52 protein-coding genes, 1 rRNA gene and 1 riboswitch (1 of these 54 running past the window's edge) are annotated in these 55,891 nt (G+C 64.6%); of the genes, 24 read left to right on the forward strand and 29 right to left on the reverse strand.

Annotation, left to right across the window (positions count from 1 at the left end; all coding sequences use genetic code 11):
• Positions 1–92: 92 nt before the first annotated feature.
• A 16S ribosomal RNA gene (locus KUF59_RS40500) occupies positions 93–1,581 on the reverse strand.
• A gap of 23 nt (positions 1,582–1,604) precedes the next feature.
• Positions 1,605–1,940 (reverse strand): hypothetical protein, encoded by a 336-nt coding sequence (locus tag KUF59_RS40505; RefSeq protein ID WP_258767998.1) that lies wholly within the window; start codon positions 1,938–1,940, stop codon positions 1,605–1,607.
• 783 nt (positions 1,941–2,723) lie between these two features.
• Here KUF59_RS40505 and KUF59_RS40510 point away from each other — a divergent pair.
• The 3 genes from KUF59_RS40510 to KUF59_RS40520 all read left to right on the forward strand — a co-directional run bounded on the left by KUF59_RS40510 (position 2,724) and on the right by KUF59_RS40520 (position 6,944).
• Complete coding sequence (locus tag KUF59_RS40510) at positions 2,724–4,790, forward strand: M23 family metallopeptidase (RefSeq protein ID WP_212460283.1); 2,067 nt, start codon at positions 2,724–2,726, stop codon at positions 4,788–4,790.
• 184 nt (positions 4,791–4,974) lie between these two features.
• Positions 4,975–6,594: an NHL repeat-containing protein gene (locus KUF59_RS40515; protein ID WP_212460282.1), complete on the forward strand. Its 1,620-nt coding sequence runs from the start codon at positions 4,975–4,977 to the stop codon at positions 6,592–6,594.
• A gap of 86 nt (positions 6,595–6,680) precedes the next feature.
• Positions 6,681–6,944, forward strand: coding sequence for a hypothetical protein (locus KUF59_RS40520; protein WP_212460281.1), 264 nt, complete (start codon positions 6,681–6,683; stop codon positions 6,942–6,944).
• A gap of 73 nt (positions 6,945–7,017) precedes the next feature.
• Here the strand turns inward: KUF59_RS40520 and clpB are convergent, their stop codons facing one another.
• On the reverse strand, positions 7,018–9,657 hold the full coding sequence (gene clpB / locus KUF59_RS40525) for an ATP-dependent chaperone ClpB (RefSeq protein ID WP_212460280.1): 2,640 nt from the start codon (positions 9,655–9,657) through the stop codon (positions 7,018–7,020).
• 238 nt (positions 9,658–9,895) lie between these two features.
• Between clpB and KUF59_RS40530 the strand changes: the two genes are divergently transcribed.
• Complete coding sequence (locus KUF59_RS40530) at positions 9,896–10,684, forward strand: MOSC domain-containing protein (protein ID WP_212460510.1); 789 nt, start codon at positions 9,896–9,898, stop codon at positions 10,682–10,684.
• A gap of 160 nt (positions 10,685–10,844) precedes the next feature.
• Here KUF59_RS40530 and KUF59_RS40535 read toward each other — a convergent pair whose 3' ends face one another.
• Positions 10,845–11,504: a TIGR02594 family protein gene (locus tag KUF59_RS40535; protein ID WP_212460279.1), complete on the reverse strand. Its 660-nt coding sequence runs from the start codon at positions 11,502–11,504 to the stop codon at positions 10,845–10,847.
• A 235-nt stretch (positions 11,505–11,739) separates the two neighbouring features.
• On the opposite strand from KUF59_RS40535, the gene KUF59_RS40540 reads away from it, so the two are divergent.
• Complete coding sequence (locus KUF59_RS40540; RefSeq protein WP_212460278.1) at positions 11,740–12,603, forward strand: alpha/beta fold hydrolase; 864 nt, start codon at positions 11,740–11,742, stop codon at positions 12,601–12,603.
• An 85-nt stretch (positions 12,604–12,688) separates the two neighbouring features.
• Here the strand turns inward: KUF59_RS40540 and mddA are convergent, their stop codons facing one another.
• The 4 genes from mddA to KUF59_RS40560 all read right to left on the reverse strand — a co-directional run bounded on the left by mddA (position 12,689) and on the right by KUF59_RS40560 (position 14,578).
• Positions 12,689–13,462: a methanethiol S-methyltransferase gene (gene mddA / locus KUF59_RS40545; protein WP_212460277.1), complete on the reverse strand. Its 774-nt coding sequence runs from the start codon at positions 13,460–13,462 to the stop codon at positions 12,689–12,691.
• A gap of 41 nt (positions 13,463–13,503) precedes the next feature.
• A complete protein-coding gene (locus KUF59_RS40550) occupies positions 13,504–13,902 on the reverse strand; it encodes a hypothetical protein (protein ID WP_212460276.1) in 399 nt (132 codons plus the stop codon).
• Positions 13,903–13,960: 58 nt separating this feature from the next.
• Entirely contained in the window at positions 13,961–14,182 is a 222-nt protein-coding gene (locus tag KUF59_RS40555; protein WP_212460275.1) for a hypothetical protein, read from the reverse strand.
• A gap of 90 nt (positions 14,183–14,272) precedes the next feature.
• Entirely contained in the window at positions 14,273–14,578 is a 306-nt protein-coding gene (locus KUF59_RS40560) for a nickel-binding protein (RefSeq protein WP_212460274.1), read from the reverse strand.
• Positions 14,579–14,766: 188 nt separating this feature from the next.
• Between KUF59_RS40560 and KUF59_RS40565 the strand changes: the two genes are divergently transcribed.
• Positions 14,767–16,554, forward strand: coding sequence for a winged helix-turn-helix domain-containing protein (locus tag KUF59_RS40565; protein ID WP_258767999.1), 1,788 nt, complete (start codon positions 14,767–14,769; stop codon positions 16,552–16,554).
• A gap of 15 nt (positions 16,555–16,569) precedes the next feature.
• On the opposite strand, the gene KUF59_RS40570 is transcribed toward KUF59_RS40565, so the two are convergent.
• From KUF59_RS40570 to metX, 3 genes are all read right to left on the reverse strand, one after another.
• Positions 16,570–17,226 carry a phosphoribosylanthranilate isomerase gene (locus KUF59_RS40570; RefSeq protein ID WP_212460272.1) on the reverse strand — a complete coding sequence of 219 codons (657 nt, stop codon included), beginning with the start codon at positions 17,224–17,226 and terminating at the stop codon, positions 16,570–16,572.
• Positions 17,227–17,307: 81 nt separating this feature from the next.
• On the reverse strand, positions 17,308–17,973 hold the full coding sequence (gene metW / locus KUF59_RS40575) for a methionine biosynthesis protein MetW (protein ID WP_212460509.1): 666 nt from the start codon (positions 17,971–17,973) through the stop codon (positions 17,308–17,310).
• A gap of 1 nt (position 17,974) precedes the next feature.
• Positions 17,975–19,246 carry a homoserine O-acetyltransferase MetX gene (gene metX, locus KUF59_RS40580; RefSeq protein ID WP_212460271.1) on the reverse strand — a complete coding sequence of 424 codons (1,272 nt, stop codon included), beginning with the start codon at positions 19,244–19,246 and terminating at the stop codon, positions 17,975–17,977.
• Positions 19,247–19,335: 89 nt separating this feature from the next.
• Positions 19,336–19,415, reverse strand: a riboswitch (SAM riboswitch).
• A 158-nt stretch (positions 19,416–19,573) separates the two neighbouring features.
• Between metX and KUF59_RS40585 the strand changes: the two genes are divergently transcribed.
• The 3 genes from KUF59_RS40585 to KUF59_RS40595 are packed head-to-tail and all read left to right on the forward strand — an operon-like array spanning position 19,574 to position 22,487.
• Complete coding sequence (locus tag KUF59_RS40585; RefSeq protein ID WP_212460270.1) at positions 19,574–20,425, forward strand: chorismate mutase; 852 nt, start codon at positions 19,574–19,576, stop codon at positions 20,423–20,425.
• A 35-nt stretch (positions 20,426–20,460) separates the two neighbouring features.
• Positions 20,461–21,555 (forward strand): histidinol-phosphate transaminase, encoded by a 1,095-nt coding sequence (gene hisC, locus KUF59_RS40590; RefSeq protein ID WP_212460269.1) that lies wholly within the window; start codon positions 20,461–20,463, stop codon positions 21,553–21,555.
• A complete protein-coding gene (locus KUF59_RS40595; protein ID WP_212460268.1) occupies positions 21,552–22,487 on the forward strand; it encodes a prephenate/arogenate dehydrogenase family protein in 936 nt (311 codons plus the stop codon). Before hisC ends, KUF59_RS40595 begins: the two co-directional genes overlap by 4 nt.
• Before the next feature lie 112 nt (positions 22,488–22,599).
• On the opposite strand, the gene KUF59_RS40600 is transcribed toward KUF59_RS40595, so the two are convergent.
• On the reverse strand, positions 22,600–23,784 hold the full coding sequence (locus KUF59_RS40600) for a DUF2125 domain-containing protein (RefSeq protein WP_212460267.1): 1,185 nt from the start codon (positions 23,782–23,784) through the stop codon (positions 22,600–22,602).
• Positions 23,785–23,894: 110 nt separating this feature from the next.
• Here KUF59_RS40600 and KUF59_RS40605 point away from each other — a divergent pair, with 110 nt between their 5' ends.
• Positions 23,895–24,506 (forward strand): gamma-glutamylcyclotransferase, encoded by a 612-nt coding sequence (locus tag KUF59_RS40605; protein ID WP_212460266.1) that lies wholly within the window; start codon positions 23,895–23,897, stop codon positions 24,504–24,506.
• Between the two features lie 118 nt (positions 24,507–24,624).
• Here KUF59_RS40605 and KUF59_RS40610 read toward each other — a convergent pair whose 3' ends face one another.
• The 4 genes from KUF59_RS40610 to ftsE all read right to left on the reverse strand — a co-directional run bounded on the left by KUF59_RS40610 (position 24,625) and on the right by ftsE (position 27,809).
• A complete protein-coding gene (locus KUF59_RS40610) occupies positions 24,625–25,389 on the reverse strand; it encodes a lysophospholipid acyltransferase family protein (RefSeq protein ID WP_212460265.1) in 765 nt (254 codons plus the stop codon).
• An 11-nt stretch (positions 25,390–25,400) separates the two neighbouring features.
• Entirely contained in the window at positions 25,401–26,105 is a 705-nt protein-coding gene (locus KUF59_RS40615; protein WP_212460264.1) for a YdcF family protein, read from the reverse strand.
• Between the two features lie 83 nt (positions 26,106–26,188).
• The gene (locus KUF59_RS40620; protein WP_212460263.1) at positions 26,189–27,157 is read right to left on the reverse strand and encodes a cell division protein FtsX; all 969 of its coding nucleotides are present in this window, start codon (positions 27,155–27,157) and stop codon (positions 26,189–26,191) included.
• Positions 27,150–27,809, reverse strand: a complete 660-nt coding sequence (ftsE, locus tag KUF59_RS40625) for a cell division ATP-binding protein FtsE (RefSeq protein WP_140978953.1) — start codon at positions 27,807–27,809, stop codon at positions 27,150–27,152. The genes KUF59_RS40620 and ftsE overlap by 8 nt, the downstream gene beginning before the upstream one ends.
• 187 nt (positions 27,810–27,996) lie before the next feature.
• Between ftsE and KUF59_RS40630 the strand changes: the two genes are divergently transcribed.
• Positions 27,997–28,896: an MJ0042-type zinc finger domain-containing protein gene (locus tag KUF59_RS40630; RefSeq protein ID WP_212460262.1), complete on the forward strand. Its 900-nt coding sequence runs from the start codon at positions 27,997–27,999 to the stop codon at positions 28,894–28,896.
• Positions 28,897–28,929: 33 nt separating this feature from the next.
• Positions 28,930–29,304: a response regulator gene (locus KUF59_RS40635; protein WP_212460261.1), complete on the forward strand. Its 375-nt coding sequence runs from the start codon at positions 28,930–28,932 to the stop codon at positions 29,302–29,304.
• Positions 29,305–29,505: 201 nt separating this feature from the next.
• Here the strand turns inward: KUF59_RS40635 and KUF59_RS40640 are convergent, their stop codons facing one another.
• Positions 29,506–32,157 (reverse strand): TIGR02302 family protein, encoded by a 2,652-nt coding sequence (locus KUF59_RS40640; RefSeq protein ID WP_212460260.1) that lies wholly within the window; start codon positions 32,155–32,157, stop codon positions 29,506–29,508.
• Positions 32,158–32,328: 171 nt separating this feature from the next.
• Here KUF59_RS40640 and KUF59_RS40645 point away from each other — a divergent pair, with 171 nt between their 5' ends.
• Together KUF59_RS40645 and KUF59_RS40650 are read left to right on the forward strand one after the other, a co-directional pair.
• Entirely contained in the window at positions 32,329–32,712 is a 384-nt protein-coding gene (locus KUF59_RS40645; RefSeq protein ID WP_212460259.1) for a carboxymuconolactone decarboxylase family protein, read from the forward strand.
• Positions 32,713–32,922: 210 nt separating this feature from the next.
• Entirely contained in the window at positions 32,923–33,813 is an 891-nt protein-coding gene (locus KUF59_RS40650) for an NAD(P)-dependent oxidoreductase (RefSeq protein ID WP_212460258.1), read from the forward strand.
• Positions 33,814–33,962: 149 nt separating this feature from the next.
• On the opposite strand, the gene lysA is transcribed toward KUF59_RS40650, so the two are convergent.
• The 3 genes from lysA to argH form a co-directional block, all read right to left on the reverse strand.
• Positions 33,963–35,228, reverse strand: a complete 1,266-nt coding sequence (gene lysA, locus KUF59_RS40655; protein WP_212460257.1) for a diaminopimelate decarboxylase — start codon at positions 35,226–35,228, stop codon at positions 33,963–33,965.
• A 25-nt stretch (positions 35,229–35,253) separates the two neighbouring features.
• Positions 35,254–35,544: an LPS translocon maturation chaperone LptM gene (gene lptM, locus KUF59_RS40660; RefSeq protein WP_212460256.1), complete on the reverse strand. Its 291-nt coding sequence runs from the start codon at positions 35,542–35,544 to the stop codon at positions 35,254–35,256.
• Positions 35,545–35,638: 94 nt separating this feature from the next.
• Positions 35,639–37,036, reverse strand: coding sequence for an argininosuccinate lyase (gene argH / locus KUF59_RS40665; protein ID WP_212460255.1), 1,398 nt, complete (start codon positions 37,034–37,036; stop codon positions 35,639–35,641).
• A 127-nt stretch (positions 37,037–37,163) separates the two neighbouring features.
• On the opposite strand from argH, the gene tlpA reads away from it, so the two are divergent.
• A complete protein-coding gene (gene tlpA / locus KUF59_RS40670; RefSeq protein WP_212460254.1) occupies positions 37,164–37,835 on the forward strand; it encodes a thiol:disulfide interchange protein TlpA in 672 nt (223 codons plus the stop codon).
• 83 nt (positions 37,836–37,918) lie between these two features.
• On the opposite strand, the gene KUF59_RS40675 is transcribed toward tlpA, so the two are convergent.
• The 6 genes from KUF59_RS40675 to KUF59_RS40700 all read right to left on the reverse strand — a co-directional run bounded on the left by KUF59_RS40675 (position 37,919) and on the right by KUF59_RS40700 (position 42,109).
• Complete coding sequence (locus KUF59_RS40675; protein ID WP_140978935.1) at positions 37,919–38,113, reverse strand: hypothetical protein; 195 nt, start codon at positions 38,111–38,113, stop codon at positions 37,919–37,921.
• Positions 38,114–38,318: 205 nt separating this feature from the next.
• Positions 38,319–39,200, reverse strand: a complete 882-nt coding sequence (locus tag KUF59_RS40680) for a 3-hydroxybutyryl-CoA dehydrogenase (protein WP_212460253.1) — start codon at positions 39,198–39,200, stop codon at positions 38,319–38,321.
• 231 nt (positions 39,201–39,431) lie between these two features.
• A complete protein-coding gene (locus KUF59_RS40685) occupies positions 39,432–40,376 on the reverse strand; it encodes an electron transfer flavoprotein subunit alpha/FixB family protein (protein ID WP_258768000.1) in 945 nt (314 codons plus the stop codon).
• Positions 40,376–41,125 carry an electron transfer flavoprotein subunit beta/FixA family protein gene (locus tag KUF59_RS40690; RefSeq protein WP_258768001.1) on the reverse strand — a complete coding sequence of 250 codons (750 nt, stop codon included), beginning with the start codon at positions 41,123–41,125 and terminating at the stop codon, positions 40,376–40,378. Before KUF59_RS40690 ends, KUF59_RS40685 begins: the two co-directional genes overlap by 1 nt.
• Before the next feature lie 118 nt (positions 41,126–41,243).
• Positions 41,244–41,816 (reverse strand): cob(I)yrinic acid a,c-diamide adenosyltransferase, encoded by a 573-nt coding sequence (locus KUF59_RS40695; protein WP_212460250.1) that lies wholly within the window; start codon positions 41,814–41,816, stop codon positions 41,244–41,246.
• Between the two features lie 95 nt (positions 41,817–41,911).
• A complete protein-coding gene (locus KUF59_RS40700) occupies positions 41,912–42,109 on the reverse strand; it encodes a twin transmembrane helix small protein (RefSeq protein WP_258768002.1) in 198 nt (65 codons plus the stop codon).
• 184 nt (positions 42,110–42,293) lie between these two features.
• Between KUF59_RS40700 and KUF59_RS40705 the strand changes: the two genes are divergently transcribed.
• Entirely contained in the window at positions 42,294–43,187 is an 894-nt protein-coding gene (locus tag KUF59_RS40705; RefSeq protein ID WP_258768003.1) for a YihY/virulence factor BrkB family protein, read from the forward strand.
• Here the strand turns inward: KUF59_RS40705 and KUF59_RS40710 are convergent.
• Both KUF59_RS40710 and gluQRS read right to left on the reverse strand, forming a co-directional pair.
• Positions 43,114–44,412, reverse strand: a complete 1,299-nt coding sequence (locus KUF59_RS40710; protein ID WP_258768004.1) for an ATP-binding protein — start codon at positions 44,410–44,412, stop codon at positions 43,114–43,116. The genes KUF59_RS40705 and KUF59_RS40710 overlap by 74 nt on opposite strands.
• A gap of 87 nt (positions 44,413–44,499) precedes the next feature.
• Complete coding sequence (gene gluQRS, locus KUF59_RS40715) at positions 44,500–45,372, reverse strand: tRNA glutamyl-Q(34) synthetase GluQRS (protein ID WP_258768005.1); 873 nt, start codon at positions 45,370–45,372, stop codon at positions 44,500–44,502.
• A 231-nt stretch (positions 45,373–45,603) separates the two neighbouring features.
• Here gluQRS and KUF59_RS40720 point away from each other — a divergent pair, with 231 nt between their 5' ends.
• Positions 45,604–46,257 (forward strand): DNA-3-methyladenine glycosylase family protein, encoded by a 654-nt coding sequence (locus KUF59_RS40720; RefSeq protein ID WP_258770078.1) that lies wholly within the window; start codon positions 45,604–45,606, stop codon positions 46,255–46,257.
• On the opposite strand, the gene KUF59_RS40725 is transcribed toward KUF59_RS40720, so the two are convergent.
• Positions 46,254–47,141: a LysR family transcriptional regulator gene (locus KUF59_RS40725; RefSeq protein WP_258770080.1), complete on the reverse strand. Its 888-nt coding sequence runs from the start codon at positions 47,139–47,141 to the stop codon at positions 46,254–46,256. The genes KUF59_RS40720 and KUF59_RS40725 overlap by 4 nt on opposite strands.
• Positions 47,142–47,346: 205 nt before the next feature.
• Between KUF59_RS40725 and KUF59_RS40730 the strand changes: the two genes are divergently transcribed.
• From KUF59_RS40730 to KUF59_RS40760, 7 genes are all read left to right on the forward strand, one after another.
• Positions 47,347–48,318 carry an NAD(P)H-dependent flavin oxidoreductase gene (locus KUF59_RS40730; RefSeq protein ID WP_212460245.1) on the forward strand — a complete coding sequence of 324 codons (972 nt, stop codon included), beginning with the start codon at positions 47,347–47,349 and terminating at the stop codon, positions 48,316–48,318.
• 40 nt (positions 48,319–48,358) lie between these two features.
• On the forward strand, positions 48,359–49,543 hold the full coding sequence (locus KUF59_RS40735) for an ABC transporter substrate-binding protein (RefSeq protein WP_258768006.1): 1,185 nt from the start codon (positions 48,359–48,361) through the stop codon (positions 49,541–49,543).
• Between the two features lie 9 nt (positions 49,544–49,552).
• Entirely contained in the window at positions 49,553–51,079 is a 1,527-nt protein-coding gene (locus KUF59_RS40740) for an acyl-CoA synthetase (RefSeq protein WP_258768007.1), read from the forward strand.
• A gap of 220 nt (positions 51,080–51,299) precedes the next feature.
• Entirely contained in the window at positions 51,300–52,385 is a 1,086-nt protein-coding gene (locus KUF59_RS40745; RefSeq protein WP_258768008.1) for a DUF2855 family protein, read from the forward strand.
• 81 nt (positions 52,386–52,466) lie between these two features.
• Positions 52,467–54,242 carry a flavin-containing monooxygenase gene (locus tag KUF59_RS40750; RefSeq protein WP_212460241.1) on the forward strand — a complete coding sequence of 592 codons (1,776 nt, stop codon included), beginning with the start codon at positions 52,467–52,469 and terminating at the stop codon, positions 54,240–54,242.
• A gap of 136 nt (positions 54,243–54,378) precedes the next feature.
• Positions 54,379–55,356 (forward strand): peptidyl-alpha-hydroxyglycine alpha-amidating lyase family protein, encoded by a 978-nt coding sequence (locus KUF59_RS40755; protein WP_258768009.1) that lies wholly within the window; start codon positions 54,379–54,381, stop codon positions 55,354–55,356.
• A gap of 276 nt (positions 55,357–55,632) precedes the next feature.
• Positions 55,633–55,891, forward strand: the 5' portion of a protein-coding gene (locus KUF59_RS40760) for an HNH endonuclease (RefSeq protein WP_140980529.1). Its footprint extends 299 nt past the window's final position; 259 of the gene's 558 nt are visible here — the first part of the coding sequence; the start codon lies at positions 55,633–55,635; its stop codon lies beyond the right edge, outside the window.

The raw sequence follows: 55,891 nt of genomic DNA on the forward strand, positions 1-55,891 counted from the left end.
AATGGAGCTCAACGATCTGGCGATCTGTTGGCCCCTGATGTTTCTAAAACGGTCCGATAGTGAGCGTGAGCTCTCTGAAGGACCATCCTTAGAAAGGAGGTGATCCAGCCGCAGGTTCCCCTACGGCTACCTTGTTACGACTTCACCCCAGTCGCTGACCCTACCGTGGCCGGCTGCCTCCCTTGCGGGTTAGCGCACCGTCTTCAGGTAAAACCAACTCCCATGGTGTGACGGGCGGTGTGTACAAGGCCCGGGAACGTATTCACCGTGGCGTGCTGATCCACGATTACTAGCGATTCCAACTTCATGGGCTCGAGTTGCAGAGCCCAATCCGAACTGAGACGGCTTTTTGAGATTTGCGAAGGGTCGCCCCTTAGCATCCCATTGTCACCGCCATTGTAGCACGTGTGTAGCCCAGCCCGTAAGGGCCATGAGGACTTGACGTCATCCCCACCTTCCTCGCGGCTTATCACCGGCAGTCTCCTTAGAGTGCTCAACTAAATGGTAGCAACTAAGGACGGGGGTTGCGCTCGTTGCGGGACTTAACCCAACATCTCACGACACGAGCTGACGACAGCCATGCAGCACCTGTGTTCCGGGCTCCGAAGAGAGGGTCACATCTCTGCGACCGGTCCCGGACATGTCAAGGGCTGGTAAGGTTCTGCGCGTTGCGTCGAATTAAACCACATGCTCCACCGCTTGTGCGGGCCCCCGTCAATTCCTTTGAGTTTTAATCTTGCGACCGTACTCCCCAGGCGGAATGCTTAAAGCGTTAGCTGCGCCACTAGTGAGTAAACCCACTAACGGCTGGCATTCATCGTTTACGGCGTGGACTACCAGGGTATCTAATCCTGTTTGCTCCCCACGCTTTCGTGCCTCAGCGTCAGTACCGGGCCAGTGAGCCGCCTTCGCCACTGGTGTTCTTGCGAATATCTACGAATTTCACCTCTACACTCGCAGTTCCACTCACCTCTCCCGGACTCAAGATCCTCAGTATCAAAGGCAGTTCTGGAGTTGAGCTCCAGGATTTCACCCCTGACTTAAAGACCCGCCTACGCACCCTTTACGCCCAGTGATTCCGAGCAACGCTAGCCCCCTTCGTATTACCGCGGCTGCTGGCACGAAGTTAGCCGGGGCTTATTCTTGCGGTACCGTCATTATCTTCCCGCACAAAAGAGCTTTACAACCCTAGGGCCTTCATCACTCACGCGGCATGGCTGGATCAGGGTTGCCCCCATTGTCCAATATTCCCCACTGCTGCCTCCCGTAGGAGTTTGGGCCGTGTCTCAGTCCCAATGTGGCTGATCATCCTCTCAGACCAGCTACTGATCGTCGCCTTGGTAGGCCATTACCCTACCAACTAGCTAATCAGACGCGGGCCGATCTTTCGGCGATAAATCTTTCCCCGTAAGGGCTTATCCGGTATTAGCACAAGTTTCCCTGTGTTGTTCCGAACCAAAAGGTACGTTCCCACGCGTTACTCACCCGTCTGCCGCTGACGTATTGCTACGCCCGCTCGACTTGCATGTGTTAAGCCTGCCGCCAGCGTTCGCTCTGAGCCAGGATCAAACTCTCAAGTTGGACTTGAACTTTGAACCGGCTGATCACAACGTTTGACGAGGTCCCACCATTTTTCGCCGACCGAAATCGACGAGCTGCCTGCGATTCACATCGCTGGCAACGATGGTGTAACCTTTAAAACGTGTACCGCCGAAGTCTTTCGTCCGGTCTCGATCACGAAAGCCGAAGCTCCCGATCAGCGAGACCCGCAAGGACTCCGCCGTCCACGTTTCTCTTTCTTCATCTTCACTTGTCAAACAGCCCGGGGCCGGAGAGGCCCCAACCTTCCAGAGTGGAAGGGTTCCGACACTCTTACCGACGATGAATGACTCCAATCGACTTGCGTCGATCGTTGTGTCACTCAACAAGGTGAGGAGCATCAGTGGCGCGTTCGCTCGCCTTGGTCAGTGACCCGGCGGCGCCGCGCTCAGTGGTCGGGTTATAGGCCCGCCCCCTCGGGATTGTCAACGGCCATTGTCAACAAATCGTCGCACGGCTCGCCGCCTGCTGCACTGCGGAAAAATCCCCTTGTTTTCCGTACCTTACACGAGAGTGGGGCTGTGCACTTCTCGCCAGATCGATGCCGGGGGCGAAAAAACTTTCAAAATTTTTCTGGTTCCGGACGACCTTTTTCGAGGTTCCGGACGCCAGCCAAGATCCTCGCCGAGATCCCTGCCAAGACCCCTGCCAAGATCCTTGCCAAGATCCTTGCCGAGATCCTTGCCAAAATCCCGGGCAAAGATCCCTGGCAAGATCGCTGGTAAGATCGCTGGTAAGATCCCCTGCCCATCCCCCGTCCAGGTACCGCTGGAGGACGAAACTTTTTCCCGATTAGGCGCCGTACTAGAGCCACAATCCCGCGGCGTTCTGGTATGACACAAACTTGAATCGCTGGGTGCCAGTGGGGGCTGTCGGCGATTTTGAGTGATCAGGGGGAGGCGATCGACCGATGACCACATCGCCTTTCACACACCGTCGAGAGACATCGAGAGACCTTCATCCGCTTAGCTGTTCGTGATCTCGGCCGGGCCTTAATCACGGCCCTCTGAACTCCCGAGCGTCTGCGCGGCTTGCCTTTTTCCGGCGATCCCCCTTGAAGAGGGCGACGGCGGCAAGGTGCGAACGAGGCCTCTTTCGCATGTCGCTGATTTGGGGGACTTGGGTTGAACCATAGGGCGTCACGCGGGGGTTACGGGCGTGAGACCGGGATCATCGATCTCGGTCACGAGCCGCCGCTTTCCGTCGATGGTTCTGAAGCCGCCGTGATCGACCGCCGTCGCGTGTCGGTACAATGGTTCAGCGGCACGATTCTGACCGGACTCTGCGGCGCAGCCCTCATCGGCGGCGCCGTTTTCGCGTCGCTCGACGGCGAAATGACGTTTGCCAAGGTGCCCGAGCGCGTTGAAGGCGCGCTGCGCGGCGCGTTCGGCGCCGGCGACCGCGCCGCCACGCTGCACAAGAGCGACCGCCTGCCGCCGCCCGGCGAGTCCAACGCCTCGCGCAACGTGGTGCGCGTCTCCACCGTGGCCCGAGTCGGCAACCGCGACGTGATGAAGGTGCGGCCCTTCATCCGCATCGCCGGCAATCTGTCGATGACGACGAGCGACCTGTCCGCAAAAATCCCGCCCTTCAATGCCCAGCGCCTTCTGACCGACGTCGGCACCGCGCCGCAGGCCGCCACCGACGATCCCAACAATCCCGAAGCCGTCGAGCCCGACGCCGAGGTCTCCTTCGTCACCAAGGACCTGACACCGGTCCTGCCCAAGGCAAAAATCTCCGCCATCGTGGCGCTCGACGACATCCTGATGCGGGTGCGCGATGCCGCCAACTGGCGCGGCAACGGCGCCGGCGTCCGTTACGCCTCGCTGGCCAACGCGACCGCCGACGTCTCCGGCGCGACCGGCTCGTCCGACATGAAGATGGCCTATGCGACGGAGTCGTCGGCGGCCGACCCCTATGCCGGCTTCGAGACCCGCGTGGTGCCGGAAAACGTCACGCTGCTGCCGAAGACCAAGGGCCAGATCACCGGCGGCAATCCCAATGGCGAGCGCGTGCATGTCGTGAAGAAGGGCGACACCGTCGCCTCCGTGCTGCGCGACCTCGGCGCGACGCCGGAAGAGATCAAGGCGATCGCCGCGACACTCGGCCCGCGCGGCCGCGACGGCGGCATCAAGGACGGCGAGAAGCTGCGCATCCTGATGGCACCGGCAACGCCCGGCGCAAGACTCCAGCCCTTCCGCGTCGTCATCGCCAACGAAACCATGGTCGAGGCGATCGCGGCACTGTCGGATCTCGGCAAATATGTCGCCGTCGACGTGTCAAGCATGAACACCACGGCTGATGCGGCCGCGAACAATGCCAACGACGACGATGACGATGACGACGGCACCGGCGTGCGGCTCTACCAGAGCATTTACGAGACCGCGATGCGCAACAAGGTGCCGATGCCGGTCATCGACGACATGATCAAGATCTACTCCTACGACGTCGACTTCCAGCGCAAGGTGCAGCCGGGCGATTCCTTCGACGTGTTCTACGCCGGCGAAGACGAGGGCGTCACCGCGACGGAAAAGAACGACGTGCTGTTCGCCTCGCTCACCGTCGGCGGCGAGACCAAGAAATACTACCGCTACCAGAGCCCCGACGACGGCGTCGTCGACTACTATGACGAGACCGGCAAGAGCGCGAAGAAGTTCCTGGTCCGCAAGCCCGTCAACAATGCGATCATGCGCTCCGGCTTCGGCGGCCGCCGCCACCCGATCCTCGGCTATGTGAAAATGCACACCGGCGTCGACTGGGCGACCTCCTACGGCACGCCGATCTTCGCATCGGGCAACGGCGTGATCGAAAAGGCCGGCCCTGAGGGCGGCTACGGCAAATATATCCGCATCAAGCATTCCAATGGCTATGAGACCGCCTACGGCCACATGTCGGCCTTCGCCAAGGGCATGGAGATCGGCAAGAAGGTTCGCCAGGGCCAGGTGATCGGCTTCGTCGGTTCGACCGGCCAGTCGACCGGGCCCCACGTCCACTACGAAATCCTGGTCAACGGCCGCTTCGTCGATCCGCTGCGCGTAAAACTGCCGCGCGGCCGCTCACTGGAAGGCGCCATGCTGGCCGGCTTCGAGAAGGAGCGCGACAGGCTCGAAGGGATGATGAACAACCGCGGCGGCGGCATCGCCCGCATCTCGGATGCCACCGGCGGACCGCTGCAAGTCAGCAATCGATAAGTCAGCAATCGATAAGCCTGCAAACGACAGGCCGGCAACCGGCCGACATCGAGCAGACATCTGCATAAACATGGTCTGAATGCGCGCTGTTGAGCGAGGCCATCTCGCGTCGACACAACGTCAAGTTTCGTTTGCCAAACCCGAATGAGCAGCGAATACTTCCTAAAAAAAGGGAGGTCGCGTCATGAGGAACAAGCTCGCCTGCGCAGCTATCGTCGCTGCGATTTTCTCCACCACGAGCGCATCGGCCGAGAGCTGGGAGGTCACCCCGCTGGTCCCCGGCTCGGCGTTCCACGGCGTGCACGGGCTCGCGGTCGACAAATCGGGCCATCTGTTTGCCGGCAGCGTTGCCGGTGCTGCGCTCTATGAGGTGGACGTCGCGGGCGGCACGGCCAAGATCGCAATCCCCTCGCCCGTCGGCATGGCCGACGACATCGCATTCGCGCCCGACGGCACCATGGCCTGGACCGGATTCCTCGCCGGCGATCTCTATTCGCGCAAGGGCGACGGCCCAATCAAGAAGCTCGCCTCGGGGCTAGCAGGCATCAACTCGCTCGCCTTCCGCAAGGACGGCCGGCTCTACGCCACGACCGTCTTCCTCGGCGATACGCTGTATGAGATCGACGTCGAGGGCGTGAAGCCGCCGCGCCAGATCATGGAGAAGATGGGCGGCCTCAACGGTTTTGAGTTCGGCCCCGACGACAAGCTCTATGGTCCACTGTGGTTCAAGGGACAGGTCGCCAAAGTCGACGTCGACAAGGCCGAGCTGACGGTGGTCGCCGAAGGCTTCAAGGTCCCGGCCGCGGTCAACTTCGATTCCAAGGGCAATCTCTTTGTGGTCGACACCGCGCTCGGCCAGCTCGTGCGGGTCGATCCCAAATCCGGCGCCAAGACCGTGGTCGCGCAGCTCAAGGCGTCGCTGGACAACCTCGCGATCGACGACAAGGACCGCATCTACGTCTCCAACATGGCCGATAACGGCATCCAGGAAGTCGATCCGGCGACCGGCCAGGCCAAGCAGGTCATCATCGGCAAGCTCGCGCTGCCGGGCGGCATCGGCGTCACCTCTGACAACGGCAAGGACATAATCCACGTCGCCGACGTATTCGCCTATCGCACCGTCGACGGCGCCACCGGCGAGGTCACGGAGAAGGCGCGCATGCATGCTGCCGGCGTCACCCTGGAATATCCGATGAGCGCCACCGCGAAGGGCAACGACGTGGTCCTGTCGAGCTGGTTCACCGGCACGGTGCAGGTGATCGACGGCAAGACCGGCGCGACGCGCGAGATGCTGCACGACTTCAAGGCGCCGCATGACGCGATCGTGCTCGAGGACGGCAGCCTGCTGGTGGCCGAGCTCGGCACCAAATCGCTGGTCCGCGTCAGCGGCGAGCACAGTAAGGATCGCACGGCGCTGATCGGCGGCCTCGAAGGCCCCGTTGGGCTCGTCGGCGGATCGAGCGGCGAGGTCTATGTCACCGAAGCTTTTGCAGGCCAGGTGTCCCGGGTCGACAAGAACGGCGAAAAGACCGTGATTGCCAAGGACCTGAAGATGCCGGAAGGCATCGCCCGCACCAGCAACGGCAGGCTCATCGTGGCCGAAGTCGGCGCCAAGCGGCTGATCGAGATCGGGCCTGACGACGGCAAGGTGACCGAGATCGCGGCCAATCTTCCGATCGGCCTGCAGGGCGCGCCCGGCGGCTTGCCGACCCACATCCCGACGGGCGTGGCCGTCGGCGCCTCCGGCGTCATCTACTTCACCTCCGACGTCGAGAACGCGATCTACAAGGTGGCAAAGAAGTAGCGTCCCGCGAGGAGAGGAACCCCGCCGGCGGAACCTGCGCGCGGCTTTCCGGTTGAGAGGCTGGGAAGCCAGCAGGAGGATCACCCATGAGGCGCCTCTCCCGCGACGACGTCATCAAGACCGTGGACCGGGCCGACGACGTCACCATTGCCCAGATCATCGGAACCGGCGCAACCGTCGACGAGCTCGCGGAGGCGCAGGCCTGGCTCGCCAATGACGAGCCGATGATCAACGATCTGCGGCCGCTGGCCCATGGCCGCGTCCGCGAGCTCGTGGATATCCTCTCCGAGCTCGACGAGGCCAGCGACGAGGACGGTCCGGCTCCGGGCCCTGCGCCGACGGAAAACTAGCTGACGCACGAAACAATTCGCCCCGGAGAAGGATGGCCTCTCCGGGGCGTGGTTGTTTGCGTCGGTGCGAAGATCAGTTCAGCTTGCGCTTCGGAACCGGCGCCTCGAACTGGGCGATTTCGGCGGTCTGCGGCGACTTGCCGTTGAAGGTCAGCACGTTGCCCTCCGAGGAGATCGCAACGGCATCGCCGTCCTTCACCTCGCCGGCCAGGATCATCTCCGCGAGCGGATCCTGGAGGTAGCGCTGGATCACCCGCTTCAGTGGACGCGCGCCATAAGCCGGGTCCCAGCCCTTGGCAGCCAACCAGTCTCGCCCCGCGTCATCCAGCGCGAGCGCGATCTTGCGATCGGTGAGCAGCTTCTGGAGCCGTGCGAACTGGATCTCGACGATCCGGCCCATCTCGCTCTTCTGCAAGCGGTGGAACAGGATGATCTCGTCGACGCGGTTGAGGAATTCGGGACGGAAATGCGCCCGCACCGTTCCCATCACGTGCTCGCGCACGGCGGACGTATCCTCGCCCTCCGGCTGGTTCACCAAGAACTCCGAACCGAGATTCGAGGTCATGATGATCAGCGTGTTGCGGAAGTCGACGGTGCGGCCCTGGCCGTCGGTGAGACGGCCGTCGTCGAGCACCTGCAACAGCACGTTGAAGACATCAGGGTGTGCCTTCTCGATCTCGTCGAACAGCACGACCTGGTAAGGCCGGCGCCGCACGGCTTCGGTGAGCGCGCCGCCCTCGTCATAGCCGACATAGCCCGGAGGCGCGCCGATCAGCCGCGAGACCGAGTGCTTCTCCATGTATTCGGACATGTCGAGGCGGACCATCGCGGTCTCGTCGTTGAACAGATACTCGGCGAGCGCCTTGGTCAGTTCGGTCTTGCCGACGCCGGTGGGCCCTAAGAACATGAACGAGCCCATCGGCCGGTTCGGATCCTGCAGGCCCGCGCGCGAGCGACGCACGGCGGTTGCAACCGCGCGCACCGCCTCGCCCTGGCCGACGACACGCTTGCCGAGCTGCTCCTCCATCTTGAGGAGCTTTTCCTTCTCACCCTCGAGCATCTTGTCGACGGGCACGCCGGTCCAGCGCGAGACCACCTGCGCGATGTGGTTGGCGGTAACAGCCTCCTCCATCATCTCGCCGGAGTTCTCTTTCGCCTCGATATCCCCGAGCTTCTTCTCGAGCTCCGGGATCTTGCCGTAGGCAAGCTCGCCGGCGCGCTGGAATTCGCCGCGCCGCTGGGCATTGGCCAGCTCGACGCGAAGTGCGTCGAGCTCGGCCTTGAGCTTCTGGGCGTTGGAGAGCTTGTTCTTCTCCGCGCTCCAGCGCGCGGTCAGCCCTGCCGACTTCTCTTCGAGGTCCGCAAGCTCCTTCTCCAGCGTCTGCAGCCGGGTCTTGGAGCCGAGATCGCTTTCCTTCTTCAGCGCCTCCTGCTCGATCTTGAGCCGGATGATTTCGCGATCCAGCGAGTCGAGCTCTTCCGGCTTGGAATCGACCTGCATCTTCAGCCGCGCCGCCGCCTCGTCCATGAGGTCGATGGCCTTGTCGGGCAGGAAGCGGTCGGTGATGTAGCGGTTGGACAGGGTCGCGGACGCCACCAGCGCGGAATCGGTGATCCGCACGCCGTGGTGCTGCTCGTACTTGTCCTTCAGCCCGCGCAGGATCGAGATCGTGTCCTCGACCGAGGGCTCGCTGACGAAGATCGGCTGGAAGCGCCGCGCCAGCGCCGCATCCTTCTCGACATGCTTCTGGTACTCGTCGAGCGTGGTGGCGCCGATGCAGTGCAGCTCGCCGCGCGCCAGTGCCGGCTTCAAGAGGTTGGAGGCATCCATCGCGCCGTCGGCCTTCCCGGCGCCGATCAGCGTGTGCATCTCGTCGATGAACAGGATGAAGTTGCCCTCGCTCGCGGTGACCTCCTGCAGCACGGCCTTCAGCCGCTCCTCGAACTCGCCGCGGTATTTTGCACCCGCAATCAGCGCGCCGAGGTCGAGCGACAAGAGCTTCTTGTCCTTCAGGCTTTCGGGCACGTCGCCATTGACGATGCGCAGCGCGAGGCCCTCGGCGATCGCGGTCTTGCCGACGCCGGGCTCACCGATCAGGACGGGATTGTTCTTGGTCCGGCGGGACAGCACTTGAATGGTGCGGCGGATCTCCTCGTCGCGGCCGATGACCGGATCGAGCTTGCCGTCGCGTGCGGCCTGGGTCAGGTCGCGGGCATATTTTTTCAGCGCGTCATAGGCGTTCTCGGCCGTGGCGCTGTCGGCGGTGCGGCCCTTGCGCAGCGACTCGATCGCAGCGTTGAGATTTTGCGCGGTGACGCCGCCCTTGTTCAGGATCGTGCCGGCCTCGCTGGATTTCTCCAGCGTCAGCCCGAGCAAGAGACGCTCGACGGTGACAAAGCTGTCGCCGGCCTTCTCGCCGGCCTTCTCAGCCGCGTCGAAGGCGCGTGCGAGCTCGGGCGCGAGATAGATCTGCCCGGCGCCGCCGCCGCTGACCTTCGGCACCTTGGTCAGGGCCTCCTCGGTCGCTTTGAGAATTGCACGGGAATTGCCGCCGGCGCGGTCGATCAAACCCGCAGCGAGCCCCTCATTGTCGTCCAGCAGGACTTTCAGGAGGTGCAGGGTGGAGAATTGCTGGTGCCCCTCGCGCATCGCCAGCGACTGCGCGGACTGGATAAAACCCCTGGAGCGTTCGGTGTATTTTTCGATGTTCATTTCCGGTTGTCCCTCGGCCTGCCCCCAGGGCCCCTGAGGCACCCCGGACGGCATCTTCATTGGGTTTCCGCTGGCCGCATTGACGTTTCTCAAGCAGCAACGGTCGTCGTCGACCGGCGTGGCCGCCAGCCTGAGGCAGATGTGGGAAGCGTGCCCGCGGATCGGAAGAGGCGTCTTCACAAATTCGTGCGCGGATTGGCCCAGTGGCAGCGGCGGGCAGAATCCCTTAATGAGCGCCATGACTTCCAGCCCGACTGCCGAGATTACCGGCCTGTACCGCTACCCGGTCAAAGGCCTTTCGCCCGAGCCCCTGCCCCGCGTGCCCTTGCGGGTCGGCCAGACCCTCCCGGCCGACCGCCGGTACGCCATCGAGAACGGCCCGAGCGGGTTCGATCCCGAGGCGCCGCAATGGCTGCCCAAAACCCAGTTTTTGATGCTGATGCGGAACGAGCGGCTGGCCGGCCTGCAGAGCCGGTTCGAGGACGCCAGCAATCTGCTGACGATCCGGAAGGACGGCCAGGTGGTCGCCGCGGGCGACATGGAGACCCCGGCGGGACGCGCAGCGATCGAGCGCTATTTTGCGGAGAACTTTCAGCCCGAGCTGAAGGGGCCGCCAAAAGTGTTGTCGGGCCGCGACCACAGCTTTTCGGACGTCGCCCGCAAGGTCGTCTCCATCATCAATCTCGCCAGCGTGCGGGCGATCGAGACCATGCTTGATGGCGCCGCCGTCCACCCCTTGCGCTTCCGCGCCAATCTCTACGTCCAGGGCTGGCCGGCCTGGCACGAGCTCGACCTCGTGGGCCAGACGCTCGCGATCGGCCAGGCCCGCCTCAGAATCGTCAAGCGCATCGTCCGGTGCGCCGCCGTCAACGTCGACCCCGAGACCGCGCAGCGCGATCTCGAGATTCCGCCCACGCTCTCGCGCCGCCTCGGCCACATGGACTGCGGCATCTATGGCGAGGTGATCGCAGATGGCGACGTCGGTGTCGGCGACACCGTCGCGGTGGAAGCGCCGACGCTGGTGTGAGCTCCGTCGATCTTCGTAGGGTGGGTTAGCCCTGCGGCTGCGCGATGCGCAGTCCGCTGGGCGTAACCCACCGCTTTGGTCTCCGCGGTGACAGAAGTGGTGGGTTACGCCAGCGGACCGCGCTTCGCGCGGCCGCGAGCTAACCCACCCTACGGCTCCGTCAATTCGGCATCACATACGCATAGATCCGCCCACGTGACACCGGCGCCTCGCGAACGCGGTTGCCGTTGTTGCCGGAAATCATGATCGGATTGCCCTGCGCGTCGACGCCGGTGATGATGCCGACATGGCCGCCCCGGCGGCCGCGCGACGTGACCGCGATCGCACCGACCTGCGGACCGGAGACGCGCGTTCCGTAATGCGCGAACGAGTTTGCCATGTCGGAGCCGGTGCCCTGATGTCCGGTGTGCTGCAGCACCATGTTCATGAAGCGCGCGCACCACAGGCTGCCGCGCCCCGTGGGATTGCCGCCGAGATAGCGGCGCGCCTCGGAGACGAGGCCCGATCCGCTGCCGAAGCCGCCGACGACGCCCACGCCCATGTTGCCGGTGTTGGTGTTGGAGTCATGGCTCGCCTGTGTGTTGGCAAAACCGTTCGCCTGCAATTGCGCGGCGCCGCGCTCGACGCGTGAGCTGCGCGCGGCATGCCTGTAATGCCTGATATGATGATAGTGCCTGGCGTGGTGCACGTATGCGTGCCGCTCTGCGCTATGGCGATGGGATCTTGCTGACGCTGGAGAAACCGAAGCGGCGATGGCCGCGGAGAAGAGCGCCAGCGCGATGACAAGACGCGGCAGGCGAGACGCAAACAACTCGAACATTCTTCATCCTTCGTTGACACCCCCAATTCCCGTCGGCCCGTGCGGTGGCCGACACCCGCGGGCCGTAAAGACTGCCAATGTGGCGAGAAAAAGACACGATGTGGCAGCGCCAAATTCACCTTCGGGAAAATGTTGGGTTGATTTTGTGTCGCCTCTGGTCTGAGGCTGCCGCATTGCTGCCCACGGCATTAACTGCGATCCTGTTGCGCACGGCTTTACAAGAGGGAAACGGTTAATGCCCCACGCCACCACCAGGGATGACGTCCGCATCTATTTTGAAGAGGCGGGCAGCGGGACACCCATCATTTTCCTGCACGAGTTTGCGGCCGACTACACCAATTGGGAGCCGCAGATGCGCTACTTCTCACGCGGCCACCGCTGCATCACCTATTCCGCGCGCGGCTATACGCCCTCAGACGTGCCGCCGGGCGAGGTCTACTCCTACAAGCACTTCTACACCGATGCGCTCGCCGTGCTCGATCATGTCAAGATCGAGCGCGCGCATCTCGTCGGCCTCTCGATGGGCGCCTATTCGTCGCTTCAGATCGGACTGAACGCGCCAGAGCGCGCATGGTCGATGACGCTGGCCGGTGTCGGCTCCGGCTCGGAGATCGAGAACCTCGAGGTCTGGCGCAAGCAGTGCCGCGACAATGCCGAGCAATTCGAAACGTTAGGCTCCGCCGAAGTCGCAAAAGTCACGCGCGAGGCGCCGAGCCGGATTCCCTTTCTGGTCAAGGATCCGCGCGGTCACGCCGATTTCTACTCCGCACTCGCCCGCCACGACTCCAAGGGCTCCGCCAACACCATGCGCGGCTTCCAGGGCGGCCGTCCCTCGATCTACACCATGACCGACGCGATCAGGAAAGTGCCGACACCGGCGCTGATCATCTGCGGCGACGAGGACGACGCTTGCGTGCAGCCGAGCCTGTTCCTGAAGAAGCACCTGCCTGCGGCAGGGCTCGCGATGTTTCCAAAATCCGGCCACGTGCTCAATCTCGAAGAGCCAGCGCTGTTCAACGAAAGCGTCGAGCGTTTCATCACGCTGGTCGAGGCCGGGCGGTGGCCGGTGCGCGATCCGCGGTCGATGCCGGTGAGTTAGTCCCACCAATGTAAGACCTGGGCAGGAGCAGGTGCCAGACCTTCTCCTGCCCATCGCGCGCATACGATGTGTCGTTTCCGCCCGATCAGAACAGGCCCGGGATCAGCATCGCCACTTTCTCCCGGTAGAGCCGGTACTGGTCACCGAACGTCGCCACCAGATCGCGCTCTTCGAGCCAAATGCCGACGAAGATATAGGCTGTCGTCACAGCCGCGAACAGCAGATGGCCGAGCGTCATGGTCGGCGCAGACCAGAATGCGACGATGAAGCCGAGATAGATCGGGTGCCGGATCAGGCCATACAGGCCGGGTGTCTTGAACTTCATCGGCTCGGCGATTCGTCCGACGAAATGCGTGACGACCTGCGTCAATCCGAACAGCTCGAAATGGCTGATCAGGAACGTGCTGTAGAGCACGATGAGCCAACCGATGAAGCTGCCGGCAGTCGCGGCATAGGCGAGAACTGGCGTCTCGATATGCCAGACGACTGTCGCGATCGGCTGCCACTGCCAGAACAGCAGGATCAGCGTCAGGCTCGCCAGCAATACATAGGTGCTGCGTTCGAGCGCAGGTGAGGCAAAGCGCGTGAACAGCCTCTTGAAGCCCTGCCGGGCCATTCCGCTGTGCTGGACGGCAAACAGCGACATCAGCGCGAGATTGACGACGAGAGCCCGTGCGGTCGAAGCCGTCGCGCCGCTGTCGATTGTCTTCGGCACGACGAGCTGCGAAATGAAGCCGACGGCATAGAGGAACGTGGCGAAGAAGACGAGATAAGCGAGCACGCCGTAGGCCAGCACGAGGCCTCTTGCGGCGAGCGAGGTTTGGGCCTGGACCGGCCCGTTCTGCATGGTGATGGACATGTCCGGTTCTCCTGATGTGCGGGTGGGTGTGGACGGCCGCGTTAGACGAAGGTGCGCTTGGTGCAGGCCTTCTTCTCGTTGCAAGAGCTGCCGAGGCAATCGACGGGCTTGCGCTTGCCCGAATTTTCCCGAACGGCGGCGCCGCCGCGATGATCGTGGACGAACTTTGCCGCGGCGGGCGAAAGCGCCCCGGCTACGATCAAACCGAACAGCACGGCACGGACGCTCACGCGACGAAACAAGGGACCGGCCTTCTGGAATTCCTGCTCGCCAAGCTTCTTCGACATGAATTGCGTGGCTGCCCGTTCGCGATTGGCCAGCATGTGGGCGACGGACCGGTTGATGAACCGGCGCCAGCGCAAGAGGACGGCCGTGAGATATCGGTGCGCGAGATATCTGTAGGATGGGCTCAGCGCGGGCGCCTGGTACTGCATGGACATGATTTCGCTCCTTTGAAAGGTTCGCGCCCGCGCTGAAAGACTGTTCGGCGTCGGCCGCTTAGTAACTGGACGCGCAGTTGTCGTACTGCCTGTTGCAGGTTCGGTTGATGCACGCGGTCCAGTCGCCTCTGGGGCCCGCGGCCCCGGCGCAACGCTGGTTGCAGAGCCGATACTTCTGAATGCAGCTCATTTTCGCAGCATCGGCCGTGTCGGCGAAACTCAGAAATGAGCCTGCTGCAAAGCCCGCGATCAAGAAGGATTTCCAGTAGCGCTTGTTCATGTGTTGCTCCTCATCGTTTGGTCGGCTGTCGTGATCGACGACAGCGAATTGGCATTTGCCGGAAGGTGGGACGACGCCCGCGCCGAAACGTTATTCCGCGGCGGCCGCCTGTTGTGCGGGATCGGCGCGCACGACGACGGTGGTGGCGACCTTGTAGAATTCCTCGCCGGGCATGCCGACGCGCCGCGCATGCTCGCGGATGGACTCGCCGTCGCGCGCCTCGTAGATGCAGAAGGTGCCGATGCGGCCGTCGGCCTCATGGACCACGTAGCTGCGGATCCAGCGGACGCGGTCGGACATCTGCTCGTTGCCGATCCGGGCCGACTTGGCGCCGGCAGCTTCCAGCTCGCTCAGGTTTGCCCAGGCACTCGGGCGACGAATGACGTAGAGTTCCATCAGATAGCTCCTCTTGGGGACCGTTGAACCATCCGGCCACCAGCGACCGAAGGCATGAGGAGCTATAGGCACTGATAGCGCTGACCGTCCTTACCGCGGCCTGATCATTTGCTGATCCTTGCTTGCCCCCTGACCGACCCTGCCTGACCTTTGCCTGAACCTTTTCTTGCCTGCCTGGACATAACGATATGACCCTCAGGTTTGGACCCTTCGAGCTCGATGAGGCGAGCCGCGCTCTAATGTGCGCGCGGAAGGAAGTCCCCTTGCAGCCCCGCGTGTTCGATCTGCTGGTCTATCTGACGCGCAACCACGATCGGGTCGTCACCAAGGATGAGCTGCTCGACGCCGTCTGGGCTCATGTGACCGTCACGGACAATTCGCTGCAGCGCGGCGTGAGCATGCTTCGCACCGTGCTCCGCAACGGCGGCATGGACAGCGCTATCCGGAATGTGGCGGGCAAGGGATATCGCTTTTGCATCGACGGCGGAGCGGAGCCGCAAGCGGCTGAGACGGCAGACGATGACGCGCCCGATCTGCGGACGCGCGCGCAACGTGCGGCCGCCGCGCAGGCATGGGAGGAGGCCGCAGCGATATTCGCGAAGGCCGACGCCACCGGTCTGCTCGATGGCAACGATTTGCATCAATGGGCCCTCGCCCTCCAATGCACCGGCAAGGCCGATGCCGCCATGCCCCTTCTGGCTCGCGCGCTCGCTGCGCATACCAACGCCGGCAATGTGCCGCCGGCCGTCATCGACACGGTCACGCTGTCGGGCCTGTACTTTGAGCGCGGCCAGGCGGCGATCGCCAAGGGCTGGCTGGCACGCGCCGAGGATTGGGCCGCCGAGATCGACGATCCCGCGACGAACGCGCTGATCCTCTGGATGAAGTCCAAGGTCGCCGCGTTCGACGGCGAGCCGGAGTTCGCGCTGTCGCTCGCGGACGAGGCCTACAGCGCGGTCCGGCACAAGGATGCCGTCAGCATCGAGGCGCTGAGCCTCGTCTACCGCGGCTTCTACCGGCTGTGCCTCGGCGATACGCGCGCAGGACTGGCCGATCAGGACCACGCCGCAACCCTCGCACTCTCCAGCAACCGGCTCGATCCGGTCATGGGAGGCATCCTCTACTGCAACATCCTGTGGGCCTCGCGGATGTTCGGGGACTGGGCACGCGCCGACCAGTGGACGCTGGGCTATCAAAAGTTCTGCTCGGAAAGCGGCATGGAGCTGACCGGCTCGTGCCAGCTGCACCGTTCAGAGGTCCTCGGCGTCAGGGGCTCGCTCGGCGAAGCCTTGACTCGTATCCAGGACTCGCTTGCGCGCCTTACCAGCGATGCGCCCTGGTCGATCGGCGATGCCAACCGTGTGCTTGGCGATATTCAATCCGCCATCGGCAATGATGACGCCGCACTCGAAGCCTATGACAAGGCCTACTCTCTCGGCTGGTGCCCCGAACCCGGCCGCGCGATGCTGCTCTTGGAACGCGGTGAAGCGGAAGCCGCCCATGCCAGCCTCGAACGCAGCCTGATCGGCAAGAGCTGGTGGACGCTGCAGCGGCGAGGAATCTTGTTTGCGCATCTGGGGCTGGTTGCCGCCCATACCGGCCGGCGCGAGCAGGCGCTGGAATTGATCGACGAACTGTCCGGAAGTGCCGACCGGTGGCCGATGCCATCGATCCGGGCGCTGACCAACGAAGCGCAGTCGGTGCTGGCGCACACCAAAGGCGACTACGAAGCCGCGCTGCGTCACCTGCATCTCGCCCGCCAACTCTGGTCGAGCATCGAGGGACGCGTGCACGTCGTGCGGCTGCGGCTCCGGATCGCAAAGCTCCAGCTGGAACGCGATGACATCAGGGGCGCATCAGCGGAGCTTCACGCCGCCCAGCTCATCACCCACGATCTGGGCTCCCACAAGCTCGAGGCCAACTGTGCAGAGCTGCAACGCGAGATCGCCATGCGGGAGTCCGGGCGCGCCGCCTAGAGTATGAGATGCGAGCTAACCACTCATCGCCGCGCGATAGAAGGCTTCCACCTTTCCCAAATCCTTTGAGTGGGTGCCCTCTCGATCGGTTCTTGTTTTCGAATCAACACCGGCAGGTCGCACCGACCGAATAGCTTCTTTGACATTGTCTGGTCCGAGGCCACCAGCAAGTATGACTGGGGTACGAACACTCTCGACGATCCTTCGACTGACGCTCCAATCATGCGTTACGCCCTGCGCGCCGATTTGCACATCGCCTGCGCGATGACTGTCAAGCAGGATCCAGTCTACAATTCCATCATAAGCTTGCGCCACACCTACTGCCTCGGGTCCCGTGACAGGTACGCTGCGCATGAATTTGCTCCTTGGCAGAGACTTTCGCAGCTTCACGACATGATCAGGCAGAAGCAACTCGCTTGATGCGCCAAGATGGACGATGGGTGGATCAAGCTCCCCTGCCATCCGTTCGATAAGAGCGACATCCGCTGAGAGGAACAGGGCCGAAAGTAGTGACGGTGCCCGGATCATCTTCATAACGGCTGACGCGTTCTGAACCGAAAGCTCCCGAGGGAAGGTGCCATCGCCGACGAGCACGCCGACATGATCCACGCCGATTGCCGAAATCGCCTCGGCTTCCGCGGGTGTCGCAACTTCGTAAATTTGCGTCAGCATCTTCTTACGTCCACTGCCGGCAACCCAGTCGAATAGACAGGATGGGCTGGGTGAAGCATCGCCCCACCCTGACCGTGACGGCTACTTCTTCCCGCCCCTGCTGAGCAGAAACACGCCCTGCTCGCCGAACATGTTCCAGACCCACCAGGGCAGGTTCAGCGGCACCGGGCGGCCGTAGAGATCGAGCGCGACGGAACGCTCCATCTTGACGTTGATCTCGTCGCAGAGCTCGACGAAATCCTTGATGGTGCAGAAATGGATGTTGGCGGTGTCGTACCAGGTCGCCGGTAGATTCTCCGTGCGCGGCATGTGGCCGCCGATCAGGAGTTGCAGCCGCATCTTCCAGAAGCCGAAATTCGGGAACGACACGATGGCGCGGCGGCCGATGCGGAGCAGATTTTCCAATACCACGCGCGGCTGGCGCGTCGCCTGCAGCGTCTGCGACAGGATCACGTAGTCGAATGCGTCGTCGGGATAGTTGACGAGGTCGGTGTCGGCGTCGCCCTGCACCACCGCAAGCCCCTTGGCGACGCAGCGGTTGACGCCCTCGCGCGACAGCTCGATGCCGCGGCCGTCAATGCCGCGGCTCTCCAATAGCTGCAGCAATTCGCCATCACCGCAGCCGACGTCGAGCACGCGCGAGCCTCGCTCGACCATGCCTGCGACCAGGAGGTGATCGGTGCGATCGCTGCCGGTGCGGTCGGGCACGATGCCCGGCAATGGCAGGGTCTGGTCCTGAAGCGCCATGTCAGCCACTTACTTTCTTTGACGCGCTTTCTTCACGCGAACCGGTAACCACTTCGCTTGAAAACGCTTTGCCTTTCAGGCCGCGCGCCTTGCCGGCCGATTCCAGGAAGGCGCGCGAGATGTCGAAGAATTCCGGCACGTCGAGCAGGAAGGCGTCGTGCCCACGATCGGTCTTGATCTCGGCAAACGACACCCGCGCGCTCGACGCATTCAGCGCGTGCACGAGCGCGCGCGACTCCGAGGTTGGGAACAGCCAGTCCGAGGTGAACGACACCACGCAGAACCGCGTCTTGATGCCGGCAAAAGCCTTTGCCAGCACGCCGTCATGATCGGCGGCGATGTCAAAATAGTCCATTGCGCGGGTCAGATAGAGATAGGAGTTGGCATCGAACCGCTCGACGAAGGACGAGCCCTGATAGCGCAGATAGCTCTCGACCTGGAAATCGGCGTCGAACGAGAAGGTCGGCAGCTCGCGATCCTGCATCCGCCGCCCGAACTTGCGATGCAGCGCGGCGTCGGAGAGATAGGTGATATGCCCGGCCATCCGCGCCACCGCGAGCCCGCGATGCGGCTGGGTGCTGCGTTCGAAATAGCGCCCGTGATGCCAGTCCGGATCGGCCATCACGGCCTGCCGGCCGAGCTCGTGGAACGCAATGTTTTGCGCGGAATGGCGCGTGGCGCAGGCAACCGGCATCGCCGAAAACACGCGCTGCGGATAGGCGGCCGTCCATTGCAGCACCTGCATGCCACCCATGGAGCCGCCGATCACGCACAGCAGCGTGTCGATGCCCAGGCGGTCGAGCAGCATGGCCTGCGCGCGGACCATGTCGGGGATGGTGATGACAGGAAAATCCAGGCCCCAGAGCTTGCCGGTGGCCGGATTGGTCGAGGCCGGACCGGTCGAGCCCATGCAACCGCCGATCACGTTCGAACAAATGATGAAGTATTTGTCGGTATCGAGCGGGCGGCCGGGGCCGATCATGATGTCCCACCAGCCGGCCTTGCCGGTCAGGGGGTGCACGTTGAAGACATGCTGGTCGCCGGTCAGCGCATGGCAGACGAGAATCGCGTTGGAGCGATCGGCGTTGAGCTCGCCATAGGTCTGGTAGGCGATCTGGAACGGGGCGAGATCGACGCCGCAATCAAGCCGCAGCGGCTGGTCGGCACCGAACTGCGCGACCAGCGAGTGCGGATGATCCGCCTCGTGCGACCGCTCATCGGCACTGATCCCGGGGCTCGGTATCGGGCTCGTTATCGACGCGATGTCAACCATCTCTGACCACCGACCTCGTTTGGCACCGTCAGGCACCGCGGAAATCAGGCCATAAAAAACCCGGCCTGAACGATAGGTTCGGCCGGGATCGGAATACGTCCCCGGCCTGTTTAGCGAGTTTTTTAACGTGGCTGCAAGCCGGCCGGCTCAAATGACCACGGAACAGGCAAAAGTTAGTGGCTTAGGCTGATTTCGTCAAGCCGGAGCCCGATTAACCAAGCTGAGCCCTGCAAAGTCGGGGGAATTTAGCCGTTGTTTCTCTTTGCTTTCGGCGGCCATCCTGCCTAATCAAAGGCACAAAGCCCCTCAATACCCTGACTGACCGACATGTCCCAACGTCCACCCGCGCCACCGTCGCTCCAGGAACTGCGCAAGGAAATCGATGCGATCGACGAGCAGATGCACCGCCTGCTGATGCAGCGCGGCGACATCATCGATCGCCTGATCCAGGCAAAGCAGACGCAGGAGGTCGGCTCGGCGTTCCGGCCCGCGCGCGAGGCCGACATGATGCGGCGCATTGTCGAGCGTCATCGCGGCATCCTGCCGCTCGACACCGTCGAGAGCATCTGGCGCGTCATCATCTCGACCTTCACGTACGTCCAAGCGCCGTTCTCGGTGCACACCGACGTCTCCGTCAGCGAGCCGGCGATGCGCGATTCCGCGCGCTTCCATTTCGGTTTCACCGTGCCCTATGTCGCGCATTTCAATGCGCAGGCCGCGGTCGAGGCGGTCGCGAAATCCAGGGGCGACCTCGCGCTGGTCTCGGCGACCTCGAGCCGCGCGCCGTGGTGGCTGGCGCTGGAAACGGATGGTGCGCCAAAAATCATCGCGCGGCTGCCCTTCGTCGAGCGTGCCGACCATCCGGCCGCGTTGCCCGTATTCGTGGTCTCGCGCGTCGCCGACAGCGCCATGGTGACGGAGGTCGAGACCTGGAGTGTGCGCGTCTCCGGGTGGAATGCCGAGATCGCCCGCGCGCTGTCGCCGCTCGCCGATGTCGTCGCGGTGCCCGATACCGCCTTCGACGGGGCCGCGCTGCTGATCTCGGTCACCGTTGCGGCCACCAGCCTCGACAAGATCAAGGCTGCCCTGATCGCAGCGGGGGCCTCGGTGCGCTCGACGGCCCTCGTCGGCAGCCACGCAACGCGCTATACGGTGCCCCCGACCGGGGCGAAATCGTAAATTCACGCGCCGCCCCGCCACTTCCGGAGTTCAAGATGTCCCGCCCCGTGCCGAATCCCGGCATTCTCGATATTGCGCCCTACACGCCCGGCAAGAGCCCGGTGCCGGAGCCGGGCCGCAAGGTGTTCAAGCTGTCGGCCAACGAGACGCCGTTCGGGCCCTCGCCCAAGGCGATCGAGGCCTTCAAGCACGTGGCTGAACATCTGGAGGACTATCCGGAGGGCACCTCGCGCGTGCTGCGCCAGGCGATCGGCCGCGCCTTCGGGCTCGATCCGGACCGCATCATCTGCGGCGCCGGCTCCGACGAGATCCTCAATCTGCTCGCGCACACCTATCTGAGCCAGGGCGACGAGGCGATCTCGACCGCGCATGGCTTCCTGGTCTACCCGATCGCGACGATGGCGAACGGCGCCAGGAACGTCGTGGTGGCCGAGAGCAACTTTACCGCCGATGTCGATGGCATCCTGAAGGCGGTGACGCCGCGCACAAAACTGGTCTGGCTCGCCAACCCCAACAACCCGACCGGCACCTATCTGCCGTTCGACGAGGTCAAGCGCCTGCGCGCCGGCCTTCCGTCCCACGTGCTGCTGGTGCTCGACGCCGCCTATTCCGATTACGTCTCGCGTAACGATTACGAGATGGGGATCGAGTTGGTCGCGACCACCGAGAATACCGTGGTGACGCACACCTTCTCGAAAATCCACGGCCTCGCTGCGCTGCGCATCGGCTGGATGTTTGGCCCTGCGCACATCATCGATGCCGTCAACCGCATCCGCGGTCCGTTCAACGTCTCGACGCCGGCGATGTATGCCGCGGTCGCCGCGATCGAGGACGCCGCGCATCTGCAGATGTCGAAGCAGTTCACCGAGACCTGGCGCAACTGGCTGACCGAGGAGATCGGCAAGCTCGGGCTCGAGGTGACGCCGAGCGTCGCGAATTTCGTGCTGATCCATTTCCCCGAGAAGGGCAAGACCTCTGATGAGGCCGACGCTTACCTCACCAAGCGCGGCTTGGTGCTGCGCGGCTTGAAGAATTACGGCCTGCCGCATTGCCTGCGCATGACCATCGGCACCGAGGAGGCCAACCGCCTCGTGGTCGGAGCCTTGCGCGACTTCATGGCAACGAAATGAGCGTCGCGCCGCACTTCCAGCGGATCGCGCTGGTCGGCTTCGGCCTGATCGGCGGCTCGATCGCGCGCGCCGCGAAGCTGCAGGGCCTCGCCGGCGAGATCGTCACCACCGCGCGCTCCGAGAAGACCCGCGCACGCGTGGCCGAGCTCGGCATCGTCGATCATGTGGTCGCGACCAATGTCGAGGCCGTGAAAGACGCCGATCTCGTCATCCTCTGCATTCCCGTCGGCGCCTGCGGACCGGTGGCGCAGGAGATCGCGGCTTACTTGAAGCCCGGCGCGATCATCTCCGACGTCGGTTCGGTCAAGGGCGCCGTGGTCAGGGACATGGCGCCGCATCTGCCGCCCGGGATTCATTTCGTGCCTGCGCATCCGGTCGCCGGCACCGAGCATTCGGGGCCTGACTCAGGCTTTCCCGAGCTCTTCATCAACCGCTGGTGCATCCTGACGCCGCCGGAGGGTACCGATCATGCCGCCGTCGACCGGCTGCGTGCGTTCTGGGCCGCGCTCGGCGCCAAGGTCGAGATCATGACGCCGGACCATCATGATCTGGTTCTGGCGATCACCAGCCATCTGCCGCATCTGATCGCCTACACCATCGTCGGCACCGCCGACGAGCTGGCGCAGGTGACGGAGTCAGAGGTGATCAAGTTCTCCGCCGGCGGTTTTCGCGACTTCACGCGTATCGCGGCGTCGGATCCGACGATGTGGCGCGACGTGTTCCTCGCCAACAAGGAAGCCGTGCTGGAAATGCTCGGCACCTTCACCGAGGACCTCGCCAAGCTGACCCGCGCGATCCGCCGCGGCGATGGCGAAGCGCTGTTCGACCACTTCACCCGCACCCGCGCCATCCGCCGCGGCATCGTCGAGATCGGCCAGGATTCCGCCGCGCCCGACTTCGGCCGGCCGCATCCGTCGCTGACGAAGCAATAATTCGTCATTCCGGGGCGGCGCGTCAGCGTCGAACCCGGAATCTCGAGATTCCACTTGCGCGATTGCGCAATGGGGTTCGCGCTTTGCGCGCCCCGGAATGACGGCAAATCAACTAATACAACGGCGGGATCTGTCCGACCTTGATCGCGCCCAGCACCACCGCGCCGTCGACGAACTTCAGCGGGAAGCTGCGGGCCTTCTTGCCTTCGAGCACGCTCTCGGTGCCGATCGAATTGATGCCGGCGGCAACGCCGGCATTGGCGTTCTGCTTGATGACCTTGCCGAGACCGGGAACGGCGCGGTCGAGCGCGCCGAAGAGACTGTTGAGGTCCTGCGACTTCACCCCGGGCGCGACGCGGTCGAGCGTGGCCTGCGGCACGCCCTCCTCCAGCATCTTGTCGATGCCGAGCGCCGGGATGACGCGCTCGAGGCCGGTGACCGTCATCTGCAACTCGCCGTCGAGGCGGCCATTCGGCGACAGGCCGAGTGTGCCGGCGGCGACCGCGATCATCTCGCCCTGCTGGATCCGCGACTGCACGATCTCGACATGACCGCCGGCGGCCTGGAGCTCGCGAAACCGCTGCGGCCAGGGTTTTGGCGCAAAATCGTTGAGGCCGGTGACCTTCGCGCGCACGTCGGCCTGGAACGGCTCTGCAAAAATCGGATGCACGCCCTGGATCGAGCCCTGCGCGATCTGCATCACGGTCTCGATGACGGGATGATCTGACGGCGATCCTTCGGCGAGACGCCCGTGCAGCTCGACCGATTTTGCGCGCGCCAGCGGCACCTGCACCGATCCGTCCAGACGGTTGATCGTGGGATCGTCGAACACGATCGAGGCACGATCCGGAATGGCCGGCAGGCCAACCACGCTGCTGCGCGCCTTGCTCCAGTTCACGACGAACGTCGTCTGCGTCACGCCGTCGGTCAGCGTCGCAGGCGCGGTGAATTCGGCGATCACGAGTTTGGGATCATAGATCTGGCCGACCACCAGGATGTTGTCGAGTTTTGCCGTGAACGGCGTCTTGCTCGCGGTCTGCGATACCAGCGCGACGCTGGCGCCGGAGCACTGCACCTCGAAGCGGAAGGGGAAGCCCGCGATCGAGCGTTTGGCGCAATCATAGATGCGCCCGGATTTGGCCTCCTGCGCGCGCCAGGCGTCGGCGGCGGTCTCGGCCCGGGACGCGGCATAGAACCAAAAGCCGCTCCAGGCGGCGGCCAGGAGCAGGAGGAGAATGGGCGGAAGGAAAAGGCCCCAACGGGGGCGCCGGCCTGCGGAAACGGTCATATCGGACATGCGGCGACCCTTTGACCCCAGATGATGGCAAATGTAAGCGAGGATGGCTTGCGACGAAAGGCGGAGAATCCGCTTCGCCTGGGGGCGCGGGTCTGGTAGCCGTGCCCGCCATGTCCGAAATCACCCTCCCCTCCGTCACGACAGCCACCGGCGACCTCTGGGTGTTCGGCTATGGCTCGCTGATGTGGCGGCCAGGTTTTGACTTCGAGGAGCGCGTGCCGGCGCGGCTGGTCGGCGAGCACCGCGCGCTCTGCGTCTATTCCTTCGTCCATCGCGGCACGCCGGAAAAGCCGGGCCTGGTGCTCGGGCTCGACCGCGGCGGCGCCTGCCGCGGCATCGCCTTCCGTGTCGCTGAAGCGAACCGCACCGCGGTCGTGGCTTATCTGCGCGAGCGCGAGCAGGTCACCTCGGTCTATCGCGAGGTGATGCGCTCGGTGTGGCTGGAGAACGACGCGCGGCAGCGCGTCAGCGCGCTCGCCTACGTCGTCGACCGCGGTCATGTGCAATATGCCGGGCGGCTGTCGCTGGCCGACCAGCATCGCCACGTGATTCAGGGCCACGGCCAGTCCGGCGCCAACCGCGACTACGTCACCGCGACGGTGAAGGCGATCGAGGCCGAAGGCTTTCGCGACACGCAACTGCATCAGCTTGCATCGATGCTGCACAACGACGCGCATTCCCTACACGCTCCGGCGCCCGCTGAAGATCAAGAGAACCGCTAGAGCATGATCCGGACCCGAAGGGCCGCGTTAGCGCAAAGTGCGTAGCGGTTTTCCGAAAAGATCATGCTCAATCAAAGAGCTAAAGGGCGATGGAGATTCAACCTAAAGCCATTGTGCTTTAGGCCGCGTAGCTCGGCGCGCTGCCGATCAACTGCTCCTGCTCCTTGCGGCCCGCTTCGACGATGCGGCTGGTCGCGCCTTCGATGGCACTTTCCACCCGCGACAGGAACTCGTCCTTCGGCAGGCCCGGCGGCAGCGGATCGAGAAACTCCACCACCAGCGTGCCGGGATAGCGCATGAAGGTGCGGCGCGGCCAGAACAGGCCGGAGTTGAGCGCGACGGGTAAGCACTGCACGCCGCAGGACGAGTAGATCTGGGCGAAGCCGGTCTTGTAGTCGGGTGGCGCACCCGGCGCGCGGCGCGTGCCTTCGGGAAAGATCACGAGCTGGCGGCCGGAGCGCACCGCCTCGCGCGCCCGCCGCGTCATGTCGAGCAGCGCCTTCACGCCGGCCTTGCGGTCGATCGCGATCATCCCGGTCTTGACCAGGAACTGGCCAAACACCGGGATCTGCATGAGCTGACGCTTGAGGATGAAGATCGGACGGTCGAAGAACCCCGGCAGCACGAACGTCTCCCAGAACGACTGGTGCTTTGCCACGATCACCAGCGGCCCCTGCGGGATTTTTTCGACGCCGCGGAATTCGACCTTGATGTCGCAGATCACGCGCATCAGGAACAGCGTCGCGTTCGCCCACCATTTCGCCACGGTCAGCATCGCGCGCGGCGGCAGCGCAAAGGTCGGGATCGCCACGATCGCCAGGCACACCAGCACGGCGTAGAACAGCACGTTGAACAGCAGCGAGCGCAGGAAAAGCAGGGACATCCAAAACCCGATCAATTGGCCTGTGCGGTGGCGGGCCGCTTGGGTTGCGCGCCCGCCGGCTGTTCCGACATCTCGGGCGCGACGTCAATCCCGAAATCCTCGAGCCGCGTGCGCAGCTCGGCCGCGATATATTTGACGTATTCCGACAACAGAAGGCGCAGCGTCGAACCCGAGGTCCACCACGGCTCCTCGCGCCATTTGTCGCCGACGACCACGAACGGGATCAGCGTGGTGTCGGGCATCGCGTGCGAGAACTCCACGATCGCCCGCGGCATGTGATAGTTCGAGGTCACCACGATGAGCGACTTGAAGCCGCGCTCATGGGCCCAGCGCCGCGCCTCCGCGGCATTGCCACGGGTCGAGACCGCAAAGCGGTCGAGATCGACGCAGCAGCGCATGAAGGACTGGTTCTCCGGCAGCGTGCGGGAAATGTCGCTCACTGTGCTGGTCGGATGCACGCCCGAGATGAGGAGCCGCTTGCCATAGCCTGCCGCGAGCAACTCCATCGCGTCCGACACCCGCGACGAGCCGCCGGTCAGGACGACGATGCCGTCGGCCTTGCGGTCGGGCGCCAGTTCGGCGCCGCGGAGCTGCGACAGGAAGGCGACGAAGCCTGCTGCCGCGCCGACGAACGCCAGCGCCACCGTCGAAACGATGGTCGCGCGCAGCCAGCCGCGCGGCAATCTCAACGAGGATTCGTCGGTCGGCGAGCTCATGCGATATCGGTGGTCCCTTCCTGTTTCGATTTTAAGAGATTTTTGGGCGAAGTGGAGTCCGGTTTGCCGGATCCACCAAGCCGCTAATCGATATCATTCAACGTCGCGAACAGCGTCTGGCGGGAGGCGATCGCCGTGATGGCGCCGATCAGCACTGCCTGCACCGCCAGCACGACATAGCCGGATGGCCGCAGCGAGAAGGTGCCGAGCAGGGCCGCGAACTGGTCGCCGACCGGCGTGCCGGAGAACCAGCCGGCGATCGACTCCGAGAAGCCGAACACCAGCATGGCGATGCCGCCGCCGATCACGCCGCCTTCCAGCCCCAGACGCAGGAAATGCCGCAGGAAGCGGTTGGCGATGTAGCGGTCGCCGGCGCCGACGAAATGCAGGACCTCGACGATCGGACGGTTCGCCGCCATCGCGCCGCGCGTCGCGAACGACACCGAGATGATGGTGGCGATGATCACGAGCCCGAGGATGCCGAGACCGGCGAGCACGGTGGCGTTGGTCATCGAGCGCATGCGCTCGATCCAGGCACGATGATCGTCGACGCTCGCGCTTGGCGCAGCCTGCGTCACGCGGGCGCGCAAAGTGGCAAGATCGAGCTGCGTGCCCGGCTGCACGCGCGCGATGATCATGCGAGGCACCGGCAGATCGTCCATCGACAGGCCGGTGCCGAGCCACGGCTCCAACAGCTTGCCCGACTCGTCCTTGGAGAACGGCTTGACCTCGACGATGCCGGACTGCGCGCGCATCGCTTCGGTGACGGCGGCCGCATCGCGATCGATGTCGCGCCCGGTCTGCGGGCGGATCTGGATGGTGATTTCGCTCGCCACGTCCGACTGCCATTCGGCGGCGGACGCGCTGACCAGCAGCACGGTACCCGTCGTCATCGACGCCAAAAACGTCATGATGGCGACGACCGCGACCAGCGCGCGGCCGTGGATCGAGGCGCGCGGCACGATCGGCGACATGTTGCGCGCCTTCGCCGGCACCTGCGGACGTTCCTGTCCGAGGTCGACGAAAACGCCGCGTTCGTCGGTCCTATTCATAGACGTGCAGACGTCCCTGGTGCAGCACGAAGCGACGCGCCTCGTACTGGTCCATCAGTGCGATGTCGTGGGTCGCGATGATGACGGCAGTGCCTGACTTGTTGAGCTCGATGAACAGCCGCAGCAACCGCCGCCCGAGCGTCGGATCGACGCTGCCGGTCGGCTCGTCCGCGAGCAGGAGCTGCGGCCGCGAGATCACCGCGCGCGCGATCGCGGCGCGCTGCTTCTCGCCGCCCGAGAGAATTGGCGGCAGCGCGTCCATGCGCTCGCCGAGCCCCACCCATTTCAGGAGATCGATGACCTCCTTGCGGTAGCTCGATTCACTGCGGCCCATGACGCGGAACGGCAGCGCCACGTTCTCATAGGTCGTCATGTGGTCGAGCAGGCGGAAATCCTGGAGCACGATGCCGATGCGCTTGCGCAGATCCGCGATCTCGTCCTTGCCGAGCAGCGAGACGTCATGGCCGAACAGATTGACGAGGCCGCGCGTCGGCCGATGCGACAGGAACAGAAGCCGCAAGAGCGACGTCTTGCCGGCGCCGGAAGGGCCGGTGAGGAACTGAAAGGAATGCGCCGGGATCTGGAAGCTCAGGTCGCGCAGAATCTCCGGCCCCAAACCGTAACGCAATCCGACATTTTCGAACCGAACCAAGTTCAGCTCCGTTCGATAGGGGGCAGCGGGCCGCGCGCCGCGGCGGTCCGCCACACGCAACAGCGTTGTGCGACCGTTATGGTTTCCGATTCGTTAACGGTCGCCTTGTAGCATCCAACGTGCCCGGTTTTGCGCGCCTGTCTTGCGTGCTTGTCTTGCAACCTGGGTCATCGCCCGAGGCTCGTCCATGCACATCGTCTGCCCCCATTGTACGACATCCTACGCCATCAAGCTCTCCAGCCTGGGGGCCAATGGCCGGACCGTGCGCTGCTCCCGCTGCAAGGAGACCTGGGTGGCGCGGCCCGAGGACGCCGTCGAGGAGGTGCAGGCAGCCCAGGCTCAGTCTCAAGCGCAGGCTCAGTCCCAAGCCATGGCGGCCGCGAGCGAGGCCGACGACCAGTCCGACCTCGCCGCGCAGTGGGATAGCTACGCCAAGGACGACGGCGCCGGCGACACCCCTGTAGTCGAGAGCCCGTCGATTGCCAGCGACTGGCCGGAGGAGGCCAAATCCGCCGAGGACGACTGGTCCGAGGTGGCCCGGATGGAAGACGAGGCCGGCCAGTCGGCCCACCAGTCCTGGTTCCAAAAACTGTTCCGCCGGCAGGCGCGGCGGTCCCGCCCCGTCTCCGCCGCCCCGCAAAAATCCTCGATCGGCCTGCCGACCGCCTGCGCCGCCATGGGCGCGCTGATCGTAGCGCTGGTGGTCTGGCGCGCCGACATGGTGCGGCTGCTGCCGCAGACAGCCGGCTTCTACAAGATGGTCGGGTTCAACGTGAACCTGCGGGGGCTGGCTTTTAGGGACGTCAAAGTCACCTCCGAAAGCGTCGACGGCAAGCAGGTGCTCGTGATCGAGGGCGCGATCGTCGGCGAAACCAGGAAGGCGGTCGACATTCCCCGCCTGCGTTTCTCGGTGCGCGACGCGCAAGGCGCGGAGATCTACGCCTGGAACGCGGTGCTGGAGCAGACCGTGCTGCATCCGGGCGAGCGCGCCTTGTTCAAGTCGCGTCTGGCCTCGCCGCCCCCGGAAGGCCGCAATATCGATATTCGCTTCTTCAACCGGCGCGACTTGGCCGGCGGCAGCGCGTAGCGCGTCAAAACAAGGTTCTGCAGGAACAGACCCATGTCAAAAGTGCTGATCGCCGACGACGAGGATTCGATGCGCCAGCTCGTGGCGCGCGCGATCGCGATGGACGGCCATCAGACCGTGACCGCGCAGGACGGCGCCGAGGCGCTGGAGATCCTGACCCGCGAGGACGGCAAGTTCGATCTGCTGCTCACCGACATCCAGATGCCGGTCATGGACGGCATCGCCCTCGCCCTCTCCGCCGCGCGCGATTTTCCCAACCTCACCATCTTGCTGATGACGGGGTTTGCCGACCAGCGCGAGCGCGCCTCGAACCTGAACGCGCTGGTGCATGACGTCGTGACCAAGCCGTTTTCGGTGGCGGATATCCGCACCGCGGTGGCGGATGCGCTGGCGGCGAAGAAGGGGTAGCGACCAGCCACACCTTCGGTGTCGTGGGGAATGTCACGCGCTTCCGCACACACGGTGTCGTCCTGGCGAAAGCCAGGACCCATTACCCCAGGGAGTGATTTGACGAAGACTCGTAGCCCGAGTGCGCTCAACAACTGCGCCTTGGGGTAATGGGCCCTGGATCAGCGCTCGCTCTGCTCGCTTGTCCAGGACGACGGTAGCTCAAAAATCCTTCAGCAGCCGCTCGAGATAATCGAGCTCGATCTGCGGACGCGAGGGGTCGCCTAGGCGGCGGCGGAGTTCTTCGAGGATTCTGCGCACACGCTGCACGTCGATCTCGCCGGGGATTTTGACGGTGTAATCGTCGCCGAATTCACGGCCGTGCAAGGGACGACCGAGCGGATCGGTCTGGTTGCCGCCGCTCTGCTGACGGCCGGCGCGCTGGCCGGGGCCGTCGCCCTGGCCGTCGCCGTCGCCCTGCTGCATGGCCTCGGCCATCTTCTGCGCGCCCTTGCGCATCGCATCGAGCGCCTTGCCCTGCGAGTCCACGGCACCGTCGGCATTGCCCTCACCGAGCTTGGAGCCGGCATCGCCCATGGCGCTGTCGGCGGTATCGAGGCCGCCGTCGTCATCGTCGCCCTGGTCGCCATCCTGGTCGCCGCCACCTTGCTGACCCTGCTGGCCCTTCTGACCCTGTTCGCCCTGCTGGCCTTTTTGGCCCTTCTGACCCTTTTGGCCGTTCTGCGCGAGGCCGCGCTTGGCGAGCTCGTCCTGGAGCTTCTTCAGCCGGTCGCGCAGGCCCTGCTGGTCCTGCTGCAGGTCGGACATCGACTGGTCGCCCTGCCCCTGCTGCTTGCCGCGCATGCGGTCGCGGCGCGAGTCCTGGCCCTGCTTGAAGGTCTTGTCGCGCAATTGCTGCTGCTTGCGGATCATGTCGCCGAGCTCGTTGAGCGCCTGCTCCATGTCGCTCTCGCCAGACTGTCCCGGCTGCGCCATCTGCAGGCCCTCCAGCATCTGCTGGAGCTGGTCGAGCAACTGCTTGGCGGCATCCTTGTCGCCGGAGCGCGACAGGCGCTCCATGCGGTCGATCATGTTCTGCAGATCCTGCTGGCGCAGGATTTTCGTGTTGGGATCAAGAGGACGGGCGAGCTGCTGCGGATTGTTGCGCTGCTGCTCGGCGAGCTGGCGCATGAAGTTTTCCATCGCCTGGCGCAGATCCTGCGTGAGCTTCTTGATCTCCTCGTCGCTCGCGTTGCGATCGAGCGCCTGCTTGAGCGCGTCCTGCGCCGCGCGCAGCGCCTTGTCGACGTCGCTGATGTTGCCGTCCTCGATCGTCACCGCGAGCGCCCACAGGCTCGCGACGACCTCGCGCAAGGCATCGTCGGTGCGCGCGGCCTCGAGCTGTCGCGACACGCTGTGCAGGCCGAGATAATGCCCGGTCTCGGGCGTGAACAGCTCGGGCGCGATCATCAGCGCATCGAGCGCGGTATAGACGTCGGAATTCTTGTTGGCGTCGAGCGCGAGGATGCGGCGCTGCTCGATCAGAGCGCGCGCGAGCGGCTTGGTGAACAGGCGCTCGGGCAGGCGCATGTTGAAGGGCTCGCTCTTGGCCTCATTGCCGGCCTCGTCCTTGGCCGTGAGGGTGAGCGTGACGTCGGCGCCGGCATAGGGATCTTCGCTGAGATCCTTCACCGTCTGGCCGACGCCGTTGCGGGTGCGCGCATTCGGCAGCGTGAGCGGAAATTGCGGCGGCTGGAACAGCGGGCGCGCCGCATATTTCGATTCCTCAGCGCCCTTGTCAGCCCCCTTGTCAGTCCCCTTGGCAGCCTCGGCGGGACGCACCGCGAATTGCGCGTCGGCACCGGTGACGCCGTAATCGTCCTCGATCTTGTAGGACAGTTGCAGCGCACCGCGCGCCTGGCGCTCGGGATCCTTGGCGAGCGCGATCGTCGGCGGACGATCGGGCAGCGCGCTGAATCGCCACTGCGGCTGGCCGGAGGGCGCACGGACATGCGCGGTGCCGTCGCCTTGAATCGCAAAATGCTTCTCGTTGGTGCCCTTGGGCGCCTGCTCGCTAAGTGCGACTTCCTTGATGCTGCCGGAGGTCGCGACATCGAGATTGCCGCCGGAGGAGCGGATAATCAGCGTCGAGCCGGCGGGAACCGCGAGCGGGCCGCTGGCGGGCAGTGTGGCGGCGTCCTTGTTGGCGGCCGACAGGATGATCGGCGGCTTTGCGGTGTAGAGCGGCGGGGTCACCCAGGCATCGACGCGGATGTTGGTGGGCGCCAGCACGCCGTTCCAGTCGAAGGCGGCACCGGTGCGCATCGCGCGCTCGTCGCCGGCGGCGAAAAAGGTCGCGACCAGCATCACCATGACCAGCGCGCGCAGCGCCCAGGGATCGGTGAGCGCGAGCCGCGGGTGCGGCAGGCCGGCGCGGATGCGCTTCAGCGAGGCCAGCGTGCGCTCGCGCTGCGCCTGCCACAGCGCCTGCGCGACCGGATCCTGCGAGGTCAGCGTATCCGTCAGCGTCGTGGCCGGGCGGTGGCTGATACCGGAACCGCGGTCCAGTCGGCTCAGGCCCTGGTCACGGCTCGGCCAGCGGAATCGAATCAGGGGGAAGAGGGAGGCGGCGGCCAGCACCGCGAACAGGACAAGCCCGATGGCGCGGGCGACGAACGGCAGCGCCAGCCAGAGGCCCGCCCAGGAAACCACCAGAAACAGCCCGACAACGGTCAAGAACCGCGCCAGATGGGGCCAGGCGCGCTCCCAGGCGATCGCATATGTCGCCCGCTTGAGGGCCTGCGTCAGCTTCAGCCGCGACAGTGCGTCGCTGCTGCGGATCGGGTCTGACGGCTCAGGGGTCACGCCGTTCAATCAGCTCTCCAGGTTGCCCGGAAGAACAACGTATCACAACGGCAGCACTGAGGCATCCGTTCCTGTACGGGACCCGGCACCCCTTCGGTGCATAACACGAGGACGTGACTGGCCGTCCTCAACCCCGTAGTTTCCGCGCACAATCCCGAAATACGAGCAAAAGGAAACGTCATGGACAAGAAGATGCACGACAAGGGGCTGGAGGTCCGCAAAGCGGTCCTCGGCGAGGCCTATGTCAACAACGCCCTGAAGAATGTCGACGACTTCAACCGTCCGTTCCAGGAGATGCTCAACGAATATTGCTGGGGCACGGTGTGGGGCCGCAAGGAGCTGCCTCGCAAGACCCGCAGCATGCTCAACATCGCGATGATCGCGATCCTCAACCGCCAGCACGAATTCCGCGCGCACCTCAAGGGCGCACTGACCAACGGCGTCACGCGCGACGAGATCCGCGAGATCCTGATGCAGGTCGCGATCTACGGCGGCATGCCCGCTGCAGTCGACAGTTTCCGCATCGCGCGGGAGGTGTTTGCGGAGATCGACGGCAAGGCGTGAGGATCGATGAGAGTGAGGGACGCAGCATCCCTCCCCACCGTCGTCCTGGCAAAAGCCAGGACCCATAACCACCGGCGGATGTGGTTACGGGGACTCGGAGTTACCACGTCGCGCGACAACTGCTCCCTGGGGTAATGGGTCCTGGCTTTCGCCAGGACGACAGCGGAGCGTAGGGCGCTCCGATCAAGAACAACGAAAAAAGGAAACACCATGGACATCGGATTCATCGGCCTCGGAAACATGGGTTTCCCGATGGCGCGGCGGCTGATCGAGGCGGGGCATAAGCTCGTCGTGTTCGACACGCGCAAGGACGTCGTCGACAGGCTGGTGGCGCGCGGCGCGAAGGCTGCGATGTCGCCGAAGGATGTCGCCGACCAGGCCGAAACCGTGATGGCAAGCCTGCCGTCGCTGCAGGCCTCGCTCGCGGTCGCGACCGGTGAAGGCGGCGTGATCGAGGGTAACAGCGTCAAGCGCTTCGTCGATCTCTCCACCGTCGGCTCGCAGATGGCGACGAAGATTCACGGCCTGCTGGCGAAGCGCAACATCGTGCAGATCGACAGCCCCGTCTCCGGCGGCGTCGGCGGTGCCGAGAAGGGCACGCTCGCAGTGATGGTCTCAGGACCGAAAGCGGATTTCGAGACCATCAAGGCCGCGCTCGACGCGATCGGAAAAGTGTTCTTCATCGGCGAGAAGCCGGGCTCGGCGCAGACCATGAAGCTCGCCAACAACTTCCTCTCGGCGACCGCGATCGTCGCAACCTCCGAAGCCGTGGTGATGGGCGTGAAGGCGGGCCTCGATCCCGCCGTGATGATCGACGTCATCAACGCCGGCTCCGGCATGAACACCGCGAGCCGCGACAAGTTTCCGCGCTCGGTCCTGCCCCGCACCTTCGACTTCGGCTTCGCCACGGGCTTGATGGTCAAGGACGTGCGGCTGGCGCTGGAGGAGATGAAGCAGCTCGGGCTGTCGATGGAGGTCGCCGATGCGGTCGGGCGCCTGTGGGAGACCGTGATCCGCGACGAGGGTGCGGAGTCGGATTTCACGGCGGCGATCAAGCCGATCGAGAGGAAGGCGGGAGTGATCGTGGGCGGGAAGACCTGACGCCTACGACGGTTGCGCGTTGCGGCGGATTTGCCTCAGCGCGCCAAACGGTTCCGCCGCGCGCCCGTGCGTGATGCCGAAAACCCACGGCTACTTTGCATGGGGTTGTTTTGCGGGTTTTTGGTTAGCTCAGCGACTTGGCGCCGGCCTCACAGCCAGGGCGCGGGCGTGTCCATCGCAATGAGCTGCTCGACATCGATGCGCGGGCGGACCACGGCGTACTGGTCGCCCTTCACCAGCACCTCCGGCACCAGCGGGCGGGTGTTGTAGGTCCCGGCCTGCACCGCGCCATAGGCGCCTGCGGTCATGATGGCGAGGAGATCGCCGGCCTTCGGCGTCGGCAGCGTGCGGTCGAGCGCGAGATAGTCGCCGGTCTCGCAGACCGGCCCGACGACGTCGGCCACCATGGTCGGCGCGCCCTTGGCAGGCTGCGCCACCGGCAGGATGTCGTGATGCGCCTCGTACAGCGTCGGGCGGATCAGATCGTTCATCGCGGCATCGATAATGACGAAGTTCTTGCCGTCGCCGTGCTTCACATAAATCACGCGCGCGACCAAAATGCCGGCATTGCCGACGATCATGCGGCCCGGCTCGAACATCAGCGTGCAGCCGAGATTGTGCGTGACGCGCTTGACCATGGCAGCATAGGCGTCCGGCGCCGGCGGCGCCTCGCGGTCCATGTAGTAGGGAATGCCGAGCCCGCCGCCGAAATCGACATGCGAGATGTTGTGGCCGTCGGCGCGCAGCGTCTGCACGAATTCCGAGAGGATGCGGAACGCCGTCTCCATCTTCGAGAGATCGGTGATCTGGCTGCCGATATGCACGTCGGTCCCGGTGACCTCGATGCCCGGCAGCTTCGCTGCGCGGGCATAGACCTCGCGGGCGCGCGCGAGCGGGATGCCGAACTTGTTCTCGGACTTGCCGGTGGAGATTTTTACGTGCGTGCCGGCATCGACGTCCGGATTGACGCGCACGGAGATGCGCGCGGTCTTGCCCGTCTCGGCGGCGAGGCGCGACAGCAGCTCGAGCTCGGGCTCGGACTCGACGTTGATGCAGAGGATGTCGGAGGCCAGGGCGGCGCGCAGCTCGGCTTCCGTCTTGCCGACGCCGGAGAACAGGATCTTGTTCGCCGGGATTCCGGCGGCCAGCGCGCGCTTCAGTTCACCACCGGAGACCACGTCGGCGCCGGCCCCGAGCTTCGCCAGCGTGCGCAGCACCGACTGGTTGGAGTTGGCCTTCATTGCGTAGCAGACGAGCACCTTCTCGCCGCCGAAGGCATCAGTGAAGACGCGGTAGTGGCGCTCCAGCGTCGCGGTCGAATAGCAATAGAACGGCGTGCCGACGGTCTCGGCCAATTCAGAAAGATTGACCGCCTCGGCGTGCAGCACGCCGTTGCGGTAGTCGAAATGATTCATGGCGTTGGCTCGGTTGCCCCACGCCTTAGCGCGCGGGTTTTTCGTCCAGGAGCGGATCGAGGATAAACGGTTTCTTCTTGCCGCGGGTAGCAGCAGGCGCGGCGTCGGTACCGTAGGTCGGATTGAAGACGCTCGGCGTGCGCTGGGTTTCCATCTCGGTATCGACGGGGCCGGCGGGCGCGGCCGTCGAGGCGTTGGACGCGTTCGGCGGCAAATCGAGCGGCCCCTTGCGGCCGCAGCCGGCCAGCGCCAACGCGGTCAGGCTAAGGACAATGATGGCCCATCCCGAGCCGGCCGGGCGAAACTTTGACGTCACGACGAGATCCCCACTACGCGGGCCGCACCATACAGAGGTTGGCCCGCTCTGGCGAGTGCCGGAAGGCCACGGAAGAGCAGCGAAATTTTGGCCTTCAGCCCAATTTTCGCTCTTTTTCCAGCCGCTTGGCCCAGGCCTTGGCTTGCGATGCGACGTTCTTCGGCGCCGTCCCGCCAAAGCTCGTCCGGCTCTTCACCGACGATTCGACCGAGAGCACGCCCATCACCTCCTTGGTGATTTTCGGCTCGATCTCCTGCATGGCGGCGAGCGGCAGCTCGTGCAGCGCGACACCGTCCTTCGACGCCCTGGCGACGATGCGGCCGGTGACGTGGTGAGCGTCGCGGAACGGCATTTTCAGCGTCCGCACCAGCCAGTCGGCAAGATCGGTCGCGGTGGCGTAGCCCTCGCCGGCGGCAAGCCTCATCTTGGCCTGGTCGGGCACGAGGTCGCGGACCATGCCGGTCATGGCGCGGATCGCCAGCGACAGCGCGGCAAAGCCTTCCATGGCGCCCTGCTTGTCCTCCTGCATGTCCTTTTGATAGGCGAGCGGCAGGCCCTTCATCACGATCAACAGACCGTTGAGCGCGCCGATGACGCGGCCGGTTTTTGCGCGCACGAGTTCGGCGGCATCCGGGTTGCGCTTCTGCGGCATGATCGAGGAGCCGGTGGTGAACTTGTCGCTGAGGCTGATCAGGCCAACCAGCGGCGAGGTCCAGATCACGATCTCCTCGGCAAAGCGCGACATGTGCACGGCGCAGATCGAAGCCGCCGACAGCGTCTCCAGCACGAAGTCGCGATCGGAGACCGCGTCGAGCGAGTTCGCCATCGGGCGGTCGAAGCCGAGCGCCTTTGCGGTGGCATGACGATCGATCGGGAACGAGGTGCCGGCGAGTGCGGCGGCACCGAGCGGAGATTCGTTCAGCCGCTTGCGCGCGTCCTGGAAACGGCCGCGATCGCGCGCGGCCATCTCGACATAGGCGAGCAGATGATGGCCAAAGGTCACGGGCTGCGCGGTCTGCAGATGCGTGAAGCCGGGCATCACGGTGCCGGCATGTTCGAGCGCGCGGTCGACCAGCGCCTGCTGGAACGAGGCCAGCGCTGCATCGGTCTCGTCGAGGACGTCGCGGACGTAGAGACGGAAGTCGGTCGCGACCTGGTCGTTGCGCGAGCGCGCGGTGTGCAGACGCCCTGCGGCCGGCCCGATCAGTTCCGACAGCCGGCTCTCGACGTTCATATGGATATCTTCGAGCGCGCGCTTGAACGCAAAATCGCCCTTGCCGATCTCTGACAAAATCGTGTCTAGACCCTTGCCGATATTTTTCGCATCAGAGGCCGTGATGATGCCTTGGGTAGCGAGCATCGCGGCATGGGCTTTGGACGCGGCGATGTCCTGGGCATACATGTGACGATCGACGTCGATGGAGACGTTGATCTCCTCCATGATCTCATCGGGACGTTCCGAGAACCGGCCGCCCCACATCTTGTTGCTCATGATGTCCTGCTCACGCCCTGCTGATCGCTAGCTGCGGCCCTGTTTGTCGCTGCGCACGTTTGCTGGCCGCTGCCAGCCGTATTAAGAGGCCCCTGATAGCCATATCTGCGACCGGATGACAAACGATATGCACGACCAGACGCCCGCGCCCTCGGCCACGCGCCGGATTCCCCTCGTGATCGCCACGGTGGTGATCGGTGGGGCCGTCGGCTTTGCCGCGCTGTACGGGCTGGGGCTGGGCCGGAGCCCGTCCGGCGATCCGGCCTGCCGGGCCGCGGTCGAGACCGCAAAACGGATCGCGCCGCTGGTCCATGGCGAGGTCGCGGCGCTCACGGTCGCCACCGCCCCCCTGCGCCTGCCCGACCTCGCCTTCGAGGACGCCGACGGCAAGCCGAGAAAGCTCTCCGACTTCCGCGGCAAGACGCTGCTGGTGAACCTCTGGGCCACCTGGTGCGTGCCCTGTCGCAAGGAGATGCCGGCACTGGAGGAGCTCCAGGCCAAGATGAGCGGGCCGAATTTCGAGGTGGTGGCGATCAACATCGACACCCGCGATCCCGAAAAGCCCAAGAATTTCCTGAAAGACGCCAATCTTATCCGGCTCGGCTATTTCAACGACCAGAAAGCCAAGGTTTTCCAGGATCTTAAGGCAATAGGCCGGGCGCTGGGCATGCCGACCTCGGTGCTCGTCGATCCCCAGGGCTGCGAGATCGCGACCATCGCCGGTCCTGCCGAATGGGCGAGCGAGGACGCGCTAAAGCTGATCCGCGCGGCGGTGAAGCCGATCGCTGCGGCGCTTTAACTATTGGCGCATGATCTCCGCGCAAACGCGTTTCGCGTTTGTCGCGAGGGAAGACCGGTGCCCAGTTTTCCGGATCAGGCGCGTTAGGCCGAAATATTGAGGTTGCCGCCGACGCCCGGGCCGACATTGGCGAGCGAGGGCTGACCCGCGCCGAGCAGCGTCAGGACCGTGGATTTCTCCATATCCGCATTCTGCTTGGTGAGCGTGGCTGCAATGTTTGACTGCAGCGCGCCTTGCTGAGCGGCCAGCATGCTGCTGACCATGGCCATCATGTCCATACGCGAACCCTCTTGGCCGCCACCCTAGGGGGTGAAGAGTTAACGAGAGGTGGAGATTTCACGCACCATCGTGTCCCGGACGCGGCGCGGCATGAAATGACGCGACGCTGAGCCGGGACCCACGCTTTCGTGCTTGTGGCTGATGGACCCCGGATCTGTAGCCCACCGCTGACGCGCTGCGCAGCGTCCGGGGCTCGAGACCGCGTTAGCGCGTCGGAACCGGCTTGGCGCCGCGATAATCGTAGAAGCCGCGCTGCGTCTTGCGGCCGAGCCAGCCGGCCTCGACATATTTCACCAGCAGCGGACAGGGCCGGTACTTGGAATCGGCCAGCCCCTCATGCAGCACCTGCATGATGGACAGGCAGGTATCGAGACCGATGAAATCGGCGAGCTCCAGCGGGCCCATCGGGTGATGCGCGCCGAGCTTCATCGCCGCGTCGATCCCCTCGACGTTGCCGACGCCTTCATACAGCGTGTAGATCGCCTCGTTGATCATCGGCAGCAGGATGCGGTTGACGATGAAGGCCGGGAAATCCTCGGAGACCGCGACCTGCTTGCCGAGCTTGGCGACGAATTCCTTGGACGCCTCGAAAGTCGAGTCGTCGGTGGCGATGCCGCGGATCAGCTCGACCAGCTCCATCAGCGGCACCGGATTCATGAAGTGAATGCCGATGAAACGCTCGGGCCGGTCGGTGGCTGCGGCAAGGCGCGTGATCGAGATCGAGGACGTGTCGGAGGCGACGATCGCCTCGGGCTTCAGCACTGCGCAGAGGTCGTGAAAGATCTTGCGCTTGACCTCTTCCTTCTCGACCGCGGTCTCGATCACGAGGTCGCAGTCGGCGAGGTCGTCCAGCGTCTCGGCGAGCTTGATGCGCGCCAACGCCTTGACCTTGTCGTCCTCGCTGACGGCCTTCTTGGCGACCTGGCGGGTCAGATTGCCGTTGATGGTGGCCATGCCGGACTTGAGGCGGTCGGCCGAGATGTCGTTGAGCACCACGTCGAAACCGGCCAGCGCCGCGACATGGGCGATGCCGTTGCCCATCTGCCCCGCGCCGATCACGCCGACCTTCTTGATCACTGCCGCCATCTTGTCATCCACCGGAACGGCGCGCACATCGCGCCTGCCTATCCCCTGAGCCCAAGTATTGAGCCCTATTGAGCCTTGGGGCCTGATTTGATCAGAAGCTTGATTTAATCAGAACCTTGGCCCGAAACCTAGATTGGAAGCGTCTTTCCGCGTGCCCCGCGCCAAAGAAAACGCCTCGGAAATGAAACACCGGCCGGAGTTTACACATCCGGCCGGTGTTTTTGCGTAGTTTTACTTACCGAGCTTGCCGAGTTCGGCCGTAAGCTCCGGAACCGCCTGGTAGAGGTCGGCGACCAGGCCGTAATCGGCGACCTGGAAGATCGGCGCGTCCTCGTCCTTGTTGATCGCGACGATCACCTTGGAGTCCTTCATGCCGGCCAGATGCTGGATCGCGCCGGAAATGCCGACCGCGACATAGAGCTCGGGGGCCACGACCTTGCCGGTCTGGCCGACCTGCCAGTCGTTGGGCGCATAGCCGGCGTCCACCGCCGCGCGCGAGGCGCCGACACCGGCACCCAGCTTGTCGGCCAGCGGCTCGATGTACTTGGCAAAGTTTTCCCGGCTCTGCATGGCGCGACCGCCGGAAACGATGATCTTGGCCGAGGTCAGCTCGGGACGATCGCTCTTGGCGACTTCCTCGCCAACGAAGGTCGACAGGCCCGGATCGGCCGCGGCCGAGGCGTTCTCGACCGGCGCGCTGCCGCCGCCAGCTGCGGCCGCGAAGGTGGAGGTGCGGACCGTGATGACCTTCTTGGCGTCCTTCGACTTCACCGTCTGGATGGCGTTGCCGGCGTAGATCGGACGCTCGAAGGTATCGGGCGCGACCACCTTGATGATCTCCGAGACCTGCATGACGTCGAGCAGCGCTGCGACGCGCGGCATCACGTTCTTGAAGCGCGAGGTCGCGGGCGCCACGAAGGCGTCGTAGCCAGGGGCCAGCGAGACGATCAGCGCGGCGAGCGGCTCGGCGAGATCGTGCGCATAGGCATCGCCCTCCGCCAGCAGGACCTTGGTCACGCCGGCGAGCTTGGAGGCGGCGTCCGCCGCTTGCTTGGCGTTCTGACCGGCGACCAGCACGTGGACGTCGGCGCCGAGCGCGGCAGCCGCCGTCAGCGCCTTGTTGGTGGCGTCCTTCAGCGACGCGTTGTCGTGTTCAGCAATCAGCAGCGTCGTCATCAGATCACCCCGGCTTCGTTCTTGAGCTTCGACACCAGCTCGGCGACGTCCTTGACCTTGACGCCCGCCTTGCGGCCCGGTGGCTCCGACGTCTTGAGAATTTCGAGGCGCGCAGCGACATCGACGCCGTAGTCGGCGACGGCCTTCTCGGCGATCGGCTTCTTCTTCGCCTTCATGATGTTCGGCAGCGAGGCGTAGCGCGGCTCGTTGAGACGCAGATCGGTGGTGACGATCGCCGGTCCCTTGAGCTTCACGGTCTGCAGGCCGCCATCGACCTCACGCGTGACCTTGAAGTCAGAACCCTCGACCTCGAGCTTGGAGGCGAAGGTCGCCTGCGACCAGCCGAGCAGCGCGGCCAGCATCTGGCCGGTCTGGTTGGAGTCGTCGTCAATCGCCTGCTTGCCCAAAATGATCAGGCCCGGCTGCTCTTCGTCCGCAACCTTCTTCAGGATTTTTGCGACGGCGAGCGGTTCGACATTGCCGTCGGCCTTCACCAGGATGCCGCGATCGGCGCCCATGGCGAGACCGGTGCGGATCGTTTCCGACGCCTGCGCCGGACCGATGGAGACGACCACGACCTCGGTGGCCTTGCCGCCTTCCTTCAGGCGCAGCGCTTCCTCGACCGCGATTTCGTCGAATGGGTTCATCGACATTTTGACGTTGGCCAGTTCAACGCCCGATCCATCGCCCTTGACGCGGACCTTGACGTTGTAATCGACCACCCGCTTTACCGGCACCAAGACCTTCATCGATCCTCTTTCACTTATTTTTGGAGGGGGGTTATCAACTGGCGCGGAACCTAAAGGCCCGGCACAGCCCGGTCAACGCGCGAAACGGGCAATTTTTCACCCCCAATCCAGGGATGGGTCAGCGGTTCTGGCCCGGCACCCACAGCACGTCGCCAGCGCCATTATGATTGGCGGCGCGGCTCGCCACAAACAGGAAATCCGACAGCCGGTTCATATATTGGATGCCAGCGGCGCCGACGGGTTCGTTGGGCTGAGCCGCGAGTTCCACCATGACCCGTTCCGCCCGACGGCAAATGGTCCGCGCGACGTGGAGATGGGCGGCGGCCGCGGTTCCGCCCGGCAGCACGAACGAGGTCAGCGGTGCGAGCTTGTCGTTGAGCGCGTCGATGTCGCGCTCGAGCCGCTCGACCTGGCTCGCCACTACCCGCAACCGCTCGGCCTTGCCCTCACGCTCGGGCACGGCAAGGTCGGCGCCGAGATCGAACAGATCGTTCTGGATCCGGCCGAGCATCGCATCGAGCTCGCCTTCGCCCTTGGTGTGCAGCCGGACCACGCCGATCGCGGCATTGGTCTCGTCCACGGTGCCATAGGCCTCGATCCGCAGATCGTATTTCGCGCGGCGTTCGCCCGAGCCGAGCGCCGTCGTGCCGTCGTCACCGGTGCGCGTATAGATGCGGTTGAGAACGACCATGTGTGCCTCGTTACTCAAAGTTTGAGCATGATCTTATCGGAAAACCGCTGCACACTTTGCGCTAACGCGGCCCTTCGGGTCCGGATCATGCTCGCTCAGCCCCGCCCCATCGCCCAGACCGCGAGCATGGCAATGATGATCGTCACGAATTGCAGCAGCACGCGCCACCGCATCAGCTTCTGCGAGAGGTTAGGCGATCCGCCCCGCATCAGGTTGACGAGACCAAGCAGCAGCACCAGGGCCACGGCGCCGGCTGCCACCGGCAGAAGGAAAGAACTTAAAAGTGATGCCATTGGCGGTAGATAACACCCTGTTCGTCGATGCGCCATCGCGGCACAGCCGTTCCCGGCGATCTGGCTTTTAATCCAATAATATCAGATGGTAGCAGGATGATTTTTGATTTGAGCCAGTCGCTGGCCTCCTTCGCCTCTCCCCGCTTGCGGGGAGAGGGAGCGGCAGCAGCGGTGTAGGTGGCGCGTGAAGCCAATCCGCTACATCTACGACGTCGTGATGGATGCGTTCTACACGTTCCTGGCCGATGACGGCTGGGCGATCGCAAGCCATATCGCGCTGTCGACACTGATGGCGCTGTTCCCGTTCCTGATCGTGCTGACCTCGCTTGCCGGCTTCTTCGGCTCCAAGGAGCTCGCCGACCAGGCTGCCGAGCTGATGCTCCAGGTCTGGCCGAAGCAGGTCGCAGATTCCATCTCGGGCGAGATCCATGACGTCCTGACCACGACCCGCACCGGCTTGCTGACAGTCGGTGCGGTGCTGGCGGTCTACTTCGCCTCGAACGGTGTCGAAGCGCTGCGCGTCGCGCTCAACCGCGCTTATGCGGTAATCGAGATGCGGCGCTGGTACTGGCTGCGGCTGGAATCGATCGGCTACACGCTGGTCGCTGCCTTCACGGCGCTGGCGATGGCATTCCTGATCGTGCTCGGCCCGCTCGTCATCGAGACTGCACGCCGCCACATCCCGCTGTTCGTCGAATCCAACGAGAGCATCCTCACCTGGCTGCGCTACGGCATCACCGTCGGCGCGCTGACCGTGGCGCTGTTCATCCTGCATGCATGGCTGCCGGCTGGACGGCGCGGCTTCCTGCAGATCCTGCCCGGCATCGTCTTCACAATGGTGGCGTCGCTGATCTCGGGCGTCGTGTTCGGACAATATCTGGCGCGCTTCGCCAACAACTACGTGACGATGTATGCGGGCCTCGCCTCGGTGATCATCGCGCTGGTGTTCCTGTATTTCATCGCCGCGATCTTCGTGTTCGGCGGCGAACTCAACGCCGCGATCATCAAGTCGCGGCTTCCGCACGGCGTCTCGCTTCAAGCAGCGCAGTCGCTAGCGCACGCGGAGACACAGGCTTGACCAGGAACGCGTCGGCGCCGGCGGCGCGCGAGGCCACCTCGTCCTCGCCGCGGCCGGAAATGCCGATGATCGGGATCTGGCCGAGCGGCGCATGCATGCAGCGGATACGCCTGATGGCTTCGATGCCGTCGATCCCCGGCAGCACCATGTCCATCAGCACGGCGTCGAATCCGCCCTGAGTCAGGCGGTTCTCGGCGTCCTCGCCGCGGCCGATGAACTCGGCATGATGGCCGAGCTCGGTCAAAATGGTATTGAGCACGACGCGGCCGAACGGATTGTCCTCGACGCTGAGCACGCGCAGGCCCGCCATCGCGGCCGAGACATGACCGTCGCGACCGGCCGCCCTCGGTGAGCGCTCGGCCTTGGCGGACGTCAATGAGACCGTGAGCGTGAAAGTGGCCCCGCCGCCGCGCCGCGGCGCCACCGCGATATCGCCGCCCATCGCGCGCGCCAGTTGCTTCACGGATGAGAGCCCGAGCCCGGCGCCGCCGAATCGCGAGGCGATGGTGACGTTGGCCTGCGAGAACGGGCGGAACAGGCGCTTGATCTCGGCCATGGTGAGGCCGATGCCGCTATCGGACACCGAGAACGCGGCGCCGACCTTGCCCTTGGCCCCGCGCCATGGCACGGCCGAGAACGCCACCACGCCCTTCTCGGTGAACTTCACGGCATTGTCGATCAGGTTCTCCAGCGCCGCGCGGAGACGGACGGGGTCGCCGACCACGAGCGCCGGAAGCTTGTCGGAGATGTCGACCTCGGCCTGCAGCCCCTTGGCGGCGGCACGCCCGGCCAGCGAATCGCCGACAGACCGCGCCAGTGCGCGCAGGTCGAACATGTCTTGGCCCAGGCTGCTCAAGCCGGTTGCGGTCTTGGCGGCATCGACGAACAGGGTGGCAAGGCTCGCCAGATGCTCGGCGCCAGCCTTGATGGTGTCGGCCCAACGGCGCTCCCGCTCGCCAAGGTCCGACGTCGCGAGCAGATCGCTGATCGCCAGAATTCCGGTCAGGGGGGTGCGGACCTCGTGGGCGAAGGCTGCGAGCGCGGCCTGAACCACGTCAGGCGAATTGGCCTTGGCGCTGCGCTTGTGCGCTGCAGGCGCCTTCTTGACATGAGTCTTCTTGGCGTACGTTTTGGCGCGCGTCGCAACCCGCGTCTTCCCACGCTTTTTGGACAGTCGCCGCTCGGGCGACCGTGTGCTGCGCGCGATGCGCGTTTTCGCCGCCATGTTTCCCCTTGAACCCCGGCTTGTGGTCAGCATGGCATGGAGGGGGCCGGCGAGTCACGGACGCGTTTGGCTAAACCCCAGAGAAACTTAACGTAATCCCACCAACCGACTGATATCGGATGGGCCGGCACCGCCCGCGCGCAACTCCCGCAACCCCGTCGCGCGGGTCGATTTCGAGAGCTTTCGTCCCGCCTCGTCGCGAACCAAGCCGTGGTGCCGATAGGCGGGCGCTGGCAGGCCCAACAACACCTGGAGCAGCCGGTGCACGGAGGTGGCATGAAACAGATCCTGCCCGCGCACCACTTCGCTCACACCCTGGAGCGCATCGTCGACGACAACCGAGAGGTGGTAGCTGGTCGGCGTCTCCTTGCGCGCGAGGATCACGTCGCCCCAAGCCTCTGGCCGCGCGATGACCTGACCGCGCTCGCCATCGGGGCCTTCGCCCGCTTCCGTCCAGTCGAGCGCCGGGACCCGGCGGCAGGCCGCCGCCATATCGAGCCGCAGCGCGTAAGGCATGCCCGACGCGATCAGCCGCTCGCGCTCAGCGGGCGGAAGCTCGCTGGCCGTGCCGGGATAATGCGGCGCTCCGTCGGGATCGCGCGGCCAGGGGCTATCAGCCTCGCGCGCGGCAACGAGTTTTGTGATCTCGGCGCGGCTCTCGAAGGAAGGATAGACCAGTCCAAGCGCGGAGAGCTTTTCCAACGCGGCGCGATAGTCGGCCGGATGTTCCGACTGCCGCCTTACCGGCGTCTCCCAGGCGATGCCAAGCCAGGCGAGGTCCTCGAAAATCGCCGCCTCGAATTCGGGCCGGCAGCGCGTCGCGTCGATGTCCTCGATACGCAGCAACAGCCGCCCGCCGGTCTCGCGCGCGCGATCGGCATTGAGCAGCGCCGAATAGGCGTGACCGAGATGGAGATAGCCGTTCGGGCTCGGGGCAAATCGGAAAACGGGTGGCGACATAAACCAGATCTCTTCATGGCCGGGCATAGCCGTCCGGAGGACGGCGTCGCTTCCGCTCACCTATGTCCCGGCCATCCACGTTCTTCGTTCCCTCACGAACAGCATGTCAAGGTCAATACGAATGCGAGCCACGAGACCCGTGCTAAGAAGAGCACGTTGCAGGAGCCAAGAAAGACGTGGATGGCCGGGACAAGCCCGGCCATGACGGCGGCGCAGAGAGTCACGACCAGCATGACCATCCACCTCGAAACCCAGTCCGATCTCGAAGAGGCCGTCCACACGCTGGTGAAGCGGGATCCGCGCCTGAAACCGGTGCTTGATATCGCTGGCATGCCGGCGTTGCGGCGGCGCGAGCCGGGCTTTGTCGGGCTCGCGCATATCGTCTGCGGACAGCAACTCTCGACCGCGAGCGCCGCCGCGATCTGGGGACGGCTGTCAGCCGCGTTCGATCCGTTCGACCATGACGCGGTCCGCCGTGCCCGTGCCGACCGACTGGGGCGGCTCGGGTTGTCGGCTGCAAAAATCAAGACGCTGAAGAACATCGCGCGCGAACTCACCGCCGAACGGTTGAATCTCGAAGTGCTCGCGGAGGAAGACGCCGATGCCGCGCATCACACGCTGATCGCGCTGCCCGGCATCGGGCCGTGGACGGCGGACGTCTATCTGTTGTTCTGCCTCGGCCATGGCGACGCCTGGCCCGCCGGCGACCTCGCCGTGCAGGAGGGCATCCGCATCGGGCTCGGGTTGAAGACGCGCCCTACCGAAAAGCAGATGGCTCCCCTCGCCGAACCCTGGCGCCCCCTGCGCGGCGCCGCCGCGCATCTCTGGTGGAGCTACTACCGCGCCGTGAAGAAGCGCGAAGGCGTGATCGGCGGACAGGCTTAACCGCGCAGGCGCACGCGATCCGCTCGCGCGCTGGCGGCGACGAAGTCGATGACGGCGCGCACTGCGGGGAGCTCGACCAGATCGGGATGGGCGAGCAGCCAGAGGTCCGCGACGCTGACGAGCTTTTGCGGCGCAACGCGCACGAGGTCGGAATAGCTTTCCGCCACGAAGCAGGACAGCGCGGAGATTCCGATGCCGGCGCGCGCCGCGGCCAGCATGTCTCCCTGGGAGGAGCAGCGCATCACCACCCTGCCCTGGGCCGTGACGGAATCGCTCCAGCGTGCGAGCTGCGCGTTCGAGGTCTGGTCGGCGAAGCCGATGACGCTTTGGCCCTTCCATTCGCCGCGCCGCTCGGGCAGCTGCCGTCCGGCCGCGTAATCGCGCGAGGCATAAAAACCCGTGCCGAGGCGACCGATCTTGCGGCCGACCAGATTTTCCTCGCCGCTGTCGACGGGACGCAGCACCACGTCAGCCTCGCGCCGCCAGACGCTTGCCGGAAATGGATGGGTAATGATTTCGAGCTGGATGTGATCGTGCGCGCGGAGGAATTCGGGAAGGCGCGGCATCAGCCAATGCGAGGCGAGCGTCGCGCCGATCGACAATTTGACGGTGCCGCGGGCCTGACGCCCGCCCGCAGCCACCGCAGTTTCCGCACGAAGTGCCGCAGCCGCCATGGCCTCGGCATGCTCGCGAAATTTGCGCCCGTCGGATGTCATGGTGAGGCCGTCGGCGGCGCGCACCAGCAATTTGGTGCCGAGCTGCGCCTCCAGGGCCGCGATCTTGCGGCTGAGCGTCGGGTGGCTGGCGTGCAGGCGGCGCGCCGCCGCCGTGAAGCTTCCGGTATCAGCCACCGCCACGAAGGCCTTGCAGAGATCCCAATCCAGCGGCATCGCGACCCCGTTCATTTTTGAAGGCTTAGCCGTTCAATATTGAACGATCGGTGGCCGCCGTCCAACCCTATAGTGGCGCCAAATCCGACAAGGGGCAGGGAACCCGACCGACGACCGGTCCGGCGCGCCTGCCCGCCAACAACAGGAAACGCATCATCCCCCGGCAAGACGCCGGGTCCGCGCTTCCAGGAGGACGACAATGGCCCTGCCCGCTCTGCTGAAAGACAATCTCGAACTGCCGGTCGTCGGCTCGCCGCTCTTCATCGTCTCCGGACCGGAGCTGGTGATCGCCCAGTGCAAGGCCGGCGTGGTCGGCTCGTTCCCGGCGCTGAACGCGCGCCCGGTCGAAAAGCTCGACGAATGGCTCACCCGCATCAATGACGAGCTCGGCGAATTCAAATCGCTCAATCCCGGCAAGAAGGTCGCGCCCTACGCCGTCAACCAGATCTGCCATGCCTCCAACGACCGCTTGATGAAGGACATGGAAACCTGCGTGAAGCACAAGGCGCCAATCATCATCACCTCGCTCCGGCCGCCAGCCGAGATCGTGGAGGCCGCACATTCCTATGGCGGGCTGGTTTTTCACGACGTCATCAACGTGAAGCATGCGCGCAAGGCGGCCGAGCAGGGCGTCGACGGGCTGATTCTTGTTTGCGCCGGCGCCGGTGGCCATGCCGGCATGCTGTCGCCCTTCGCGCTGGTGCGCGAGGTCAAGCAATGGTTCAAGGGCACCATCCTGCTGTCTGGCGCGATCAGCGACGGTTTCAGCATTGCATCTGCCCTGACGCTCGGCGCAGACCTCGCCTATATCGGCACGCGCTTCATCGCCACGGCGGAGGCCAATGCTGATACGGCCTACAAGAGCGCACTGACGCAGCACGCCGCGCACGACATCGTCTACACGAACCTGTTCACCGGCGTGCACGGCAACTATCTCGGGCCCTCGATCGCCGCCGCCGGCCTCGACCCGGACAATCTGCCGGTTGCCGACAAGACCAAGATGAACTTTGGCTCCGGCGGCAACATGAAGTCCAAGGCGTGGCGCGACATCTGGGGCTCGGGCCAGGGCATCGGCCAGATCACCGACGCGCCGCCGGTTGCCGAGCTTGTCGCCCGCATGAAGGGAGAGTTCGATCAGGCGCGCGAGAATTTCTTGCGCGCGAGCGCCTGAGCACGTCGAAGATCAACGATAAGAACAGTTGGAGGATTGCATGATGAGGGCAGCCGCCCTGATTGGGCTGACGTGTCTGGCGCTCGCCGCGACCGACGTCCGCGCGGACAATGGTGATGAGATCCGCATCGGCCAAACCCTGCCCTATAGCGGTCCGGCGTCCGGTTTCGGCACGATCGGGCGGACGCAGGAGGTGTTTTTCGAGAAAATCAACGCCGAGGGCGGCATCAACGGGCGCAAGGTGAAGTTCATCACGCTCGACGACGGCTATTCGCCGCCGAAGACGGTCGAGCAGACGCGAAAACTCGTCGAGCAGGACGAGGTGCTGATGATGTTCGGCTCGCTCGGCACCGCTACCAACAGCGCCGTGCAGCGCTATCTCAACACCAAGAAGGTGCCGCAGCTGTTCGTGCTGTCGGGCGCCACCAAATGGGCCGAGCCGCAAAAGTTTCCGTGGACCATGCCGGGCATGGCGGCCTACGAATCCGAAGGCGTGGTTTACGCAAAATACATCCTGCAGACCAAGCCCGACGCAAAGATCGCGATCCTGTCGCAGAACGACGATTTTGGCCGCGACTATGTCGCGGGCTTCAAGCGCGCGCTCGGCGCCAAGGCCGCGAGCCTGATCGTCGCGGAAGCGAGCTACGAGACGTCGGCGCCGACCATCAGTTCGCAGCTTTCGACCCTGAAGGCATCGGGCGCCAACGTGATGTTCGGCGTCGTGCTCGGCAAATTCACCTCGCAGATGGTGAAGGGCGTCGCCGAGATGGGCTGGAAGCCGGACCTGTTCTTCGTGCCGACCTCGGCCTCCTCGATCTCGTTCCTGGAACCCGCGGGGCTCGACAATGCCGTCGGCCTGATCTCGTCGAGCAACCAGAAGGACACGATGGACCCGCAATGGGCCAACGATCACGGCGTGAAGGAGTATCTTGCCTTCATGAAGCAGTACATGCCGAACGCCGACCTCTCCAATTCGAACTATGCGGCGGGCTATCACTATGCGACGCTGCTGATGACCGTGCTGCGTGCCTGCAACGGCGATTTCAGCCGCGACAACATCCTGAAGCAGGCGGCCTCGCTGAAGGAGGTGAAGCTGCCGCTGCTGTTGCCGGGCATGAGCGTGTCGACCGGTCCGGACGATTATCTGCCGTTCCAGCAATTGCAGCTCCGCCGCTTCAACGGCAAGAGCTGGGTGCCGTTCGGCGATATCCTCGATGACCGGTAAGGGATCCCCATGATCATCAGTGGTGAGCGTCAGATCGACTACCCCGCGCTTCACGCGCGCATCCGAAAGGCCGCTGGCGGCTTTGCGGGCCTTGGCGGGCGCGAGGGCACACCCGTCGCGATGATGCTGCGCAACGATTTTACGCTGTTCGAGGTGGTCGCCGCCGCAGCCGCGCTCGGCCGCCCCGTGGTGCCGATCAACTGGCACCTCAAGGCTGCCGAAGTCCGCTACATCCTGGACGACAGCGGCGCCGATTGCCTCGTCTGCCATGCCGATCTGCTGCCGCAGATCCGCGACGGTCTGCCGGACGGCTTCAAGCTGATGGTCGTGCCGACTCCGCCGGAGATCGCGCAGGCCTTCAACATCCCCGCCGAGTTGACGCAGGTCCCTCGCGGACTGACGGATTGGGATGCGTGGCGGGACGGCCAGCCGGAGCTGACCGAGCCGCCACGGCGCGGCGCGCCGATGTTTTACACCTCGGGCACCACGGGCATGCCGAAGGGCGTCAAGCGCATGCCGATGCGGCCCGAGCAGGCCGCGGCCTCCGAGCGCGTCGGTGCGATCGCCTACGGCATCAAGCCGAACGACAACCAGGTCGTGCTGATGAACGGCCCGATGTATCATTCGGCGCCGCATTCGTACGGCATGCTGGCCTACCGCGCCGGCTGCACCATCGTGCTCGAGCCGCGCTTCGATCCCGAGGACCTGCTGCAACTCGTCGAGCGCCACCGCGTCACCCACATGCACATGGTGCCGACGATGTTCGTACGCCTGTTGCGCCTGCCGGACGAGGTGAAGCGCCACTACGACGTCTCCTCGCTGCGTTTCACCGTGCATGGCGCGGCGCCCTGCCCGGTCGAGGTGAAGCGCGCGATGATCGACTGGTGGGGACCGGTCATCAACGAATATTTTGGTTCGACCGAAACAGGCATTCCTGTCTGGCATTCGGCCGAGGAAGCGCTGAAGAAGCCCGGCACCGTCGGCCGCGCCATCGAGGGCGGCGTCGTGAAAATCTTCCGGCCCGATGGCAGCCTGTGCGACGTCGATGAGCCTGGCGAAATCTACATGCGGCAGGCCTCGGTGCCGGATTTCGACTATCACGGCAAGGCTGAGGCCCGCGCGGAAGCCGGCCGTGACGGCCTCGTCAGCGTCGGAGACGTCGGCTATCTCGACGCGGACGGCTATCTCTTCCTGTGCGATCGCAAGCGCGACATGGTGATTTCCGGCGGCGTCAACATCTATCCGGCCGAGATCGAGAACGCGCTGATCACCATGGACGGCGTGCGCGACTGCGCGGTGTTCGGCATCCCCGACACCGAATATGGCGAGCGCCTCTGCGCCTGCATCGAGCCGGAGACGAACGCAAAGCTTTCAGCGGAAGCGGTGCAGGCATACTTGCGCGACCGGCTCGCCAACTTCAAGGTGCCGAGGGAGATCCAGTTCCTCGACGCATTGCCACGGGAAGCGACGGGTAAGATCTTCAAGCGTAAGCTGCGCGATCCCTACTGGGCCGGACACATCCGCGCCGGGATTTGAAGCGAATCGGTCGCGCCACAATCTCGTCATGCCCGGGCTTGTCCCGGCCATCCACGTTCTTGGTGCCGTGAGAAAGTTCGTGGATGGCCGGGACAAGCCCGGCCATGACGGTGCGGAAACTGCAAGCCCACTCGAACAGCGTTTCAAACTATGTTGCTGTTGCAAAATGGCCATCAATCGCGGCAATGATCCCGGCACGGAACGAGCCGGGATCATGGTCATGAAATCGAAAGACTTCGTCGTCGCGCGAAACGAATTGCAACAGTGCAAGCTGATCGAGACGGAGCTGCCCGACGCGGAGGCGCTGCCGCCCGAGGCGCTGCTGGTGAAGGTCGACCGCTTCGCCTTCACCGCCAACAACATCACTTACGCCGTGATGGGCGACGAGCTGAAATACTGGCACCTGTTTCCGACACCGCACGGTTTTGGCATCGTTCCGGTGTGGGGCTTTGGCGACGTCATCGCCTCCAAGCATCCGAACATCGCGGCGGGCGAGCGGCTGTTCGGCTACTTTCCGATGGCGAGCCATCTCGTCATCGAGGCCGCCGACGTCAGCAAGCGCGGCCTGCGCGACGCGGCTGCGCACCGCCAGGTCGCCGCGCCCGTCTACAACCTCTATGCCCGCGTCACCGGCGATGCCGCCTACGAGGGACGCCAGGGCGACCTGCAGGCGCTGTTGCGGCCGCTGTTCATGCTGTCGTTCCTGGTCGACGACTTCCTTGCCGAGAACGCCGATTTCGGCGCCCGCACCGCGCTGCTCTCCAGCGCCTCCAGCAAGACCGCGTTTGGTCTCGCGCATCTCCTGCACAGCCGCGGGATCAAGGTGATCGGCCTGACCTCGGCGGGCAACACCGGCTTCGTGAGCTCACTCAGCTGCTATGACGACGTTGTCACCTATGATCGCGTTACGTCGCTGCCCGCAAGCGCGCCGGTTGCCTTCGTCGACATGGCCGGCAGCAGTGCGCTGCGCGCCGAGCTGCACCGGCATTTTGGCGAGCAGATGAAATATTCCGGTCGCGTTGGATTGACGCATCGCGCAACGGAAGCCGACGAGCCGGTGCTGCCGGGCGCAAAACCGCGCTGGTTCTTCGCCCCGGACCAGATCCGCAAGCGGGCCAAGGAATGGGGGCCGGGCGGCATCGACCAGCGTTTTGGCGTCGCCTGGACCGGCTTCGCGCCGCTGCTCGACAAATGCCTGACGGTCGTCGAAAGCCGCGGACCCGAGGCCGTGCAGCAGGTCTATCTCGATACCCTCAAGGGCCGCGTTCCGCCTGAGCAGGGCCATATGCTCTCGCTGGCGGGGTAATCGGCTTTTGGCCGCCATCTAAACGGTATAGCGTCTCTCTCAGAGGAAACGTCATCACGACGGCCCTGCAAGAGGTCGCGCATGCTGGACAAGACCAAGGATATTTCCGTATCCGCTCAAACCTGGCTCGATCAGTTCGAGTTTGCGCTCGGCGGACCCGACCCCGATGCGCTGAGCCGCCTGTTCCTGGCCGACAGCTTTTGGCGCGACGTGCTCGCGCTGAGCTGGAACCTGCAGACCATCGCCGGCCGCGATATGATCATCACAGAGATCGGCGCTCACGCGCCGGCGGCTGCGCCCAGCAATTTCAAGCTCGCCACCGACCGCGCACCGCCACGCTGGGTCCGGCGCGCCGGCACCAACACCATCGAGGCGATCTTCAATTTCGAAACCGCGCAGGGCCGCGGCAGCGGCATTTTGCGGCTGCTGCCCGATGGCTCCGACGGCGATCATTTGAAGGCCTGGACGGTGCTCACGGCGCTCGACGAACTGAAGGGATTTGAGGAGCAGCTCAACCGGACGCGACCGCGCGGGCAGGCCTATTCGCGCGATTTCCGCGGGCCGAACTGGCTCGACCTGCGCAACGCATCCCGCGACTACAGCGATCGCGATCCCGCCGTGCTGGTGGTCGGTGGCGGTCAGGCCGGACTCGCCATCGCGGCACGGCTGAAGCAATTGCAGGTGGACACGCTGATCGTCGATCGATGGCCACGCATCGGCGACAATTGGCGCAAGCGCTATCACGCGCTGACGCTGCACAACCAGGTGCAGGTCAATCACCTCCCCTACATGCCGTTCCCGCCGAACTGGCCGGTCTATATCCCCAAGGACAAGCTCGCCAACTGGTTCGAAGCCTATGTCGACGCCATGGAGCTGAACTTTTGGACCGGCACGGAGTTCGAGAGCGGCGCTTACGACGAGGCGCAGGAACGCTGGACGGTGAGCTTGCGCCGCGCCGACGGCACGACACACACCATGCATCCGCGCCATGTGGTGATGGCAACCGGCGTCAGCGGCATCCCGAACATACCCAGCATTCCGAGCCTCGAAAACTTCGCCGGGACGCTGCTGCATTCCAGCCGCTATGAGGACGGCGAGGACTGGAAGGGCAAGCGCGCCATCGTCATCGGCACCGGCAATAGCGGCCACGACATCGCGCAGGACCTGCGCTCCAGCGGAGCCGACGTGACGCTGGTGCAGCGCTCGCCGACGCTGGTGACCAATATCGAGCCGTCGGCGCAGCTCGCCTACGCCACCTACAATGAAGGCACGCTCGAGGACAACGATCTGATCGCGACCTCGATGCCGACACCGCTCGCGAAGAAGACTCATGTGATGCTCACGGAGCAGTCGAAGGAGCTCGACAAGGAACTCTTGGACGGCCTCACCCGCGTCGGCTTCAAGCTCGACTTCGGCGACGCCGGCACCGGCTGGCAGTTCAAATACCTCACCCGCGGCGGCGGCTACTACTTCAACGTCGGCTGCTCCGACCTAATCGTCAATGGTGCGATCAAGCTGAAGCAGTTCGCCGACATCGAGAGCTTCGTCGCCGATGGCGCGCGGATGAAAGACGGCACGACTGTAGCAGCCGACCTCATCGTGCTCTCGACCGGCTACAAGCCGCAGGACTATCTGGTGCGAAAGCTGTTCGGCGACGCTGTCGCCGACCGCGTCGGCCCAATCTGGGGCTTTGGCGACGGCTTCGAGCTGCGCAACATGTATGCGCGGACGAAGCAGCCCGGCCTGTGGTTCATTGCCGGCAGCCTCGCGCAATGCCGGATCAATTCAAAATACCTGGCGCTGCAGGTCAAGGCAATCGAGGAGGGGTTGTTGGGACGCGAGATCGGTCCGGCTTGAGCCTCCTCGTCATTGCGAGCGCGGCGAAGCAATCCAGGCTGTCTCAACGGAAAGATTCTGGATTGCTTCGCTGCGCTCGCAATGACGATGTGGGAGCGGCTGAGCGCTACGGCGACGGATAAAGGGAGAACACCACATGCCAGCCATTCTCGGCTCGGGCGAGCACCGCTACCGCGTCGTCGACAACTGGGCAAAGCTGCCGGACGGCTGGCAGCTCACCGACGTCGCCTCCGTCGCGGTCGACAGCCGCGACCGCATCTACGTCTTCAACCGCGGCGCCCATCCGATGGTGGTGCTCGACCGTGACGGCAATTTTCTGCGGAGTTTTGGCGAAGGCCTGTTCAACCGCGCGCATGGCCTGCATATCGACGGCGACGACAATCTCTACTGTACCGACGACGGCGACCACACCGTGCGCAAATGCACCACCGACGGCAAGGTACTGCTGACGATCGGCGTCCCCGAGAAGCCCGCGCCGTTCATGAGCGGCGATCCCTTCCACCGCTGCACCCACACCGCGCTGTCGCCGAAAGGCGAGATCTACGTCTCCGACGGTTATGGCAATGCGCGCGTGCACAAGTTCACGCCCGACGGCAAGCTGATCACGAGCTGGGGCGAGCCCGGCACCGACCCCGGCCAGTTCAACATCGTGCACAACATCGCGACTGACGCCGACGGCTATGTCTATGTCGCCGACCGCGAGAACCACCGCGTGCAGGTGTTCGACGGCAACGGCAGATACGAGACGCAGTGGAACAACCTGCACCGGCCCTGCGCGCTCTGCTGTTGCGGCGGGGCTAAGAACCCGACCTTCGTGATCGGCGAGCTCGGCCCGGGCATGGCCGTCAACCGCAAGGTGCCCAATCTCGGCCCGCGACTATCGATCGTGGACGCCAAGGGCAAGCGCATCGCACGGCTCGGCGGCGAGGATGGCCCCGGCGTCGCCAGCGGCAAGTTTTTGGCGCCGCACGGCATCGCGCTGGATTCCAAGGGCGACATCTATGTCGGCGAGGTCGGTGTCACCGACTGGAAGACGAGCTTTCCGGACGAGGAGATGCCGGCCGTGGTGCGCGCGAGCCGGTGTTTGCAGAAGCTGGAGCGGGTGCGGCAGTAACGGCGCAACGGAAGGGTGGCGCAATATCGAAGCACCGCGACCGGCGCAGCGACGCGCTCACCGTTCCACCATCTCGATCCGAGGCTTTGACCGCCGGGGCGGTTCCGCCAGGTCTCGCCGCCCCCAATCGCGGCTTTTTTCGAGCACTTCGCCGCCCTGCCGCCGCATTGCGCCAGCCTGAATAAGTCGCTCGACGGGCTTCACAATCCCGTCACGCTGCATGTAGTATGTCAATACATGCTGCTTCGCAGCGTATATGGAGGCCGGGAGCGTTACTTGAACGCACATGTCTCGCAAGGCAGTTGGCCGGTGTTGGTGCTGAATGCGGACTTCCGGCCGCTGAGTTACTACCCGCTGTCGCTTTGGTCCTGGCAGGACGCGATCAAGGCGGTTTTTCTCGACCGCGTAAATATCGTCGCGCACTACGACCGTGCCGTGCACAGCCCATCCTTCGAGATGCAGCTCCCGAGCGTGGTCTCGCTCAAATCCTTCGTCAAGCCGACCACGCATCCGGCGTTCACCCGGTTCAACGTCT

Origin of the sequence: Bradyrhizobium arachidis (genome assembly GCF_024758505.1) — a bacterium.
Taxonomy (GTDB): domain Bacteria; phylum Pseudomonadota; class Alphaproteobacteria; order Rhizobiales; family Xanthobacteraceae; genus Bradyrhizobium; species Bradyrhizobium manausense_C.

Excerpts from the sequence above, each read along its gene's own strand:
- hisC (WP_212460269.1), top strand. The coding sequence starts at position 20,461 with ATGTCCCGCCCCGTGCCGAATCCCGGCATTCTCGATATTGCGCCCTAC.
- KUF59_RS40535 (WP_212460279.1), bottom strand. The coding sequence starts at position 11,504 with ATGTTCGAGTTGTTTGCGTCTCGCCTGCCGCGTCTTGTCATCGCGCTG.
- KUF59_RS40685 (WP_258768000.1), bottom strand. The coding sequence starts at position 40,376 with ATGACGACGCTGCTGATTGCTGAACACGACAACGCGTCGCTGAAGGAC.
- KUF59_RS40610 (WP_212460265.1), bottom strand. The coding sequence starts at position 25,389 with ATGTCCCTGCTTTTCCTGCGCTCGCTGCTGTTCAACGTGCTGTTCTAC.
- KUF59_RS40695 (WP_212460250.1), bottom strand. The coding sequence starts at position 41,816 with ATGGTCGTTCTCAACCGCATCTATACGCGCACCGGTGACGACGGCACG.
- KUF59_RS40600 (WP_212460267.1), bottom strand. The coding sequence starts at position 23,784 with ATGTCCGATATGACCGTTTCCGCAGGCCGGCGCCCCCGTTGGGGCCTT.
- KUF59_RS40735 (WP_258768006.1), top strand. The coding sequence starts at position 48,359 with ATGATGAGGGCAGCCGCCCTGATTGGGCTGACGTGTCTGGCGCTCGCC.
- KUF59_RS40595 (WP_212460268.1), top strand. The coding sequence starts at position 21,552 with ATGAGCGTCGCGCCGCACTTCCAGCGGATCGCGCTGGTCGGCTTCGGC.
- KUF59_RS40720 (WP_258770078.1), top strand. The coding sequence starts at position 45,604 with ATGACCATCCACCTCGAAACCCAGTCCGATCTCGAAGAGGCCGTCCAC.
- KUF59_RS40530 (WP_212460510.1), top strand. The coding sequence starts at position 9,896 with ATGACTTCCAGCCCGACTGCCGAGATTACCGGCCTGTACCGCTACCCG.
- KUF59_RS40740 (WP_258768007.1), top strand. The coding sequence starts at position 49,553 with ATGATCATCAGTGGTGAGCGTCAGATCGACTACCCCGCGCTTCACGCG.
- KUF59_RS40550 (WP_212460276.1), bottom strand. The coding sequence starts at position 13,902 with ATGTCCATGCAGTACCAGGCGCCCGCGCTGAGCCCATCCTACAGATAT.
- KUF59_RS40565 (WP_258767999.1), top strand. The coding sequence starts at position 14,767 with ATGACCCTCAGGTTTGGACCCTTCGAGCTCGATGAGGCGAGCCGCGCT.
- KUF59_RS40505 (WP_258767998.1), bottom strand. The coding sequence starts at position 1,940 with ATGCTCCTCACCTTGTTGAGTGACACAACGATCGACGCAAGTCGATTG.
- KUF59_RS40645 (WP_212460259.1), top strand. The coding sequence starts at position 32,329 with ATGGACAAGAAGATGCACGACAAGGGGCTGGAGGTCCGCAAAGCGGTC.
- KUF59_RS40730 (WP_212460245.1), top strand. The coding sequence starts at position 47,347 with ATGGCCCTGCCCGCTCTGCTGAAAGACAATCTCGAACTGCCGGTCGTC.
- KUF59_RS40605 (WP_212460266.1), top strand. The coding sequence starts at position 23,895 with ATGTCCGAAATCACCCTCCCCTCCGTCACGACAGCCACCGGCGACCTC.
- KUF59_RS40585 (WP_212460270.1), top strand. The coding sequence starts at position 19,574 with ATGTCCCAACGTCCACCCGCGCCACCGTCGCTCCAGGAACTGCGCAAG.
- KUF59_RS40710 (WP_258768004.1), bottom strand. The coding sequence starts at position 44,412 with ATGGCGGCGAAAACGCGCATCGCGCGCAGCACACGGTCGCCCGAGCGG.
- KUF59_RS40615 (WP_212460264.1), bottom strand. The coding sequence starts at position 26,105 with ATGAGCTCGCCGACCGACGAATCCTCGTTGAGATTGCCGCGCGGCTGG.
- mddA (WP_212460277.1), bottom strand. The coding sequence starts at position 13,462 with ATGTCCATCACCATGCAGAACGGGCCGGTCCAGGCCCAAACCTCGCTC.
- KUF59_RS40690 (WP_258768001.1), bottom strand. The coding sequence starts at position 41,125 with ATGAAGGTCTTGGTGCCGGTAAAGCGGGTGGTCGATTACAACGTCAAG.
- KUF59_RS40675 (WP_140978935.1), bottom strand. The coding sequence starts at position 38,113 with ATGGACATGATGGCCATGGTCAGCAGCATGCTGGCCGCTCAGCAAGGC.
- KUF59_RS40520 (WP_212460281.1), top strand. The coding sequence starts at position 6,681 with ATGAGGCGCCTCTCCCGCGACGACGTCATCAAGACCGTGGACCGGGCC.
- KUF59_RS40745 (WP_258768008.1), top strand. The coding sequence starts at position 51,300 with ATGAAATCGAAAGACTTCGTCGTCGCGCGAAACGAATTGCAACAGTGC.
- KUF59_RS40540 (WP_212460278.1), top strand. The coding sequence starts at position 11,740 with ATGCCCCACGCCACCACCAGGGATGACGTCCGCATCTATTTTGAAGAG.
- KUF59_RS40755 (WP_258768009.1), top strand. The coding sequence starts at position 54,379 with ATGCCAGCCATTCTCGGCTCGGGCGAGCACCGCTACCGCGTCGTCGAC.
- KUF59_RS40650 (WP_212460258.1), top strand. The coding sequence starts at position 32,923 with ATGGACATCGGATTCATCGGCCTCGGAAACATGGGTTTCCCGATGGCG.
- KUF59_RS40555 (WP_212460275.1), bottom strand. The coding sequence starts at position 14,182 with ATGAACAAGCGCTACTGGAAATCCTTCTTGATCGCGGGCTTTGCAGCA.
- KUF59_RS40570 (WP_212460272.1), bottom strand. The coding sequence starts at position 17,226 with ATGCTGACGCAAATTTACGAAGTTGCGACACCCGCGGAAGCCGAGGCG.
- KUF59_RS40700 (WP_258768002.1), bottom strand. The coding sequence starts at position 42,109 with ATGGCATCACTTTTAAGTTCTTTCCTTCTGCCGGTGGCAGCCGGCGCC.
- metX (WP_212460271.1), bottom strand. The coding sequence starts at position 19,246 with ATGGTTGACATCGCGTCGATAACGAGCCCGATACCGAGCCCCGGGATC.
- argH (WP_212460255.1), bottom strand. The coding sequence starts at position 37,036 with ATGAGCAACAAGATGTGGGGCGGCCGGTTCTCGGAACGTCCCGATGAG.
- tlpA (WP_212460254.1), top strand. The coding sequence starts at position 37,164 with ATGCACGACCAGACGCCCGCGCCCTCGGCCACGCGCCGGATTCCCCTC.
- KUF59_RS40560 (WP_212460274.1), bottom strand. The coding sequence starts at position 14,578 with ATGGAACTCTACGTCATTCGTCGCCCGAGTGCCTGGGCAAACCTGAGC.
- KUF59_RS40630 (WP_212460262.1), top strand. The coding sequence starts at position 27,997 with ATGCACATCGTCTGCCCCCATTGTACGACATCCTACGCCATCAAGCTC.
- KUF59_RS40635 (WP_212460261.1), top strand. The coding sequence starts at position 28,930 with ATGTCAAAAGTGCTGATCGCCGACGACGAGGATTCGATGCGCCAGCTC.
- gluQRS (WP_258768005.1), bottom strand. The coding sequence starts at position 45,372 with ATGTCGCCACCCGTTTTCCGATTTGCCCCGAGCCCGAACGGCTATCTC.
- KUF59_RS40680 (WP_212460253.1), bottom strand. The coding sequence starts at position 39,200 with ATGGCGGCAGTGATCAAGAAGGTCGGCGTGATCGGCGCGGGGCAGATG.
- KUF59_RS40750 (WP_212460241.1), top strand. The coding sequence starts at position 52,467 with ATGCTGGACAAGACCAAGGATATTTCCGTATCCGCTCAAACCTGGCTC.
- metW (WP_212460509.1), bottom strand. The coding sequence starts at position 17,973 with ATGGCGCTTCAGGACCAGACCCTGCCATTGCCGGGCATCGTGCCCGAC.
- KUF59_RS40515 (WP_212460282.1), top strand. The coding sequence starts at position 4,975 with ATGAGGAACAAGCTCGCCTGCGCAGCTATCGTCGCTGCGATTTTCTCC.
- lysA (WP_212460257.1), bottom strand. The coding sequence starts at position 35,228 with ATGAATCATTTCGACTACCGCAACGGCGTGCTGCACGCCGAGGCGGTC.
- KUF59_RS40620 (WP_212460263.1), bottom strand. The coding sequence starts at position 27,157 with ATGAATAGGACCGACGAACGCGGCGTTTTCGTCGACCTCGGACAGGAA.
- clpB (WP_212460280.1), bottom strand. The coding sequence starts at position 9,657 with ATGAACATCGAAAAATACACCGAACGCTCCAGGGGTTTTATCCAGTCC.